The 47039-nt window shown below is 63.1% G+C and carries 45 protein-coding genes and 2 tRNA genes (1 of these 47 running past the window's edge); 33 read left to right on the top strand and 14 right to left on the bottom strand.

Annotated features, from left to right (window positions below; translation table 11 throughout):
• Positions 1-178 precede the first annotated feature (178 nt).
• The gene (locus tag QZ408_RS09030; protein ID WP_292491036.1) at positions 179-1690 is read right to left on the bottom strand and encodes a TrkH family potassium uptake protein; all 1512 of its coding nucleotides are present in this window, start codon (positions 1688-1690) and stop codon (positions 179-181) included.
• A 469-nt stretch (positions 1691-2159) separates the two neighbouring features.
• Between QZ408_RS09030 and QZ408_RS09025 the strand changes: the two genes are divergently transcribed.
• The 13 genes from QZ408_RS09025 to QZ408_RS08965 all read left to right on the top strand — a co-directional run bounded on the left by QZ408_RS09025 (position 2160) and on the right by QZ408_RS08965 (position 20487).
• Positions 2160-4430 (top strand): PAS domain S-box protein, encoded by a 2271-nt coding sequence (locus tag QZ408_RS09025; RefSeq protein ID WP_292491034.1) that lies wholly within the window; start codon positions 2160-2162, stop codon positions 4428-4430.
• A gap of 921 nt (positions 4431-5351) precedes the next feature.
• On the top strand, positions 5352-6026 hold the full coding sequence (locus QZ408_RS09020; RefSeq protein ID WP_292491033.1) for a cobalamin-dependent protein: 675 nt from the start codon (positions 5352-5354) through the stop codon (positions 6024-6026).
• An 8-nt stretch (positions 6027-6034) separates the two neighbouring features.
• On the top strand, positions 6035-7072 hold the full coding sequence (locus tag QZ408_RS09015; RefSeq protein WP_292491032.1) for a uroporphyrinogen decarboxylase family protein: 1038 nt from the start codon (positions 6035-6037) through the stop codon (positions 7070-7072).
• On the top strand, positions 7069-8844 hold the full coding sequence (locus tag QZ408_RS09010) for an ATP-binding protein (protein ID WP_292491031.1): 1776 nt from the start codon (positions 7069-7071) through the stop codon (positions 8842-8844). The genes QZ408_RS09015 and QZ408_RS09010 overlap by 4 nt, the downstream gene beginning before the upstream one ends.
• A 308-nt stretch (positions 8845-9152) precedes the next feature.
• On the top strand, positions 9153-9869 hold the full coding sequence (locus tag QZ408_RS09005; protein ID WP_292491030.1) for a hypothetical protein: 717 nt from the start codon (positions 9153-9155) through the stop codon (positions 9867-9869).
• Positions 9870-10489: 620 nt separating this feature from the next.
• A complete protein-coding gene (locus QZ408_RS09000) occupies positions 10490-12934 on the top strand; it encodes a class I SAM-dependent DNA methyltransferase (RefSeq protein WP_292491028.1) in 2445 nt (814 codons plus the stop codon).
• The gene (locus QZ408_RS08995; RefSeq protein ID WP_292491027.1) at positions 12931-13365 is read left to right on the top strand and encodes a DUF1016 N-terminal domain-containing protein; all 435 of its coding nucleotides are present in this window, start codon (positions 12931-12933) and stop codon (positions 13363-13365) included. The genes QZ408_RS09000 and QZ408_RS08995 overlap by 4 nt, the downstream gene beginning before the upstream one ends.
• Positions 13359-13952, top strand: coding sequence for a hypothetical protein (locus tag QZ408_RS08990; RefSeq protein ID WP_292491025.1), 594 nt, complete (start codon positions 13359-13361; stop codon positions 13950-13952). The genes QZ408_RS08995 and QZ408_RS08990 overlap by 7 nt, the downstream gene beginning before the upstream one ends.
• Positions 13949-14875 carry a hypothetical protein gene (locus tag QZ408_RS08985; RefSeq protein WP_292491022.1) on the top strand — a complete coding sequence of 309 codons (927 nt, stop codon included), beginning with the start codon at positions 13949-13951 and terminating at the stop codon, positions 14873-14875. The genes QZ408_RS08990 and QZ408_RS08985 overlap by 4 nt, the downstream gene beginning before the upstream one ends.
• A gap of 77 nt (positions 14876-14952) precedes the next feature.
• Entirely contained in the window at positions 14953-16182 is a 1230-nt protein-coding gene (locus tag QZ408_RS08980; protein ID WP_292491021.1) for a restriction endonuclease subunit S, read from the top strand.
• The gene (locus tag QZ408_RS08975; RefSeq protein WP_292491019.1) at positions 16179-16703 is read left to right on the top strand and encodes a winged helix-turn-helix domain-containing protein; all 525 of its coding nucleotides are present in this window, start codon (positions 16179-16181) and stop codon (positions 16701-16703) included. Before QZ408_RS08980 ends, QZ408_RS08975 begins: the two co-directional genes overlap by 4 nt.
• Complete coding sequence (locus tag QZ408_RS08970; RefSeq protein ID WP_292491017.1) at positions 16681-19770, top strand: HsdR family type I site-specific deoxyribonuclease; 3090 nt, start codon at positions 16681-16683, stop codon at positions 19768-19770. Before QZ408_RS08975 ends, QZ408_RS08970 begins: the two co-directional genes overlap by 23 nt.
• Complete coding sequence (locus QZ408_RS08965) at positions 19771-20487, top strand: SprT family zinc-dependent metalloprotease (RefSeq protein WP_292491015.1); 717 nt, start codon at positions 19771-19773, stop codon at positions 20485-20487.
• Positions 20488-20722: 235 nt separating this feature from the next.
• Here QZ408_RS08965 and QZ408_RS08960 read toward each other — a convergent pair whose 3' ends face one another.
• Together QZ408_RS08960 and QZ408_RS08955 are read right to left on the bottom strand one after the other, a co-directional pair.
• Positions 20723-20968, bottom strand: a complete 246-nt coding sequence (locus QZ408_RS08960) for a hypothetical protein (protein ID WP_292491013.1) — start codon at positions 20966-20968, stop codon at positions 20723-20725.
• 84 nt (positions 20969-21052) lie between these two features.
• Positions 21053-21137 (bottom strand) — tRNA-Leu (locus QZ408_RS08955).
• A gap of 355 nt (positions 21138-21492) precedes the next feature.
• On the opposite strand from QZ408_RS08955, the gene QZ408_RS08950 reads away from it, so the two are divergent.
• The 18 genes from QZ408_RS08950 to QZ408_RS08865 are packed head-to-tail and all read left to right on the top strand — an operon-like array spanning position 21493 to position 32325.
• Positions 21493-21978, top strand: coding sequence for a hypothetical protein (locus tag QZ408_RS08950; protein WP_292491012.1), 486 nt, complete (start codon positions 21493-21495; stop codon positions 21976-21978).
• A complete protein-coding gene (locus tag QZ408_RS08945) occupies positions 21975-22214 on the top strand; it encodes a DUF2109 family protein (protein WP_292491011.1) in 240 nt (79 codons plus the stop codon). The genes QZ408_RS08950 and QZ408_RS08945 overlap by 4 nt, the downstream gene beginning before the upstream one ends.
• A complete protein-coding gene (locus tag QZ408_RS08940) occupies positions 22211-22441 on the top strand; it encodes a DUF2108 domain-containing protein (RefSeq protein WP_292491009.1) in 231 nt (76 codons plus the stop codon). Before QZ408_RS08945 ends, QZ408_RS08940 begins: the two co-directional genes overlap by 4 nt.
• Positions 22438-22677 carry a DUF2107 family protein gene (locus tag QZ408_RS08935; RefSeq protein ID WP_292491008.1) on the top strand — a complete coding sequence of 80 codons (240 nt, stop codon included), beginning with the start codon at positions 22438-22440 and terminating at the stop codon, positions 22675-22677. Before QZ408_RS08940 ends, QZ408_RS08935 begins: the two co-directional genes overlap by 4 nt.
• On the top strand, positions 22671-23126 hold the full coding sequence (locus QZ408_RS08930) for a DUF2106 family protein (protein ID WP_292491007.1): 456 nt from the start codon (positions 22671-22673) through the stop codon (positions 23124-23126). The genes QZ408_RS08935 and QZ408_RS08930 overlap by 7 nt, the downstream gene beginning before the upstream one ends.
• A complete protein-coding gene (locus tag QZ408_RS08925) occupies positions 23123-23722 on the top strand; it encodes a DUF2105 family protein (RefSeq protein WP_292491006.1) in 600 nt (199 codons plus the stop codon). The genes QZ408_RS08930 and QZ408_RS08925 overlap by 4 nt, the downstream gene beginning before the upstream one ends.
• Entirely contained in the window at positions 23715-24368 is a 654-nt protein-coding gene (locus QZ408_RS08920; protein ID WP_292491005.1) for a hypothetical protein, read from the top strand. The genes QZ408_RS08925 and QZ408_RS08920 overlap by 8 nt, the downstream gene beginning before the upstream one ends.
• A 5-nt stretch (positions 24369-24373) precedes the next feature.
• Entirely contained in the window at positions 24374-24577 is a 204-nt protein-coding gene (locus QZ408_RS08915; RefSeq protein WP_292491004.1) for a hypothetical protein, read from the top strand.
• 1 nt (position 24578) lies between these two features.
• Complete coding sequence (locus QZ408_RS08910; RefSeq protein WP_292491003.1) at positions 24579-25424, top strand: NADH-quinone oxidoreductase subunit H; 846 nt, start codon at positions 24579-24581, stop codon at positions 25422-25424.
• The gene (locus tag QZ408_RS08905) at positions 25421-25663 is read left to right on the top strand and encodes a hypothetical protein (protein WP_292491001.1); all 243 of its coding nucleotides are present in this window, start codon (positions 25421-25423) and stop codon (positions 25661-25663) included. Before QZ408_RS08910 ends, QZ408_RS08905 begins: the two co-directional genes overlap by 4 nt.
• Positions 25660-26049: a DUF1959 domain-containing protein gene (locus tag QZ408_RS08900; RefSeq protein WP_292491000.1), complete on the top strand. Its 390-nt coding sequence runs from the start codon at positions 25660-25662 to the stop codon at positions 26047-26049. Before QZ408_RS08905 ends, QZ408_RS08900 begins: the two co-directional genes overlap by 4 nt.
• Positions 26046-26501: a hypothetical protein gene (locus QZ408_RS08895; protein WP_292490999.1), complete on the top strand. Its 456-nt coding sequence runs from the start codon at positions 26046-26048 to the stop codon at positions 26499-26501. The genes QZ408_RS08900 and QZ408_RS08895 overlap by 4 nt, the downstream gene beginning before the upstream one ends.
• A complete protein-coding gene (locus tag QZ408_RS08890) occupies positions 26498-27586 on the top strand; it encodes a nickel-dependent hydrogenase large subunit (protein ID WP_292490998.1) in 1089 nt (362 codons plus the stop codon). The genes QZ408_RS08895 and QZ408_RS08890 overlap by 4 nt, the downstream gene beginning before the upstream one ends.
• Before the next feature lie 4 nt (positions 27587-27590).
• The gene (locus QZ408_RS08885; protein WP_292490996.1) at positions 27591-28199 is read left to right on the top strand and encodes a 4Fe-4S dicluster domain-containing protein; all 609 of its coding nucleotides are present in this window, start codon (positions 27591-27593) and stop codon (positions 28197-28199) included.
• A complete protein-coding gene (locus QZ408_RS08880; RefSeq protein WP_292490995.1) occupies positions 28196-28585 on the top strand; it encodes a molybdopterin dinucleotide binding domain-containing protein in 390 nt (129 codons plus the stop codon). The genes QZ408_RS08885 and QZ408_RS08880 overlap by 4 nt, the downstream gene beginning before the upstream one ends.
• A complete protein-coding gene (locus QZ408_RS08875; RefSeq protein ID WP_292490994.1) occupies positions 28575-29861 on the top strand; it encodes a formylmethanofuran dehydrogenase subunit B in 1287 nt (428 codons plus the stop codon). Before QZ408_RS08880 ends, QZ408_RS08875 begins: the two co-directional genes overlap by 11 nt.
• Entirely contained in the window at positions 29858-31558 is a 1701-nt protein-coding gene (locus QZ408_RS08870; RefSeq protein ID WP_292490992.1) for a formylmethanofuran dehydrogenase subunit A, read from the top strand. The genes QZ408_RS08875 and QZ408_RS08870 overlap by 4 nt, the downstream gene beginning before the upstream one ends.
• The gene (locus QZ408_RS08865) at positions 31555-32325 is read left to right on the top strand and encodes a formylmethanofuran dehydrogenase subunit C (RefSeq protein ID WP_292490990.1); all 771 of its coding nucleotides are present in this window, start codon (positions 31555-31557) and stop codon (positions 32323-32325) included. Before QZ408_RS08870 ends, QZ408_RS08865 begins: the two co-directional genes overlap by 4 nt.
• Positions 32326-32484: 159 nt before the next feature.
• Here QZ408_RS08865 and QZ408_RS08860 read toward each other — a convergent pair whose 3' ends face one another.
• Positions 32485-32751 (bottom strand): DUF1922 domain-containing protein, encoded by a 267-nt coding sequence (locus QZ408_RS08860; protein ID WP_292490989.1) that lies wholly within the window; start codon positions 32749-32751, stop codon positions 32485-32487.
• A gap of 676 nt (positions 32752-33427) precedes the next feature.
• Between QZ408_RS08860 and QZ408_RS08855 the strand changes: the two genes are divergently transcribed.
• Positions 33428-34459, top strand: a complete 1032-nt coding sequence (locus QZ408_RS08855; protein ID WP_292490987.1) for a DUF1786 domain-containing protein — start codon at positions 33428-33430, stop codon at positions 34457-34459.
• 152 nt (positions 34460-34611) lie between these two features.
• On the opposite strand, the gene QZ408_RS08850 is transcribed toward QZ408_RS08855, so the two are convergent.
• From QZ408_RS08850 to QZ408_RS08810, 9 genes are all read right to left on the bottom strand, one after another.
• Positions 34612-36174 (bottom strand): hypothetical protein, encoded by a 1563-nt coding sequence (locus QZ408_RS08850; RefSeq protein ID WP_292490986.1) that lies wholly within the window; start codon positions 36172-36174, stop codon positions 34612-34614.
• A gap of 260 nt (positions 36175-36434) precedes the next feature.
• On the bottom strand, positions 36435-36884 hold the full coding sequence (locus QZ408_RS08845; RefSeq protein ID WP_292490984.1) for a NusA-like transcription termination signal-binding factor: 450 nt from the start codon (positions 36882-36884) through the stop codon (positions 36435-36437).
• Positions 36885-36887: 3 nt separating this feature from the next.
• Complete coding sequence (locus QZ408_RS08840; RefSeq protein WP_292490982.1) at positions 36888-37175, bottom strand: 50S ribosomal protein L30e; 288 nt, start codon at positions 37173-37175, stop codon at positions 36888-36890.
• Between the two features lie 11 nt (positions 37176-37186).
• A complete protein-coding gene (rpoA2, locus tag QZ408_RS08835) occupies positions 37187-38359 on the bottom strand; it encodes a DNA-directed RNA polymerase subunit A'' (RefSeq protein WP_292490980.1) in 1173 nt (390 codons plus the stop codon).
• Complete coding sequence (locus QZ408_RS08830) at positions 38356-41004, bottom strand: DNA-directed RNA polymerase subunit A' (RefSeq protein ID WP_292490977.1); 2649 nt, start codon at positions 41002-41004, stop codon at positions 38356-38358. The genes rpoA2 and QZ408_RS08830 overlap by 4 nt, the downstream gene beginning before the upstream one ends.
• A 21-nt stretch (positions 41005-41025) precedes the next feature.
• Positions 41026-42840, bottom strand: coding sequence for a DNA-directed RNA polymerase subunit B (rpoB, locus tag QZ408_RS08825; RefSeq protein ID WP_292490975.1), 1815 nt, complete (start codon positions 42838-42840; stop codon positions 41026-41028).
• Complete coding sequence (locus QZ408_RS08820) at positions 42837-44378, bottom strand: DNA-directed RNA polymerase subunit B'' (protein WP_292490973.1); 1542 nt, start codon at positions 44376-44378, stop codon at positions 42837-42839. Before QZ408_RS08820 ends, rpoB begins: the two co-directional genes overlap by 4 nt.
• A gap of 43 nt (positions 44379-44421) precedes the next feature.
• Entirely contained in the window at positions 44422-44673 is a 252-nt protein-coding gene (locus QZ408_RS08815) for a DNA-directed RNA polymerase subunit H (RefSeq protein ID WP_292490970.1), read from the bottom strand.
• 79 nt (positions 44674-44752) lie between these two features.
• Positions 44753-44826: transfer RNA gene (locus tag QZ408_RS08810), tRNA-Lys, on the bottom strand.
• Positions 44827-45011: 185 nt separating this feature from the next.
• Here QZ408_RS08810 and QZ408_RS08805 point away from each other — a divergent pair.
• Positions 45012-45437, top strand: a complete 426-nt coding sequence (locus QZ408_RS08805) for a phosphate-starvation-inducible PsiE family protein (protein ID WP_292490968.1) — start codon at positions 45012-45014, stop codon at positions 45435-45437.
• Between the two features lie 1026 nt (positions 45438-46463).
• Here the strand turns inward: QZ408_RS08805 and QZ408_RS08800 are convergent.
• Positions 46464-47039, bottom strand: the 3' portion of a protein-coding gene (locus QZ408_RS08800; RefSeq protein ID WP_292490966.1) for a response regulator. The gene runs 60 nt beyond the window's last position; 576 of the gene's 636 nt are visible here — the last part of the coding sequence; its start codon lies off the right edge, out of view — the gene reads right to left on this strand; its stop codon occupies positions 46464-46466.

The following is a 47039-nucleotide window of genomic DNA, read 5'->3' as shown; positions in this document are numbered from 1 at the left end:
GTTGCCGGGGAGCGCCGTCCGGGTATCTCCCCTTGCGAGGTTGCCAGAGAAGAGCGTACGAGTATCCCCCTGCGGGGAGGGGGCAAGCACCGGATGGGGTCCGGTTATCTGGAGTCGTTGCATCAGCATCGCCCATAAACTGTCAACGTGCACGAAGCCCGTGGCCGCGTGACCGCTCTCACAGCCTCCGTGATGCCCTGGCTACCAGGGCGATGACGGGCACGATCTCCAGCCTCCCGGCCCACATGACGGTGACAAAGAGCCACTTCGCCCCGGTACTCATGCCGGGGTTCACGAACCCGGTGCTGATCCCGACGTTCGAGATGGCCGAGACGACCTCGAAGATGACGTCGGCGGAGTCATACCCCCCCTGCGGCGCAAGGTGGAGCAGGAGGAGGGTGGCGACCGCGACCACCAGGGTGAAGAGCACGGCGACGAGCATGCTCTTTGAGACCTCGTACTCCGGGAGGTGTTCGAGGATCGGCCGGCCCTCGTGCCGGAGCGGGGTGATCGTCCGCCAACCGGCGTGGAGCCTCCGGAACCACCACCCGAGCATCTCGAGGCCGAGGATGATCCTGCCGAGTTTGATGCCGCCGGCCGTGCTCCCTGCCGACCCGCCGATCAGCATCAGCGCGGTAAGGACCATCACGGTTGCGCCGTACCAGTCCCGGGGATTCGCGTTCTGGAACCCGGTGCAGGTTATGCCGCTCACCGTCATGAAGAGCCCCTCCCGGAGGGCCTCGACGGGGGCGAGGGAGGAGATGGTCACGAGGTCGAAGGTGACGGCGGTGCACCCGGCAAGGATGAGCGCAAAGAGGAGGATCGCCTGCGGGTCCCTGAGGAGCCCGAACGTTCTCTTGTAGTAGAGAAGGAAATAGAGTTTGAACGGCAGAGCGCCGGCGATCATGACCGGGACGACGAGCATCTCAAGGAGCGGGCTCTCGTAGTAGAGGATACCGGCCGAATGCACCGCAAACCCGCCGGTCGATATCGCCGTCATGACGATGTTCACGGCGTCCCAGAGGGGTATGCCCGAGAGGAGGACGAGCCCGATACCGAGGGCCGTGAGCACCAGGTAGATCCGCCACATCTCTCCCGCCGTGGCCACGACGCCCGGCATGAACGTCTCCGACCGCCCCTCCGAGCGGTAGAGCTGGAACCGGGTCAGGCCGGACCTGCCCGCGAGGGCGATGGTGAACGCGACGATACCGAGCCCGCCCATCCACTGGGTCAGCGACCGCCAGAACAGGATCATGCGTGGGGTGTCATCGACCGACGGGAGAAGGGAGAACCCCGTGCCCGTCCAGCCCGACATCGCCTCAAAGACGCTGTCCGTATAGGGGATCCCAAGGCCGAGCGTGTACGGGAGCGCGCCTATCAGGGCGGCGGCAAGCCAGATCAGGGCGACCGCAGAGAGTGCAACGGAGAGGTGCGCTTCCCCCTCCGCCTTCGGGACGCCGGCAAGCCAGACCCCGAGGATGCCGAACCCCGCCGGCGCCGAGGCCATCGGGAGGAGGAGATCGAGTTCGCCGTACCAGAAACCGACCAGGAACGGGGTACAGGATACCAGTGCGATGAAGAGGAATATGAGCCCGAGGTCGGGGGCAATGATCGCAAACTGACTGTTTGCTGCCGGCAGTATCTTTTTGCCGGAGAGTGCCTGGAGGAGACGGTTTCTGCGACGGTCCATTATCGCACCCGGTGCGGATCGACAGGAGCACCAGCCGCATCATGGACGTATCCCGCCCGGTATATGTAATTTTTGACGACCTCCACGGCTCCGCACAAAGCGGCGGCAAACCGGCGGAGAACACTACCCGGGGTGCCGGCGAACCGGCAGCCTCCGCCGGAGTTGCGGGCGGTTATTCCGCCCGGGCCGCCCGCACCTGGTGATCCGGGCGATTGCCCCGGGGGCACGATTCCGGTGCCGATTATTTTTATGGATCGGGGCTATATTGTATTGGTTTTACCCGCTGGACAGATGATGGTTCAGTGTCGCACACCCCTGTCATGCCGCTCCCCGTCGACGGACCAACTACCATGGGAGTTCTCCCTCCCTTCCGGGAGCGGGCAGACTCGTCCCGCCCACCTGCCGGGTGAGCGCGGGAGAGAGCGGATCTGTGCGGATGCCGGAACGAGACCGGGAACCGGGAGGATGAATGGATAAATTGCATAACGGATCTCTCGCCGACCTGCTGGAGGTGTTGCTGGACGCAGCCCCCGCCTTCGACCGCCGGTCGCGGGAGAGGCTGAAGACCGGCATAGAGGCGCTGCTCGCCGCGAACCGGGATCTTGCCGGCCGGGCGGCCCGGGTCGAGAAAGAGCGTGATGCGCTCCTTGCCGCAATCGGCAGGCAGGGTGTCGTCTACGATGCCGCCGGGGGCGTGGTCGCGACGGGTCCGGGCGGCGAGGACCGGATCGCGCGGGCGCTCTCGGGGTTGGGGAGTGCGCCCGGGGAAGGATCGCTGCGCTACCCCGGCGGGGGACCGGTTCCCCCCGCGGACCTTCCCGGGCAGAGGGCGCTCAGGGGGGAGGTGCTGGAGTCCTGCCGGTTCGTCGTTCATGACCGCCCGGGCGAGGACCTGCACGTCGCCGTCTCCGCCTCGCCCATCTTCACGGACGGCGCCGTCTCCGGGGCCATCGTCGTCTGGCAGGACGTCACCCGGGAGGAGCGGACCAGACGCCGCATGGAGGAGGCGAATACCCTGCTTGAGGGACTCTTCGAGAACCTTGGCGATATCGTCGGCATTCAACTGCCGGACCACACGATCCTGCGCTACAACCGCGCCGGCTACGAGATGCTCGGTATGACGCCGGAGGAGGTGCACGGGCGGAAGTGCTACGAACTCATCGGGCGGACCGGACCGTGCGCGGTCTGCGCGACGAGCATCGCGGTCGCGAGCGGGAAGCGGGAGGTTATCGAGAAGTGGGTGCCCGAACTCGGGCGGTACCTGGAGTGCCGGTCGAGCCCTATCCTCGGTCCGGAGGGCGAGGTGGAGCTCATCGTCGAGCAGCTCTACGATATCACCGACCGGAAGCGCGCCGAAGAGAACCTCCGTGAGAGCGAGGCGACCGCGCGTGCCCTCCTCGACGCCCCGGCTGACATGATCGCCCTCCTGGATACGACCGGCCGTATCATCGACGTCAACGAGGCTATGGCCCGGCAGTTCTCGCGGAGCCGGGAGGACCTCGTCGGCGTGAGCGTCTTCGGGGTATTTTCCGCGGGTGCGGCGGAGGTGTACGCAGCCCGCCTGCACGAGGTTGCCGGTCTGGGCAGGCCCGTGCGGGTCGAAGAGACATGGAAGGGGCGGTGGTACGACACCGTTCTCTACCCGGTCCGGGACGCACACGGCGCCGTCACCCGGATCGCGGTCATCGACCGGGATATCACCGATATGAAACGGGTGGAGGACACCCTGCGCGAGCGGACGCACGACCTGAACGAGCGGGTGAAAGAACTCTCGATCCTGTACGCGATATCCCGCATCGCCGAGCAGCCAGGGAACCCGCTTGAGAGGATCTTTTGCGAGGTTGTCCGGATGCTTCCTTCCGGCTGGCAGTACCCGGGGGACACGGTCGCCAGAATCACCGTCGAGGGGCGTACGTTTGAGACGGAGGGGTTCCGGGAGACCTCCTGGCGGCAGGCGTCGCCGGTCGTCGTCAACGGGGAGACGGTCGGGACGGTGGAGGTCTGCTACCTCCGCGAGAGGCCGGAGAGGGACGAAGGGCCGTTCCTCCGGGAGGAGCGGTCGCTGATCGATACTGTCGCAAGACGCCTTGGAAGGACGATCGAACGCTTCCAGGCGCAAGAGTCCCTCCGGATGAGCGAGACGAAGTTCCGCGAGATCGCCCAGCAGAGTTTCGATATGATCTACACCTGCTACAACGACGGGGGGATCACCTACATCTCCCCGGCGGTGATGCGGATCCTCGGCTATACCCCCGCCGAACTCATCGGCGGGCGGTGCCGCGATTTCGTCGTCCCTTCGTCGCTCCCCGCATGGAAGGTGGGCCGAAGGAAGATAGCCGCGGGCGAGCCGGTCGAGGGGCTCGAGATCGAGTTCCGCCGAAAAGACGGGTCTACGGCCTTCCTCGAACTGAACGAGTCCCCGATCATCCAGGAACGGACGGTGGTCGGGGTCCACGTGGTCGGCAGGGACATCACCGAGCGTAAACAGAACGAGCTCCTCCGGCAGCAGGCGTTCGGACAGATCGAACGCAACATCGAGCAGTTCGCGGTCCTCGGCGACCACATCCGCCAGCCGCTCCAGGTGATCCTCGGCATGGCCGACCTCCTCGAGGATGGGACGGCCGTGGCGACGATCCAGCGACAGGTCGAACGGATCAACGGCTACATCAGGGAGCTCGACCAGGGCTGGGTCGAGTCGAGGGAGGTCCGGGAGTTCCTCCGGAAGCACGAACTGGCGTAGTGCATCGATTCTCAATTACGGCACTCTCAACGGAGGAGATCGTCGGTCGTGTTTCGCACGGTCCAGGAGTTTGCATCCCCGGGGGCGGCGTTTCCCGGGTATCCCCATCCCCGTTCCCCACTCCGGTCCCTCCCCGATGGCGATGTCCCCACAATCCACTCCCTGGAGGGATCCTGGAGAGCCAGATACGGGCCCGCTCTCCCCTCCTCCCGGGAAACCGGCTCCGCTGCCGCTCCCGGGCACGGCTTCCCACCGGGTATCGCAAACACTGCCCCTGCCCCGGGAGGGGCGGGGAGGAGGCCGAAGGCCGGGCGGTGGGGGTGCCGGAGAGGAACTTTTGGGTGACATTTTGTCCGGGGAGGGGACGAGCCTCCCCGGCCCCCCCTCCCCATGGCGATAGCCACCACGGTCCAGTGCATGGGAGATCCGGGAAGATCCCGCCCCGGGTCGGCTCTCCCACGCCCCTCCGGGAAACCGGCGCGAGGACCGCTCCCGGGCACGGCTCACCCCGGATATACGCCCGGGCACTGCCCCCGCCCCGGTAGGGGCTGGGGGACGGAGAGGAGCGCTATGGGCGGGATGGGACGAAGGCCAGATACGGTCTGTTCGTTTGGAATCGATGCAGTAATGCACCGGGCCACCCCCATCGTCCGGCAGGGCGGCGCGTGCCCGGGTCCGGAATCCACCGGCCGGAGCGCCAGGGGGCTCCCGTTCTTCCCGGGCGCCGTTTCGGGTGTCCCTCACGCAGAGTCGATCGGTACGGCTCTTCTGGAGCGTGCGGGTGCTGTGGGCATACACCGGGGCGGTCAGGGCCCCGTCGTTAACCTCCGGGCCTGTAATCGCCGGAAATCAGGATACGTCCTGCCGGGTCGGCGGTTTCAGGCCGATTGATTTATCCGCCGGGCAGGAAACCAGTACTCCATGAGATCGGACTTCCCGGCTCTCCCGGACGGGGGTGCATCCCTCCCTTCTCCTGCCGGCGATCTGAAAGAGGCGCTGCTTGCTGTCGACCCGGTGCGGGCGGGCCGGATCCTCGGGGACGCGTGCGCCGCGAGTTCCCCTGTCTCCTGCATCGAGGCGCTGGTCGTCCCTGTCCTTGAGGAGATCGGGAGAGGCTGGGAGGAGGGGCAGGTTGCCCTCTCGCAGGTCTACATGAGCGGACGGATCTGTGAGGAGATCGTCAACACAATGCTCCCGCCGGGCAGCCCCGGGCGTATCTCTCAACCGAAGATGGCGATAGCGGTCCTCGAGGACCACCATACCCTGGGGAAGCGGATCCTCCTTGCGGTGCTCCGGTCGGGCGGCTACGAGGTGACCGATTACGGTTCGGGAGTGACGGTCGACGGGCTCGTGGAGAGGGTGATCCGGGACGGGATCGAGATCCTGCTCATATCCACGCTCATGCTTCCTGCAGCCCTCAGGGCGAAGGAGGCGATCGCCCGCATCAAAGAGGCGCTGCCGGAGACCCGGGTGATCGTCGGGGGGGCGCCGTTCCGGTTCGACCCGCACCTCTGGAGGGAGGCCGGGGCCGATGCCGTGGGCCATTCGGCGTCGGATACCCTTGCGACCGTCCGGGCGATGGCGGGGGGCTTATGACCGGAGGGATGACCCCGGCGGAGAGGGCGGCCGTGACGATGGGGTTCGAGGAGCCCGACCGCGTCCCGCTCTTCCTGCTCTTCACCATCTACGGGGCGAAAGAACTCGGGCTCTCCATCCGGGAGTATTTCTCGAAACCGGAGTACGTCGCCGCGGGCCAGATGCGTCTCTACAGAAAGTTCGGGGGTGACTGTCTCAACCCCTTCTGCTACGCGGCGTCCGAGGTCGAGGCGTGGGGAGGAGAGGTGATCTTCTCCGACAACAGCCCGCCCAACGCCGGCCGGCCGCCTATCCGGGAGCCCGGGGAGATCGAGTCCATCGAGGTGCCGCTCGTCGAGGAGAGCCCGAGCCTTCTCTTCGGGCTCCGGACGATCGAACTGCTGAAGCGGGAGGTCGGCGATGACGTGCCCATCATGGGCTCGGTGATCTCCCCGTTCTCCCTCCCGATCCTCCAGATGGGGTTTGCCGCATACATCGAACTCCTCTACAGCGAACCCGATCTCTTCCGGACGCTGATGAAGAAGAACGAGGAGTTCTGCGTCCGGTGGGCGAACGCCCAGCTCGAGGCCGGGGCAACCGCCATCGGCTACGCCGATCCTCTCGCCTCGCCGGACATGACGCCCCGGGACCTCTACCGCCGGACGGGGTTTGTCGTTGCAAAACGCACCATATCCCGGATCGGGGGCGCTGTTGCGACCAGCCTCGCCTCCGCGAGGGCTCTCCCCGTCATCGATGACGTGGCCGCGACCGGCAGCGTCGGCATCGGCGTCAGCACGTTCGACGATCTCGCCGCCGTAAAACGGCAGTGCGCGGGCAGGCTCACCATACTCGGGAACCTCAACGCTATCGAGATGTGCCGGTGGACGCCTGCACAGGCGGAGGCGGAGGTGAAGAAGGCGATCGCCGCCGCCGGGCCGGGCGGCGGGTTCGTCCTCTCGGACAACCACGGCGAGATCCCCTGGCAGGTGCCCGAGAGCGTCCTCCTGGCGATCTCGGCCGCCGTGCGGAAGTGGGGCAGATATCCACTTGACCGGGTATCGGTATGACGAAAAAGTTCGGGATCCTCTGCTGTGAGAGCCTGGTCCGGGAACTGGCGGCGGTGGTTGCCGCCGGGGAGTTTCGGGGCGTTCTCACGAGGACATTTTGTATCGGCTGCGGCGGGAAGCGGGTAGGGTGGGGCGACGGGCTCGAGGCTCCGTTCATCGAGATTCGGGAGACCTGTGACCGGATCTGCATCCTCCGGTGCGGGGAGGGAGTCAACCCCCCCGCCCTGCCGGGACCCGGTCCCGTCGTGGTAGCTCCCGATCTCATGCGGGGCATCCTCATCCCTGAGCCCCTCTTTGATGCCCATGTCCGGGAGGGAGCGCTCATGGTCGTCCCGGGCATCCTCTCGCGGTGGAAGGAGCACGTTGCAGCCCTCGGATTTAGCGGGGGAGTGCCGGAAGGGTTCTTTTTCGAGTCGGTCAAAAAGATCGTGCTCATCGATACGGGCGTTGACCCGGAGAGTCCCCGGCTCCTTGCAGAGATCGGCGAAGAGCTCCGGATCCCCACGGAGCGGATTCCCGTCGGCATTGAGCCGCTCCGGCGGTATATCGGCCTCCAGTATCTCCAGTGGCGCCTGGACAGCGAGAAAAAGAATTCCCGGGACTCCATCGCTTCGGCGAACCGGAGGGCCGCCGATTACGCGATGACCATCGATATCCTCGGCAGGATCGCGGCGCTCCAGAGCGAGGAGACGGTGGTGGAGGAGATGCTCGACCTCTTTACCGTCCTCTTTGGTCCTGCCCGGATCGGGTTTGCGCCGATCGTCGAGGGGAAGACGGGCAGGGCCGTCAGCCGCCCGCCCGGCTACTACGATCTCCCGGAGCACGGGGGAAGGTTTTTTGCGGAGGAGGGCCGGTCTGCCGGACGGCACGGCGAGGACGGGTTCTCAATAGAGGTCAGGCACGAAGACTCCTGTCTCGGGGTTCTCCTGCTTGAGGGAATCGCCCTGCCGGAGCGGATCGACGATTACCTCGATATCAGCCGGTTCGTGGCGGAGGTCTGCGGGCTCGCCATCGATAACGCCCGGACGTACCGGAGGCTCCAGGAGGTCGTGGAGGAGCGCGACAGAGAGATCGGGGAACGGATGCGGGCGGAGAAGGCGCTCCGTGAGGCAAACAGGAAACTCAACACCCTCTCGTCCATCACCCGGCATGATATCTTAAACCAGCTCGCGGCGCTGCTCGGGTACCTCGAGATAACGCAGATGGACCTCGCGGCGGGACGCCTGCCCGCGGACCCGACCCTTGTCCGGTATGTCGCAAATGAGCTGCAGGCCGCACGAACGATCCAGCGGCAGGTCGAGTTCACCCGGTTCTACCAGGACATCGGCGTGAAGGAAGCGGAGTGGCACGATGTGGAGACCCTGATCCGGCAGGCGGCCGAAGAACTCCCGCTCTCGGGGGTCAGGGTGGACGTCGGGGTCGCGGGGCTCCGGGTGTATGCCGATCCCCTGATCGGGAAGGTCTTTTACAACCTCATGGAGAACTCGGTCCGGCACGGGGGGAGTATATCCCGGTTGTCCTTCTCCTCTACCGGGGCTCCGGGCGGCCTCGTGCTCGTCTACACCGATGACGGCGGGGGTATCCCGGCCGCGGAGAAGGAGAAGATCTTCCGGAAGGGGTTTGGGAAGAACACCGGGCTTGGGCTGTTTCTCACCCGGGAGATCCTCGCGATCACCGGCATCACCATCCGTGAGACCGGCGTTGAGGGAGAGGGCGCCCGGTTCGAGATCTTCGTCCCGGAGGGGGAGTACCGGTTCTCCGTGAAAGGCTGAAGGGGGAAGCGCTGCGGGTGACCGTTTCGGGGGTTGAGCGTTTCCGCTCGGCCGATCCTACCCGGATCAGGGGGTGCGATGAACGCCGCCATATTTGCGCTCCCGGGTAGTCGCCGGAAATTCTCGTCGTTTTTCTGCATTCCTGCCGGGACCGCGTGTATAGGCTCGCCGCTCCGGGTCGAACCGGGGAGAGGGTGCTGGTGCCGCCGCGAACCGCCGGAACCCCGCGACGTTCTTTGACCCGGTCGGGTGCCACGCGATTCCTGCAGCGTGAGGGGGAGGGGCCGGGCGGCGGGCAGGAGTCGAAGATGGCCCGGAACGAGGCGGCGGCGCTCGCCACCATCGCCCGGATGGGCTGGGAGACGTTCACGGTCCGGATGCTGCGGCAGGCGACCGGGCTGTCGTACCACCAGACGCGGCGGGTCCTGCAGGGCTACACCGCGAGGGGCACGACCTACTGCGGGCTCCTCGAGAAGTGTCCGGCGCTCGGCGTGGTGGATGCGACGGTGCTTGACAGCTCCACCGGGACGACGGTCCGGTGGCACGAGCTCCACTTCCCGTTCGACGCCTGGCGCTCCCGGGAGTGGGTGGCAGGGCTCGCGGTCTGGCTGGAGGACGAGGGGGGCGATGACCCTTCCCCGGAGGGAGGTTGCAATGGCGGTTGCAACCCTGTTTGCAACTCCGGGTACAACCAGGGTGCAACCGGCGTCCGGCCCCTCCCCGGCGTCCTCGACCACCGGATGTTCGAACGGGTGAAGGTCGAGCCCGGCCGGTGCGATATCTGCGACAACGGGAGGACGGTGATCGGTCGCGGGAGACGCAGGCGAACCTCTGTGAGGGGTGCTACTCGCGGCCGGTCCAGGAGTGGAACGGTCGGGCGGGGGTGCGATGAGGGGGCAGGGTCCGGCTCACCCTGTGCCGTTGTGCTCAGTCGTACAGGCCGATTGCCAGGTAGTCGTCGTCCGAGAGTTCGTCCCAGAGGTCGAGCACGACCGAGCCGTCGTCCAGGAGGTCGCCGGGGATGATGTCGTCGGAATCGACTTCCCTGACTTCTTCAACTCCTTCGGGGGTTCTCACAAGCACCTTCATTGTGTCATCTCCGTTCTGTAGCCCATGATGCGGCAGGGTTGGGGTTGTTTATGCCCGGGCGCGGGGCTGCCAGGGTCCGTATGCAACAGTGGGAGGTGCTCCCCGGCGGGGTAAAAGCCTTGTTGGTGTGGGGTGGGGGTAAGCAGCCATAGGCGTCTAATCGTCCCCTGCCGGCGGAACCGAGACGCAGCCGGCGGTTAGGAGGAATCCGATAATTGAGAGAACCACCGGGTGTCCGGTGACGGCGCGTATCTCCATACAGGGTTGTTGTGAATTTCTATCACAAGAACCCGGCGAATCTACCGCACGCTATTATACCCCCGTTCGGATCGCCTCAAACAGAATTGGCCCCCACTCGCGATCCAGGGCGGTATCAGACCAGGCGAATCCACCGGCACCGCCACCCGGCGCAAAAACATTAACATTCATGCAGTTCGAATTGAATCTAACTCTGGTTGTGGCAAAATTTAATAGATCCGTATAACCTGAAGTCAGATCATCCTTAATCCGCGGGAAAATAACCGGGCGGGAACCGAAGACATAAGGAGGAGGAGATATGGCAATCAAAAAATCCGATCTCTACAGCTCGCTCTGGAGCAGTTGCGACGAGCTCCGCGGAGGCATGGACGCCTCGCAGTACAAGGACTATATTCTCACGCTGCTGTTCGTGAAATACATCTCCGATAGGTACGCGGGGAAGGAGGATATGATCATCGAGGTGCCCGAAGGGGGAAGCTTCGACGATATGGTGAGGCTGAAGGGCGACAAGGAGATCGGAGACAAGATCAACAAGATCATCGGCAAGCTCGCAGAGGCGAACGGCCTTAAGGGGGTCATCGACCAGGCCGATTTCAACGATGAGGCGAAGCTTGGGAGCGGGAAGGAGATGCAGGACCGCCTCTCCAGACTGGTGGCGATCTTTGAAGGTCTGGACCTTCGGGCAAACCGCGCCGAAGGCGACGATCTGCTCGGTGATGCCTACGAGTACCTGATGCGGCATTTCGCCACCGAATCGGGTAAGAGCAAAGGGCAGTTCTACACCCCTGCCGAGGTCTCCCGGGTCATTGCCAGGGTGGTCGGTATCGATCCTGATACGCGCCAGGATCAGACACTCTACGACCCTGCCAGCGGATCGGGGTCCCTCCTCCTCAAGGCGAGCGACGAAGCCCCGCGGGGGATCACGATCTACGGCCAGGAGATAGATAACGCCACCTGGGCACTGTCGCGGATGAATATGATCCTCCACGGTCACCCGGGCGCGGAGATCTGGCGCGGCAATACACTTGCCGACCCGCACTTCAAGAACCCCGACGGGAGCCTGAAGAAGTTCGACTTCGCGGTCGCGAATCCTCCCTTCTCCTCCAAGGCATGGACGAACGGCCTCGACCCGGCAAACGACGAGTTTAAACGCTTTGAGTACGGCGTCCCGCCGGAGAAGAACGGCGATTATGCGTTTCTCCTCCACCTGATCACGTCGCTCAAGAGCACCGGAAAGGGTGCGATCATCCTCCCGCACGGGGTGCTCTTCCGCGGCAATAAAGAGGCCGATATCCGCCGCAATCTCATCAGGCACGGACTGATCAAGGGGATCATCGGCCTGCCCCCGAACCTCTTTTACGGGACGGGTATCCCGGCCTGTATCATCGTCATCGATAAAGAGAACGCCTCTGCCCGGACCGGGATCTTCATGATCGACGCTTCGCGTGGGTTTGAGAAGGACGGAAACAAGAACCGGCTCCGCTCGCAGGATATCCGGAAGATCGTGGATGTCTTCAACAACCAGATCGAGGTGCCCCGCTACTCCCGCATGGTTCCGGTCTCGGAGATTGCGAGCGGTGCGAACGACTACAACCTGAACATCCCGCGCTATATCGACTCAAGCGAGCCTGAGGACCTCCACGACCTCGACGCCCACCTCAACGGCGGCATCCCTGTGCGGGACGTTGATGCCCTGCAGCCCTACTGGTCGGTCTTCCCGACGCTACGGGATGCGTTGTTCAGGTCGAACGGCCGCCCCGGGTACCTGGAGCCGAGGGTCGAGCCGGCGCAGGTGAAGGCCACCATCCTCGCCCACCCGGAGTTTGTGGCCTACTCCGGCCGCGTCGCCGCCGTCTTTGATGGGTGGCGGGCGGCGCACGAGCCACGCCTCAAAGGTCTCGACACCGGCGACAAGCCCAGGGAGATCATCCGTGCGCTCTCGGAGGACCTGCTCGCGCGGTTTGCCGACCTGCCGCTGCTGGACAAGTATGATGCGTACCAGTGCCTGATGGACTACTGGGCCGGGGTGATGCAGGACGATGTCGATCTCGTCGCCGCGGAGGGGTGGGTCGAGGGGGCAAAGCCCCGCGGGATCATCGAGGACAAGGCGAAGAAGATCAAGGAGACACCGGACCTGACCATCGGCCGCCGGAAGTATAAGATGGACCTGATCCCGCCGGGTCTCATTATTAACCGGTACTTCGCCGCCGGGCAGGTGGCCATCGACGATCTCGCGGCCCGGCAGGAGACCGCCACCCGCGAGCTTGAGGAGTTCATCGAGGAGCATACCGGGGAGGAGGGGCTGCTTGAGGACGCGATGAACGAGAAGGGCAACGTCACCAGAGCGGCGGTGAACGCCCGGTCGAAGGAGATCGGGAGGAACCCGGAGTTTGCCGAGGAACGCGATGCCCTCATGCAGGTCATGGCGCTGATCGAGGCAGAGTCCAGGGCAGGCAAAGCAGTGAAGGACGCACAGGCCGCTTTCGATGAGCGGGTGCTGGCCCGGTACGCGACCCTCACCGGGGACGAGATCAGGACGCTGGTGGTGGAGGATAAGTGGTTCGCCTCAATCCGGGCCGCCATCGAGGGCGAGGTGCAGCGGCTGACGCAGCGGCTTGCCGGGCGGGTGAAGGAACTCGACGAGCGGTATGCCCGCCCGCTGCCGGAGCTGGAGCGGGAGGTGGAGGTGTTTGGTGAGAGGGTCGAGGAGCACCTGAGGAAGATGGGGCTGGTGTGGGGATGAGAGGCGGAGCGGACGTTGCCCCGGACGATTTTGCCGCCCTGCTCGTCGACGTGAAGGAGCGGATCCTCGCGGCACGGACCAGGGCGGTCCTGGCGGTCAATGCCGAGCTCGTCCGGCTCTACTGGGAGGTTGGCCGGATCATTCACGAGCGGCAGAGAGCCGAAGGATGGGGGGCTGCGGTCATCCCGCGCCTTTCTTCGGCGCTGAAGAACGAACTGCCGGAGATAAAGGGCTTTTCGGAGCGGAACATCAAGCGGATGCTCGCCTTCTTCCGCGAGTATCCGGAGCTGGGCGGGGGTGGAATTGTGCCACCGCCTGTGGCACAAATGACGGGGAGGTCGGCTGCACCGGAAGCGACGGCACACGTTCCGCAAGAGGTGTTCTGGACGAAGGTCGAGGAGCACCAAAAGAGGATGGGGCTGAAATGGTGAACAGAATGAATAGAGATGCTATACCACGGTGGAATGTCGATGGGGTTCTACCGCCATTCGATGTAGATAACCCGGTCTCGGCCGATCGTTCGCCGTACTCCGTTTTTCTCACCGATTGTATCCTCCACTTTGGGACCACAAGATCGCGCCGGGCTATCCTGGATGGATTCATGGCGTTTCGCTCTGCTCTGCACGCTGTGGGTCTTGTCGATGGCTTCCAATGGATCGACGGCAGTTTCCTCGAAAACATTGAAGAGACCGAAGAGCGAGATCCCCATGATATCGATCTCGTCACGTTTTACTATCTTCCTGATGGGGTCAACGAGGAGGATCTTGTCTCTCAAGCGCCGCACCTCTTCGATCCCAGAAGAACAAAAGATGACTTCCATGTCGATGCATACTTCGTGCGTCTAAATACCGAGTATCCCGAGTTACTGGTCAGTCAGGCTGCTTACTGGTATAGCGTCTGGTCTCACAGGCGCAACGGACTTTGGAAAGGTTTTTTGCAGATTGATCTATCTAGTAATGATGATCAGGTAGCCACAACGAATCTTAGAGAAATGATACACGAGGGAGGCCCATTATGATGACTCAGGAATACCGCCAGATACGTTCGGAGCTCGCCACCCTTGAGAAGATGCTCACGCAGTTGCCGAAATCGAGTGTCATTGAACGGATGAGCCTTGAGGCCAGGAAGGAAGCATTAGAGGATGCGCTCGCCTCGCAAGAGACGGGTGTTCACAAACCTTTTCGGATCAATCTTACGTTCCGTGGAAAGCCCATCGTCGGCAATCATGGCGTTTTTGCCGACTTTGGAGGCACCGCCGTCAGGGAATTTGCTGACGCCGTTGCCGCTATTGGAGCAAGTCAGAGTGAACCGCTGGGATCGCGTGGGGTTATTCCAAAGCGTGAAGAGTATCAGATGCTGATCACCGGAACGGCAACGGGGTCGTTCGGGTTCGTCCTGGAAGAAACATCCCGTTGTTACACCCTCACTCAAGATAAATCTCTTCTCGAATTAGCGGTAGATAAAACAATGGCGATCCTCAAGGCATCGGTTGGGACCGACGAAGAACTAAGTGAGGCGGTATCCGAAGCCGATCCGCGGGCGCTGAAAGCACTTCGTGATTTTCTCAACACCCTCTCAAGCCAGGAAGCCGTGTGTGCTTTGGAGTCCAGGGGTGAGACGTTCAGATTCTCCGATGTGGGCCAGGTCGCTTGTAGTGCAAGCCGCCTCAGCGAGGACAATATTCGCGAGGAGGATATGGAACTGAGAGGGCAATTTCTCGGGGTCCTCCCGAACAGGCGGACGTTTGAGTTCCATATCACAGATTCAGCCGAGATCATCACAGGTAAAGTTGGTGCCGCAATTGAGGATGCGGGCTCCATCAACGGCCATCTCAATCAACCTGTTACAATCAAGGTTCATACGAAGAGGGTGGGTGTAAATAACCCTCCCAAATACGTTCTCTTTAGCTACGAGGCTGAAGGCGGCAGAGAGGATGCCTGATATGGTCTCTGCTTTCCCCATACGTAGAACAATTGAGCATGGGCAGGAGCTCACGACGTGCATTTGGGAGAGAGGGAATGATTGATTCGCGGGTGATCCGGGAGGAAGTGCCACCGGGGTATAAGCAGACGGATGTGGGGGTGATTCCGGAGGATTGGGAAGCAATACCCCTGTGCGAAGACATATCACTTCTCTCTGGGCATCATGTTCTCGCACGCCACTGCAATACGCACGGTGACGGTGTACCTTATCTCACCGGACCGGCAGATTTCCCCGAGGGTCACATTCAACAAACAAAGTTCACGACTCATCCAACAACCCTCTGTCATAAAGGGGACATACTTGTCACCGTAAAAGGATCAGGCTCTGGAAGTCTAATAGAGGCTGACGCTTCTTACTGCATTAGCAGGCAGCTGATGGCTATCCGTGTCAAGCAATGGAACTCCAAATTTCTCTATTATTCCCTCTTGCAGAACGCCAATCAGATCAAGGCTGCATCAACAGGTCTTATCCCCGGCCTCTCCCGGTCGGACATTCTTGATCAACGGATCCCGTTACCTCCAACTGTTATCGAACAACGCGCCATCGCCGCCGCCCTCTCCGATGCGGACGGGCTCATCGGGGCGCTGGATGCGCTGATCGAAAAGAAGCGGGCTATCAAGCAGGCCGCCATGCAGCAGCTCCTCACCGGGAAGAAGAGGCTGCCGGGGTTTGCAGGGGAGTGGGAGACAAAGCGGCTGGGGGAAGTCGCGTCAATTCGAAATCAGAAGACCTTGCCATCAAATGTGGATCCAGACACGTTATGTGTGGAACTTGAGCATATCGGGCAAGGCAATGGACGGCTTCTGGAGGTCTCCACAGCACGAAATTCAACGTCGTCAAAGTACCGCTTTTTTAACGGGGATGTCCTGTTCGGACGGCTCCGTTCGTACCTTCGCAAATTCTGGCACGCCGATAGGGATGGCATCTGTACAACTGAGATATGGCCTCTGATGGTCGATGCAAGCCAGGCTGATAGTGGGTTTTTGTATTCAATCGTCCAGAGTGATCGGTTCGTCGAAGCAGCGAGCATATCCTACGGGACACATATGCCACGTGCAGACTGGAACGTGATGAAAAACTTTGAGGTTTGCTTGCCCCCACTTCCCGAACAACGCGCCATCGCCACCGTCCTCTCCGACATGGACGCCGAGCTCGCCGCCCTTGAACGCCGCCGGGATAAGATAAAACAGATCAAGCAGGGCATGATGCAGCAGCTCCTCACCGGGCGCATCCGCCTCGTCGAACCACCGGAGGCAGCGGCATGATCCGGCACTGCACCGGGGCCGGTCTTCCGGACCCGAAGTTCGCCGTCAGCGACGGGTTCCAGACGATCATCCGCCGGACTCTGGCTCCCGGCCAGGCACCACAGCCAGAGTCACAGCCAGAGTCACAGCCAGAGTCACAGCCAGAGTCGCTGGAGGCGAGAGTCCTCCGGGTCCGGGATAGAGGTGTCGGCGAAACCAGGGAAGAAACCAGGGAAGAAACCAGGGAAGAAACCAGGGAAGAAACCAGGGAAGAAACCAGGGAAGAAACCAGGGAAGAAACCAGGGAAGAAACCAGGGAAGAAACCAGGGAAGAAACTAGGGACAAAGTCCTGGCCCTGATCGCAACCGACCCAACCATCACCATGAACGAACTCGCAGAGCGGATCGGCATCACGCCGAAGGGAATTGAGTGGCAGATCCGGCGATTGAGAGAGGCTGGCCGGCTCAGACGGGTGGGTCCAACGAAAGGCGGCCGTTGGGAGATTATGGGAGGCGAAGATGAGCACCGTCGGCGAGCGTGAGCGCCTCACGCAGGTGCGGGTTGTCGCCTACTTCCAGGGCACCCTCAAGTATCGCTACCTCGGCAACCGGGAGTACCGCGAGGGAAACAGCAACGTCGAGGAGGCGCTGCTCGCCGCATGGCTCACGCGCCGGGGCCATAGTAACCAGATCATCGGCAAAGTGCTCTATGAACTCGGCAAAGCCAGAGCCGTCAGCGGCAGCAAGACCCTCTACGACGCCAACCGCGAGGTCTACGGGCTGCTCCGCTACGGGGTGAAGGTCCGGCCCGAGATCGGCGAACAGCACGTTACCGTCTGGCTCATCGACTGGGAGAATCCCCAGAACAACGACTTCGCCATCGCCGAGGAGGTCACCATCGCCGGCGAGAACAGCAAGCGGCCGGATATCGTGCTCTACGTCAACGGCATCGCTCTCGGCGTGCTCGAACTGAAACGGTCGATCGTCTCGGTATCCGAGGGCATCCGCCAGAACCTCGACAACCAGAAGAAAGTCTTCATCCGCCCCTTCTTCGCCACCGTGCAACTCGTGATGGCCGGGAACGAGACCGAAGGGCTCCGCTACGGCGTGATCGAGACGCCGGAGAAGTACTACCTGCGCTGGAAAGAGGCAGATGCTCCGCCCGCCGCCGGAGAAAACCCGCTCCTCACCGAACTCGACCAGCTCTGCCGGAAAGAACGCCTGCTTGAGATCGTCCACGACTTCGTCGTCTTCGATCGCGGGATCAAGAAGACCTGCCGCCACAACCAGTATTTCGGGGTCAAGGCGGCACAGAAACGCGTAAAGCGGCGCGAGGGCGGGATCATCTGGCACACGCAGGGCAGCGGGAAGAGCCTGATCATGGTCTGGCTCGCCAAGTGGATCCGCGAACACGTGCCGGGCGCCCGCGTCCTGCTCGTCACCGACCGCACCGAACTCGACGACCAGATCGAGAAGGTCTTCCTCGGCGTCAGCGAAGGTATCTACCGCACCAAAAGCGGCGCCGACCTCGTTCGTGTCCTCAACACCGACACCGAATGGCTGGTCTGCTCGCTGATCCACAAGTTCGGCCGCGGCGACGACCTCAGCGATACCGACCTCCAGACGTACATCGAAGAGATCAAAAGCCACCTGCCGAAAGGATTCTCCCCCAAAGGCGAGTTCTTCGTCTTCGTCGACGAATGCCACCGCACCCAGTCCGGCAAACTGCACCAGGCGATGAAGGCGCTCCTCCCCCGGGCGATGCTGATCGGGTTTACCGGCACCCCGCTGCTCAAACAGGACAAGCAGAAGAGCATCGAGGTCTTCGGCCCCTACATCCACACCTACAAGTACGACGAGGCCGTGCGTGACGGCGTCGTCCTGGACCTCCAGTACGAAGCCCGCGACATCGACCAGAGCATCACCTCGCAGGAGAAGATCGACCAGTGGTTTGAGATCAAGACCCGGGGTCTGACCGACGCCGCGAGAGCCGAGCTCAAGAAGCGCTGGGGAACCATGCAGAAAGTGCTCAGCGCACAGGATCGCCTGAAGAAGATCGTCGCTGATATCCTGCTCGATATGGAACTGCGCGACCGGCTCAGGAGCGGCCGCGGGAACGCGCTCCTCGTCACCAGCAGCATCTACTCGGCCTGCCGGTTCTTCGAGATGTTCCAGAAGACCGACCTTGCAGGCAGATGTGCGATCATCACCTCCTACGCGCCGCAGCCTTCGGACATCAAGGGCGAGGAGACCGGCGAGGGGTTGACCGAGAGGCTGCGGCAGTACGACATCTACCGCAAGATGCTCGCCGAACACTTCGACGAACCGGAGGACACGGCGATGTACAAGGTCGAGCAGTTCGAGAAAGAGGTGAAGAAGCGGTTCATCAACGAGCCCGGACAGATGAAACTCCTGATCGTCGTCGATAAACTGTTGACGGGCTTTGACGCTCCGCCGGCGACCTACCTCTACATCGACAAGCAGATGCGCGACCACGGCCTCTTCCAGGCAATCTGCCGCGTGAACCGCCTCGACGGCGAGGACAAGGAGTACGGCTACATCATCGACTACAAAGACCTCTTCCGGTCGCTTGAGAAGTCGCTCAAGGATTACACCGGCGAAGCCTTCGGCGGCTTCGACAGAGAGGACGTCTCCGGGTTGTTGAAAGACCGCCTGGAAAAAGGGCGCGAGCGGCTCGGCGACGCCCTTGAGGCGATCAGGACGTTATGCGAGCCAGTCGTTCCTCCCCGGGACACCCTTGCGTATCAGCATTTCTTCTGTGCGGCCGATACCGCCGATCCCGAGGCGCTCAAGGAGAACGAGCGCAAGCGTCTTGCTCTCTACAAACTGACCGCCGCCCTCCTCAGGGCGTATGCCGGCCTGGCGAACGAGATGCACGATGCCGGATACACCGACGCCGAGGCCGCAGAGATCCAGGCCGAGGTCACCCACTACGACAATGTCCGCAAAGAGGTCATGTGGGCAAGCGGTGACTACATCGACCTGAAACTCTACGAGCCGGCCATGCGGCATCTCCTCGACACCTACATCCGGGCCGAAGAGAGCGTGAAGATATCGGCATTCGATGATATGCCGCTGGTCCAGCTCCTCCTTGAACGTGGTGCCGATGCCGTGGAGACGCTCCCGGCGGGCATACAGCGTGATCGCGAAGCGGTTGCGGAGACCATCGAGAACAACGTCCGCAAGCTGATCATCGACGAGACACCAATCAACCCGAAATACTATGAGAAGATGTCCGAACTGCTGGACGCGCTGATCATAGAACGCCGGGCGCAGGCACTCGGGTACCAGGAATACCTCAAAAAGATCGTCGAACTGACAAAGCAGATCAAGCGCCCCGGCGACGGCGCACGATACCCCAGGACCCTGGACAGTCCCGCAAAACAGGCTCTCTACGACAACCTCGGCGAGGATGAAGCGATTGCGCTCGCGGTCCATGAAGCGGTAACCTCGACCAAACAGGACGACTGGACGCACAACCCCATTAAGACGAAGATGGTCCGTATTGCCATCAAGAAGGTCGTCCAGGATGATGATAAACTCGACAAGATCCTTGAACTGATCAAAAACCAGCAGGAGTATGCCTGAATGCACCGGATCTCCGTGAGCGGAGTACAGGTCGATGTGGTCCGAAAGGACATCAAGAACCTGCATCTCGGGGTGTACCCTCCCGAAGGCCGGGTCCGGGTAGCAGCGCCGTTACGCGTGGATGATGAAGCGGTGCGGCTGGCGGTGATCACAAAATTACCGTGGATCAAACGGCAGCAGACCCGATTCAGGGCCCAGGAACGCCAGAGTCCGCGAGAGTACACCTACCGCGAGACGCACTACTACCTCGGTAAACGCTACCTGTTAAACGTCATCGAGCATGCAGGCCCGTCGTGGATTGAGGTGCGCAATAAGGCAAGGATCGACCTGTATGTTCCGGCGGGAAGCGATGCCGAGAGGCGCGAACAGGTCATGCTCAGGTGGTATCGGAAGGAGCTCAAAGCCCTGATCCCGCCGCTGATCACGAAGTGGCAGGAGACGCTCGGGATAACGGTCGACGAATGGGGAGTTAAAAAGATGAAGACCCGGTGGGGCAGTTGCAACATCGAGGCCCGGCGGATCTGGCTGAATCTGGAACTTGCGAAGAAACCGGTTCAGTGCCTCGAATACGTTGTCGTCCACGAGATGGTCCATTTGCTGGAGCGAAATCACACCGACCTGTTCAGGGAACTGATGGATCAGTTCATGCCACAGTGGCGACACTATCGGGATGTGCTCAATCAGGCACCACTAAGCCACGAGACCTGGCGTTACTGAAGCAACACCTGAGAACCCGGGTGAGTTCGCCATCAGGGAGAAGCCCGGGGCCTCCCATCAGCAGACCAAACACTCTCCTACTGCCCGGGCACTCTGGCGACCATGACCGGCTCGAACCTCGGCGCACTATGGATGGGCTACACCCCACCTGTCACGCTGCTCCGCGTGAGGTGGAGCGGCACAGGAGTGAGAGCGCGCGGAGGAAGGCGCGGCCGGGAACCGGATGTAAAAAAGGTCAGGGGAAGATGAGACCGATCTTTCCTTCTGAAATCTCGATATAAGCAGGGAGCGGGTGTTCGTAGGTAGAATCCTCGAATTGAACCCGTTTGACAACATCGTCGGGGATCTCTACACGGTACTCCTGGACGTCCTTGAAGATCCGGACGGTAATATCTCCAGGGGACCCGATGACGAGCAGGTGATCCTCTTCAATGGTAGCCGGAATCTCTTTCTCCTCAAGGCCGAGCCCCGCTTCGACCAAATCTTCCTCATACTATTTGAAGATCACGCCTTTCCCCTACGGACCTGGTTCTCAATCCGTCTCTGGCATTTCTCAGGGCAGTAATGCGGGGGAAGGGATTCGAACCCTTGAACTCCTTCGAGACTGGACCCTAAATCCAGCGCCTTTGACCAGGCTCGGCAACCCCCGCGCGTATAGGTATCGGTTGCCGGGAGAATTATAGTTGTTCCCCGGGCGCGGCACGCACCGTGGCTGTGGAGGTCTCCCATGCGGTGCGCGGGGTGTGCGGCATCCGCGCTCCCCACGACCGATCCTGACACCCGGCTCACCAGCCCGGGATCCGCCGATACCGGCGCAGAACGATCCTGAGACCACACGTGGGAAACTATATTGTACATGAAGTTCACTGTATACTATAGAAAATTAACCCGGGATCACCATGCCCGGGGTGCGCTGGAAGCGCATTCCGGCAGAATCGTGCCCGAATGTTAACAACACAACCTTTATTCAATTGATCGACCGTATTTTTCATTAGTTGAGCGAGAATGCTGGACGAGATCCTCCATATCCTGGCGGCGGCGATCATCAGCTGGATCCTCTTCGTAACCGTCGATATCTTCTTCAGACTGCCGGAGACGGGAGGTGTCAGCGGAGCTTCGGCCATCGCGCGGGATATCGAGGCCGCTGGCGGCGCTCTTTCCGGCGGCACCATGATGGGCAACATCGTCTGCTCCCCCGACGCCTCGGCCGGGACGCTCCTTGCCGCCTGCGGCGTCTACGTCGCCGGCATCCCCGGCGGACTTGCCGCGGCCCTGATGGTCTTCATCGGCAACCGCATCTGCTATGACCCCGGCTACGCAGGGACCACCGGGGCAATCCTCGCCACGTTCGTCGTCTACGCCTTCACCCTTATCGGGTTTTCCGCAACAGACTTCATCGCAGGCATGGTGATCGCCATCCTCACCATCCAGGGGCTCTCGCACGCCCACGCGAGCCGGCTGCTTGCACGGCTCTGGAGGGTCCGGCAATGATCGCGCTCTACATCGTCGCCGCGATAGCGGCCTTTGCCGCCATACGGGCCATCGTCGAGAAGAACACCGGGCGGAAACTCCCCTACGCGAACGTCCTGAGTTTCGCCGTCTCCGGTGCGCTGGTCCTCCTGCTCGACCACCCGCTCTCCCTCGTTGCGGCGGCGGCCTACTTCGTCGGCTCCACGCTCGAATCGAACGCCATCGCAAGCACCTACGCCGGGGGGGTGAAGCGGTGATCCCCGCCCTCGAAGTCGCGTTCGGGTTCATAGCGCTCGCGGGCGCCGTCTCCGCCGCCCTCATCAAGGACTCCTACGGGAAGCTCATATCGCTCGGGATCCTCGTCGCCGGCACCCTGCCGTTCATCGTGGACCGCGGCTACATAGACGTCGCCGTCACGGCCGCCCTGATCGCCCCCATCGCCACGATCTTCGTCCTCATGGCCGTCAGGAGGGAGGAGGCGTGAACGCCGTCTTCATCCTCGGCCTCGCCATCCTCGTCATCGGCGTCCTCTCCGTCGCCTTCGTGCGGCCGAAGACCTACGTCGCCCGGCTGATCAACCTCGAGATCCCGGCGTGGGGCCTCCTCCTCGTCATGCTCGCCTACGATGAAGCCCTCGCCATCCTGACGTTTGTTGCCGTCACCGCCATCGGCACGTTCGTCATCGTGCGCCTGATGGAATGGAGGGATGCGTCATGCTGATCATCACCCGGATCTCGAGGTTCATCTCGAACTTCCAGAACCTCGTAGCGCTCTTTGCCGGTGCGTGCATCATCGTCTCCCTCTTCGGGATCCTCTCCCTCCCGCTCGCGTTCGAGGGTGAGCAGCTCTACCCGAAGTCGCAGCTTGACCCCGCTAGCGGGCTCTACCCCTACAACCGGGGGGGAGTGCCGTTCGGCACAACGGAGATCGTCTGCCAGTATCCCGAGAACTCGCCCTACGCGGGCTACGTCACGACCTACCTAACACCGCTCTCGCTATACCTCGCGGACCACACGCACTACATCGGCACGACGATCGTCGCCCACCCCGGCGGGATCATCGACGAGATCCTCTACAACACCCGGGGGCTCGATACCGTCGTCGAGACGAGCATCCTCTTTACGGCGTTTGCGATCGCCTCGTACCTCTACCGGAGGGAGGAAGAGTGATCCCCGACTACTCGATCGGCCTCTCCGTGGCGTTCGCGTCGGCAGGGTTAGCCTTCTTTGCCCTGATGCGGGAGACCGACGGCCTCCACCGCCTCCTCCTCACAGACCTTGTCGAGATCGCGAGCCTCGCCTTCATCGCGCTCATCGGCACCGACCTTGCCGAGGCGCTCGTCCTCCCCGGCCTCGTGGTGGGTGCATCTGAGCTGATCGCCCTCTCCGAGATCTACCGGATCAAGGAAGGCTACACCCGGCCGCCCGGCCCCGGCCTGCAGATCGAGGTGATGGAGAGCGCTCCCGCCATCCTCGCCGCGATCCTCGTCGTCTACGGCATCATCCTCTCCGGGTTCTCCGGGGGCGCCGTCGCCGGCCTCGGCGTGATCTTCTACTTCCTCTGCCGCGACCACAGCGAGCGGTTCGAACTGATCGAGACGGCGAGCGGCTACTCGTGGGTGCTCTGGATTGTGGCGTTCTTCGTCTTCATGATCCTCCCGGAGTACTGGTTCTTTGCGGTCATGCTCGCGGGCTCAGCGATCCTCGTCAAGGTCATGGCCAAGATGTCGCTCATCGGCACCATGCGGGGTGGTCCGAATGCCTGATATCGGCGGAAGCGACCTCTTCGTGCTGGAGTTCGGGGACATCCTCCACTACTACACCCCCTACACCGCGACGCTCTTCATCCTCGCGATGATCTTCACGGGGCTTATCATCGCAAGCAGGCCCGAAGGGCAGATCGACATAGCGTTTGGGGGGGACGCCTACTACGCAAAGGAGACGGCGGTTGCCGAGATGCGGTTCCGGCGGTTCATGGCGATCGCCTGCGGCCTTGCGACGATGGGCGCGATGGGGAGCGGGGACCTCTTCAACTTCACGCTCTTTGCCTCGCTCGTCGGCATCACGAACGTCGGGATCGTCGCGGCGGTCAAGAGCCGCCACGTCCTCAACGCCGCATACGAGTACGGCATCGTCGCCATGGTCGCCACCCTGCCGCTCTTCGGGGGCGCCGCACTGGTCCTCGCGACAACGGGCACGCTCTCGATCCCCGCTCTTGCGGCCGGCGGGTTTGCCGTCCCGCTGGTGGCGAAGTTCTTCCTTACCCTCGGCGTCGTCGGAGAGGGGATGGCGCCGTTCTACGCGGCAAAGGCCGAGATGTTCCGGGCGCCGGGCGCCCCTTACGTCATCATGTGCTCCCTCTCGTCGCTGTTGATCTTCCTCCGCGTCGTGGAGATAGTCATAACCATCTGATAGCCATGAAACGAACGACGGTTACCTACGGACTCGCGGCATCGGCCCTCGCCATCGCCGCCGCGTGGGCGGCGCTCGCGGCAGCCCTCATACCGCTCTTTGCGGCGGAGACGGTCATCGTGATCGCGTTTCCCGTACTGGTGCTCTTCCTCGCGCTCCGGTGGCGGGCCCCGGGGGGAGAAGAGGATATCCCGTTCATAGGATACTGACATGATCGAGTACCTGGTATTTGCAGCAGCGTTCGGCCTCCTCCTGCTCGGGCTCCACCGGAAAGTCATCGCACGGGTACAGCTGAGGCCGGGACCCCCCGTCTGGCAGGAGATCCTCCACGCCCTGAAGTTCTCGTTTAAGAGCACCTGGGTCCCGAAGACGGCGAGCGCCACGCTCTATGTAGGGGTCGTCCTCATCGGGATCGGCATATGGAGCGCGGCGCTCTTCGTCGTCCTTGCCGGCGAGAGCATCCTGATCCTCTTTGCGATCTACATGCTCCACAAGGTCGTGGAGCACGGGTTCGGGCTCTCGTCGGGCTCGCCCTACGGGAAGTTCGGCGGCGTCCGGTCGGTGATATCCGCGGCATCCGAGATCCCGCTCTTTGTGACGATCGCGGCGATCTACCTCTTTACAGGGTCGCTCCTCCTCCGGGATATCATCGCATACCAGGAAGTCCACGGGCCGCTCCTCCTGATCGTGCCGCCCGTCGCGATAGCCATGTACCTCGTCATCCTCTCGAAGATGCCCTACGGCCCCTTCTCGATCGTCGAGTCCAAGGAACTCGTGAGCGGCTACAAGACCGAGCACTTCGGCGTCTGGAGGGCCGGGATCGCTGTCATCGACGGGACGAAGACGTTCGTGCTCCTCTACGCGTTCGTTCTGATCTTCATCGGGGCCGTGCCGTTCTCTCTGGCACTCGCCATCATGACCCTGGTCCTCGTCTCGCTCTCGTTCGTCTGCGCGATAACGCCCATGCTCTCGCCGTTTGACAGTGTCACCATCCAGGGGCTCATCACCGGGCTGATGCTTGTCTACGTCGGATACCTCTGGTGGGTGATGCCATGATCCGTGAACTGGTGCTGCTCGGCGGGGCGGCGTACATCGTCATAGCGCTGGTGCAGTGGTTTGATAACCAGACCGTCCAGGGTGAGGCGCTGGTCTTTGCCGGGTTCCTCGTGATCCTCTCCCTCATCCACCGCGCTCCGGATGAAGAACGGCTCAAAAAGTTCGAGATGGTGGGGCTCTGGCTGATGATCGCCCTCTTTGCCGGTTACGCCCTCGCAAAGGCAGGAGGGTATGTATGACCCGGTACCTCTACGAGAAGGACCTCCGGCCGATGAAGTACACCATCCTCACGAGCACGAAGCACGACCGGACGGTCCGGGAGATCGCCCGCTGCCTCGGTATGGCCGATGCGAAACTCCGCATGGTGATGATCCGGCGGTTTGACATGTCCCTGCTCGAGAACCTCGAGTCCCGGTGGGAGATGGGACAGAAGTACGCGGACGGGGCCGACCTGGTGGCAGAAGAACTCGGGTACGAACTCTTCACCCGGTTTGTACCGCTCGTGGATACAGAGACGATGCAGTCGATATACGATGAGACGAAGACAATGATAGGGGACGGATTGGCAGCCGACGAGGCGGTCGCAAGAGGTAAAGAACGGATCCGGGAGGCGGTCCTCGGATGAGCATCCTCCAGGATCTCAAGAACGCCGTCCGGTCGAGGTCGATCCACGTCGCCTACGTCGACGTCGGGTCGTGCAACGGCTGCGACATCGAGGTGCTCGCCTGCCTTGCGCCGCGCTACGACATCGAGCAGTACGGCATCTACGTCCACAACAACCCCCGTGAGGCCGACGTCCTCCTGGTCGTGGGCTCCGTGACGCCGCAGTGGGTGGACAAACTCCGCGAGATCTGGGACAAGATCCCGGAACCGAAGGCGGCCGTCGCGATCGGGAACTGCCCGATATCGGGGTGCGTCTACGCCCGGAGAGGCACCCTGACCACCCCGCCGGTCGAGAACTACATCCCCATCGCCGCACAGGTGCCGGGCTGCCCGCCCCGCCCGACGGAGATCCTCTCCGCCATACTCTCGGTTGCGCCGCTGGTGTTCAAAGACTACGAGGAGAAACAGCGATGAAGAAGACCGTCGACGTATCCATACCGCTCGGCCCGGTCCACCCCTGCTGGAAGGAGCCCGTCCGCCTCAAGTGCGAGACGGCGGGCGAGCGGGTGCTCAGGGTCGAGGTCGAGCTCGGCTACATGAAGAAAGGGATCGAGCGGATCATGCGGGGCCGGCCCTGGCAGGAGGTGATGTTCCTCGCAGAAAGGGTCTGCGGTATCTGCTCGGTCATCCACAACATGGTCTTCATCGAGACGATGGAGGAGATCAGCAGTATAACGGTCCCGCCGCGGGCGGCATACCTCCGGGTCATCGTGAACGAACTCGACCGGATAGCAAGCCACATCCTCGCGAACTTCTCCTACTGCTACACGATCGAGCACGAGACGCTCGCGATGTACCTCCTGAATACCCGGGAGATCGTGCTCGACAACCTCGAGCGGATCACGGGCTCAAGGGTCAACACCGCCTACATGATCCCGGGCGGGGTCCGGTTCGACCTCCTGCCGGAGGACGCCGCGGCGATGCTTGCCGACCTCGCGAAGGTGGAGGACGAGATGAAGCGGCACGTCCGGATCTTCGAGACCGGGCCGCTGATCGCTCTCCGGAGCAAGGGGATCGGGGTCATGAACCGTGAGGAGGCGATCAAGGCTCACACCGTCGGCCCCACGGCCCGGGCGAGCGGCGTCCCGGAGTCCGATCTCCGCCTCCGCCACCCGACCTACCAGGCGCTCGGGTTCGAACAGGTGACCCGGACCGAGGGCGACAACTTCGCCCGGGTCATGGTCCGGTTCGACGAGGTCTTCCAGAGCATCGATCTCATCCGGAAGTGCGTCGATACCCTCCCCGATGGTCCCATCCGCGGCGGCGGCCTCTGCAGGGCAGGGGAGGCCTCGCACAGCGGCGAAGCCCCCCGGGGCGAGCTGACCTACTCCGTGAAGACCGACGACTATGGCAGGGTGCTCGATATCGCGATAAGGACGCCCTCGATCATGAACATCGAGGCCTGCGCCCACTCGATGATCACCGACGCCGCGTCGATTGCCGACGTGACGTCGACGTTCATCAGCAGCGACCCCTGCATCGCGTGCAACGAGAGGTGAGGAGATGCGATCGATCGTCTACTACGTGCGGGAGTTCCTCCGGCCGGAATGGCTCAGGAAGTTCTTCTTCGTCAGGACCGCGCCCCTCGTCACCCCGCCCTACTTCAAGGACTACCCCTCCCGGACGGAGAAAGAGTGTACGGGGTGTTTCTCCTGCATGATGATCTGCCCGGCGCCCGAGGCCATCGCGGTCCTCCGCAAGAAGGACGAATGGGTGCCCACGGTCTACCGGGGCCACTGCATCCGGTGCGGCCTCTGCGTCGAGGCGTGCCCCGAAGGCGTTCTATCAAGCGGGCGGATCCTCGACGTCACCCGGCGCGATAAAACGGCGTTCTCCTCCTGGTACCACCTCGAGGTCGACGACGCCCTCTGCATGCGGTGCGGGAACTGCTGCGTCTCCTGCCCGGTCAACCGGCAGATAGACCCCCAGCTTGCAGGGACCGGGACATCCTCAAGCGACGAGGTGATCATGCGGATCGAGGGCGGCAGGGTGCGGATCCTCCACGAGGAGAAGTGCACGGGGTGCAAGACCTGCGAGACCCACTGCCCGAACCGCGCAATCCGGGTCGCCCGGATGGTGGAAGGGGTGCAGGGAGAGGAGGCGGAGGCGTGACGTTTCTCATGATCACCGGGCGGACGGTGAACCAGGGCGTGACCGTCGAGAACAAGACATCCGCCGCCTACGCGGTGGAGACCTCGACCTGTTTCATGCACGAGTTCGATATGCTCGAACTCGGGCTTGCCGACAACGATGCCGTCCGGGTGACCGGGCCCTGCGGGGAGGTCGTCATGCGGGCGGTTGCGTCGCCGGAGGTCGGGATGGGGACCATCTTCGTCCCCTACGGGCCTTACGCGAACCACATCATCGCCGCCGGCACCCACTCGACCGGTATGCCGGACTTCAAGTCGCACGAAGTGGCGCTCGAACCGACTGACGAAGAACCAAAGACTGTTCACGAGCTGATGGAAGACCTGGGAGGCCTTGCCTATGATCGTTAAAGACGTGGTCTGCCCGTTCTGCGGATGCCTCTGCGACGACATCGAGGTGGAGGTGGAGGAGAACCGGGTGGTCGCCGTCGCGAACGCCTGCGAACTCGGTACAAAGAAACTGATGGGCGAGAAGAGGATGAAGAACCCGATCCTGCGCGACGGAGGCACGTGGAAAGACATCACCTACGACGAGGCGATCCAGTATACCGCCGATATGCTTCTTTCGGCCGAGCGCCCGCTCCTCTACGGGTGGAGCGGCACCCACGGGGAGGCCCAGTGCGTGGGTGTGCACATGGCCGAGCTCGTGCGCGGCGTCATCGACAACACCTCCTCGGTCTGCCACGGGCCGTCCATCCTCGCCATCCAGGAGGTCGGGCACCCGGGCTGCACCCTCGGTGTGGTGAAGAACCGGGCGGACCTCGTGATCTACTGGGGAGCAAACCCGATCGACGCCCACCCCCGTCACCTCTCCCGGTACACGCGCTACGCGGAGGGGTTCTTCCTTGAGAACGCCTTCCGCGACCGGAAGGTGATCGTCGTCGACGTCCGGAGGACCGAGACCGCGAACATCGCCGACGAGTTCGTGCAGATCAAGCCCGGCGGGGATTACGCGGTCCTCTCGGCGCTCCGGGCCATCGTCCGGGGGAAGACGGAGACGATCCCGCGGACGGTCGCGGGCGTCACCCGTGAGCAGCTCGTCCGGGTGGTGGACCTCTGCAAGGGTGCGAAGTTCGGTGCGGTCTACTTCGGGCTCGGGCTCACGATGACCGGGGGGAAGTACAAGAACATCCGTAACGCCATCGAACTTGTCTCCGAGCTGAGCCGGCACACGAAGTTCACCATATCGGCGATGCGGGGCCACTACAACGTCTACGGGTCCAACGAAGTGAACACCTGGATGACCGGCTACCCGTTCGGTATCGATTTCTCGCGGGGGATCGCCTTCTACAACCCGGGCGAGACGACGGCGGTGGATATCCTGGCCCGGAAGGAGTGCGACGCGGCGCTGATCGTCGGGAGCGACCCGGCCGCCCACTTCCCGCGCCGGTGCCTGGAACACCTCGCGGATATCCCGGTGGTCCAGCTCGACCCCTACCCGAACGCCACCACCGCGTTCTGCAACGTCCAGATCCCGGTGGCGGTGACCGGGATCGATGCCGTGGGGACGGCCTACCGGATGGACGGAGTGCCTATCCGGACGCGGAGGGTCCTCTCCACCGGCTACCCTTCGGACGAGGAGGTTCTCATCCGCATGTACGCGCTGATGCAGGGGGCGAAAGCATGAGCGAACTCCTGATCAGGAACGCCTGCGTGATCGATCCTCTCCGGGGCGTCAACGCCGAGACGATGGATATCGCCATCCGCGACGGCAGGATCGTCGAGGACGTGAGCGGTGCGGCGGAGGTGATCGACGTCCACGGTGCGCTCACCCTCCCGGGCGGGATCGATTCGCACACCCACATCTGCGGGACGAAGGTGAACTTCGGGCGGTACATGAGCCCCGAGGATATGCGGGCCGGGAGGACGCCCCGGCGCGGGCCGATGCATTCCACGTCCGGCTACAGCGTCCCGACCACCTACGGCAACAGCTACCGCTACAGCGCGATGGGGTACACCACCCTGCTTGAGGGTGCGATGGCGCCGCTCGAGGCCCGGCACACCCACGAGGAGTTCACCTACACCCCGCTCCAGGACACGATGGCAAACACCCTCTTTGACGGGAACTGGGGGATCATGGAGGCGATCCGCGACGGCGACACAAAAAGGGTCGCGGCCATCATCGCCTGGACGCTCACGGCGGTGAAGGGGTTTGGGGTCAAACTCACGAACCCCGGCGGCACGGAGGCCTGGCAGTGGGGCAAGAACGTCTCGTGCATCCGTGACCCGGTGCCCTACTTCGAGGTGACGCCCTCAGAGATCATCCGGTCGGTCGTCGAGGCGAACGAGCTCCTCGGCCTCCCGCACTCGGTCCACCTCCACTGTAACAACCTGGGCACCCCGGGGAACTACACCTGCACGCTCGGGTCCCTCGGCCTCATACCGGACCTGAACAAAAAACGGCAGACGCTGTACGCGACCCACGTCCAGTTCCACGCCTACGGCGGATCGGGATGGAAGGATTTCTGCTCGAAGAGCGAGCCGATTGCGCGGTTCGTCAACATGCGCCCGCAGATCGTCATCGATATGGGGCAGGTGATGTTTGGCCGGACGACGACGATGACCGCCGACGGGCCGATGGAGTTCAACCTCTACCGCCTTCACCACGACAAGTGGAGCAACCACGATGTGGAACTGGAGACCGGGTCCGGTATCATCCCGGTCATCTACCGGCGCAAGAACCTGGTCAACTCGATCATGTGGGCGATCGGCCTTGAGCTCGCACTCCTCACGAAGAGCCCCTGGCAGTGCCTGCTCACGACGGATAACCCGAACGGTGCGCCGTTCGTCCGCTACCCCGAGATCGTCGCGCTCCTCATGAGCAAGAAGTACCGTGACGCCGAGTTCGCCACGGTCCACCCCGATACCGGCGGGCGGGTGCCCCTCCCGGCGATCGAGCGGGAGCTGGACTGGTACGAGATCGCGGTGATGACCCGGGCCGGTCAGGCGAAGGCGCTCGGGATCCAGGACCTCGGGAAAGGCCATCTCGGGCCGGGCGCAGAGGCGGATATCGCCGTCTACCCGATCCGGGTCGATGAGGTCGACCCGTCGGTCGATTACCAGAAGGTGATCGAGGCGTTCGGCCGGACCGAGTATACGATCAAGCGGGGCAGGGTCGTCTCGCGGAGGGGCGAGTGCCTGGTCGACGGGAGCAACGCGACGTTCTGGGTCAGGCCGAAGGTCTCCGACGCCTACGACATGGGCAAGGACCCCGACTTCATCGAGAAGTTCGACCGCTACTACACGGTCCGGATGAGGAACTACCCGGTGCAGAAAGAGTACCTGAACCGGAACCGGTGCATCGAGACGGAGGCGGGGATATGAGGGTCACGCTCGCGATGAGGCCCGCCGCGAGGTCGTTCATCCCCATCGAGGCGGAGGCGATCGTCCCGAAGAACTTCCTCTCCGGCACCGACCTCTCGGTCTGGCGGGGGAACCGCGAACTCAGGCTCGACGAGGTCTTCTCGGTCTTTGTGGAGGGCAGCGCCGACCGGCCGGAGGACGTCGAGGTCGTCATATCGGGGGACGGCACGTCCCGGCTGAAGAGGGTCGGCGAGTATATGGACGGCGGGAAGATCACCGTCCTCGGCGATATCGGTATGCACTGCGGCAACTTCATGACCGGCGGGACGATCGAGATCCACGGGAACGCCGATGGCTGGCTCGGGCGGGAGATGGCGGGGGGGACCATCCTCTGCCGGGGCGACGCCGCCGATTACTGCGCGTCGGGGTACCGCGGGGGGCGGAAGGGCATGACCGGCGGGACCGTGGAAGTCTTCGGCCGCGCCGGCGATTTCCTCGCGGAGAGCATCGCCGGCGGCACCGTGATCGTGCACGGCGATGCCGGGGACATGGCCGGGGCGGAGATGCACGGCGGCACGCTCGTCGTCCACGCTGACTGCAGTCGTCCGGCGGCGAACATGAAGGGGGGCTCCTGCTACGTCTACGGGACCGCGCACGGCATGCTCCCGACGTTTAAGAGGATCGGGACGGTCCAGCATGAGGGGCGTATGCTTATCCACTTTATCGGCGATATTGCGAACAGGGGGAAAGGAAATCTTTTTGTAAAGGACTATAGATATCTGGATTGATGGTCAGGCACGCATGTGGGTTCGAGGCCCCGATTCACTGTAAGAAGTGCGGGCGACCGCTAGAGAGCAACGAACGTACGGGTCTTTTCTGCCCGCACTGCGGAAGGAGAGTGAGTATCCTCTGCCCGGGCTGCGGGCGCCTCTGGTGACCTCTGGTGATCAGGCCCGGTTCTTCACCCACTCGGCATACCGGGCCCGCAACTGCTGGATATCCCGCTCGGAGAGGTCTTTCTTTCCCGTCCGGTGCAGGTACGACTCGAGTTGCTCCACCATCTGTTCTGCATCCAGGAAGTCGTCGACGTCCAGGTAGACCGGCGCACGCCCGACGTTGATCGCCTCGCCGCACATCGGACAGAGTCTCCAGCGCTGGTAGCGGTCCACGTAGGTGAAGGTCCTGCAGCCCGGGCAGCGGATGACGAGGTACATGATTAATGGGAGTGTGCGGGCGGGCGGATTTATAGTTATCCATCCTGCTCTCTTCCGGCGCCGGGGAACAAGAACCCCTCACTTTGTCCGGCCTCGCCATGGGGGATACCCATGCATTGTCCTCTGGCATCCCCTCACCCCGCCCGCGCCTGCGGCAGGCGGGTACCCGTATGTCCTCTCCGGTCTCCACAGGTGGGTACCCGTACGCCGCTCCGGCAACCCCCACCTCACCCGGGCCTTCGGCGCTCCTCCCCCGCCCCCACCCGGTGGCGGGGGCAGTGCTGGCGATATCCGGGGGAAAGCCGTATCCGGTTCCCCTCCGGGATCTCCCGTAGAGTGGATCGTGGGGATACCCGGGCAGTGCGAAACAATTGAGAATGCCGGTAATTAGGAATCGTTGCACTCCGGAACTCCAGAACCGCTCCTCCCCTGCTCATACAGGTCGTGCGGTTGTCGGCAACTCTCCTCCGCACCTGACAGTGCTTGAGCCGCCCTTCGCGTTCTTCGCGGCTTCGCGTGAGACCATGTTGCTGCTCCTATACTACGCCTCACGCGAAAGATGCGAAGGGAAGGTTATGAGGGGAGGCATTGCACAAAGCATCCTTTTTTGACTTCGCGGGGAAACTCGATATAGGAGCCGCGCTCCATAAGGCTGCGTCGGTTCGTGAGGATATTCATGATCGATCTCAACACTCCGCTTCTTGCGATCGACGTCGGCAGGGGCACCCAGGACATCCTGGTCTACGAACCCGGCCGGGCTATCGAGAACAGCATCAAACTGGTCCTCCCCTCCCCGACCGTGGTGACGGCGGAGAAGATCCGGCAGGCGACCGGGGCCGGTCGCCCGGTCTTCCTCGACGGGTTCCTGATGGGCGGCGGCGCAAACACCGGCGCGGTACGGGAGCACCTGGCGGCAGGCCTCCCCATCTACGCCACCCCCGAGGCCGCCGGGACCCTCCACGACGATCTTGAGAAGGTCCGCTCGATGGGGATCGATATCCGAACCGACCCCCCGGAGGACGCGGTGACCGTCCATACCACCGATTACATGGAGCCGGAGCTCAAAAACGCGCTCTCCCTCTTTTGTGTCGGGTACCCGGAGAACGTCGCGGTCGCGGTCCAGGACCACGGCTACTCCCCGCACCGGAGCAACCGCATCCACCGGTTCGAACTGATGCGGGAGCGGCTGGATGCCGGAGACTGGGACCTCCTCTCGCTCGTCGCCGACCCCCCGCTTGCCGATATGACAAGGATGCAGGCGGTCCGGAGACAGGCGCCGGGCGCGCTCGTCACTGATACCGGGCCGGTCGCGCTCATCGGGGCGCTCTGCGATCCGCGGGTCCGGCAGCAGGCAAAGGAGGGGGTCATCCTCGTCAACGCCGGGAACGGGCATACCCTCTGCTTCGCCCTGAAAGGACGGGAGATCTACGGGATCTTCGAGCACCATACCGGCGCCCTCACCCCGGCGAAACTCCAGCACTACATCCGGCGGCTCGCCGACGGCACGCTGACGTCGGAAGAGGTCTTCGACGACGGCGGCCACGGGGCTGCGGTCAGGAAACCCCTCGTCACCAATGCCGTGGCCGTCACGGGCCCGAACCGGCTCCGGCTGCTCCCGGAGGCCTGCCAGGCGGCGCCCTTTGGGGATATGATGCTCTCGGGGTGCTTCGGGCTTATGTACCTCTGGAAGCAGCTCCGGGAGGGGTGAGGGCGGGCCGGAGGAGAAAGGTCCCAAAAGAAGAGAACCCGGCGGAGTCATACCGCCCCTGCCGGGTGGTTCACGGGGTGCGAAGCGCGAAGACCAGGTGGGTTGTGAGTAACGCCCCTTCGCGGCTCTCGCGGTCCTTACACTCCTGCCGTTTAGCCGGCTGTCCCCCCGAACCACCCGAAGATGCCGCGGAAGAACCCCGCGATCAGGTCGAACGGTGACGAAGAGGATCCGGCCGCCGCCGCCCCCCCGGCCTTCCCCTCGCGGGCATAGACGGCCGCTACCTCCTCCTTCCCGAGGCTCCCGAGGGTGTCGAGGTGCTCCCCCGCCCCGGCGGTGATCGCATCATAGTCGACGCCCCGCCGCCATGCATCGGTCATCGTCTCCGACGGGCGGAGGAGCGAGTCCTGAACTCCGACAAGCGCGTAGAGAGCAGGGAGGGTGGACTCCGCGGTCGCGTTCGTGCTCCCCCCGGGCCGGACGGCGATCACCGGGTCGGAGAGCCCCGTTGATGGGCTCTCCTGGCTGCCGGCGAAGGCATAGGCGCGGAACGCGAAGGCGTCGGGATACGACGTCAGGTTGGTGACGAGCCGCTCCTCGGGGAGCGTCAGGTTCTCGAGCGTCAGCCGGCCGGTCCGGGTGGCGACCGAGAACTCCCAGACGCCGCGCTCACCGGCCCGGAGGCTCCGGGGTTCTTTGGTCCGCGTGATCTCGTAGACGGCGATCTCGCCCGGCGGCGGCACCAGGACGACGTAAGCCGGTTCACCTTCCGTGAGCGTCAGGTTCCGCGCCTCGACCGTCACCGTGACGGTGAACGTCTCTCCCTCCATCGCCACCCGCGGGTGCCGGCCGCCAAGACGCATGGCCCCATCAAGCAGCCAGTCGAGGTTCGCTATCTCCATCCCGCCCCGGGTGAGGGCGACATCTGCGGGGGTCCGGGGGAGGAGCACCCCGACACCCCTGACAAAGAGGCCCTCGCGCGGCGCGGCAACCTCAGGTGGTGCCCCGGTCTCGTTCTCCTCGGGGGTGAAGGGTGACGCGGGACTGACGAGCCGGTGGTCGCCCTGGGCCAGCGGACGGTCGTGGAACTGGTGTGATCTTGCCATCGTCGCATTCGGCCTGGGCGGGGCCTCCCGCTCCAGGGTCGGTATCGGCACCGGCGTCTCCTCCGGATCCTCCTCATCGCCGGCATCATCGGTCGTTGCGAGAGCCGACGCGGTAGGTTCAGGCGAGGCTGTCGTATTCAGGTCCTCCAGGGTCGGTACCGGCTCCTCCTCATCGCCGGTCTCGTTGGTCGTTGCGAGAACCGACGCGGTAGGCCCGGGAGAGGTTGGCGCCGCCGGGGAGAGCGTCGAGTTGATCACCTCAGGAGGGGCTGGCGCCGTCACCTCCGGGGTGGCCGCGAGATCCGCAGGCCTCGCCGTTATAGACTTCTCTGCCGGCTCCCGCGATTCGGCAGGGGTAACCGGCAGTTTCGCAGTGACGGGTTTCTCGCCGGTTGCCGGCGACCCCCCGGAAGTGCCGTTCTCCCCGGGAACCGGGGCTGCGGCCGCAAGAGAGGCGGCCGGACCGAGACAGAGCGTCACTATCGCGACGACGATGAGAAGACGCCAGAAGAGCACCCCCTCCGGCATCCGCAAACTCCGTGCACCCTCTTTTCCGGTTCCACCCGCAGATGGCGCAGGCCCCACCATCCGCCCGGATCCTCCGTTCATGGTTGTCCCATGGAGCGCGCGCTGATATAAATAATTTCCGGATCAGAGCCCGCCCGGAACTTCCCGCGCGGATCGGCCCCGCGAGAAGACTCCCGGCAACAGGGGATCGTCTTCCTGGACAGGGAGCGTAGGGGCAGGGATTGAGACTCGCCACGATCTCGCCCGGGCACCCGTCGTTGCACTTCAAAAACTCCGGCCACTCCCGGAGACGCCCGGCGGGAGAGTTCCGGAACGGTTACGATGAAAAGGAGGAGAGAGGTTCAGGCAGCCTCGTTCTGCATCAGCTGGACATCGGCGATGTCGTGCTGCCGCAGTGCAAGAACCTTTGCCTTGAAGATATTCTTCCCCGCCTTGCCGATGGCAAGGCCCCGGTCCTCGTCCCGCACCTCGATACGGGCGACCTGCTGGTCCTCTTCGTTCATGTCGAAGTCGACGCCGGTGACCTGGGCGGGAAGGAAACAGTTCCGGAGGAACTGGGCCGGGTCCATGGAGTACTCCACGACCTCGATCCGTTTGCCCATAACCTCGGAGGCCTTCTTGATGCTCGACCCGCTCTTCCCTATGGCAAGTCCCATGTCGCCGGGATTGATCACGAAGATGATCCGCTCATTGCGGTTATCGACGACACAATCGCGGCTGCTTGCGCCGGTGAGGCTCTCGAACTGGGAGATAAGGCGCATGCACTCTTCTGTCAGCACGACCTGCGGCATCGTCTACACTCTCGCAGCATTCAGGATATCGGATTCACCTGGCTCGACCACGGCAAGCGCACTGACGACATACGGCATACCGCAGGCTTTTCCGAGCTGGACACTCGAGCCTTCGTAGACGTAGACAGGGATATCGATCTCATTCACAAGATTTTTGACGGATTCCGGGCTGTTTTTGGCCACCACGACAAGTCTGGCCTTGCCCTCCTCGATGCATTCCCGGGTCTTGTTCTGGCCGAGGAACACTGTACCAGTCTTCACGGCTTTACGGAGTGAAGCATTAAAGTCCATATACGGTTCTCCTAGATTTTCAGGTTTACAGGTTTTGCGATGAGTTTCACATCACCGGTGCCGAGCTGGATGGGCTGGCCCACGATCACGTTCTCGGTGACGCCGTTCAATTCGTCCACCTCGTTTGCGATTGCCGCATCCAGCAGGTGGTTGACCGTCACCTCGAATGCGGCCCGGGAGAGGACGCTCTCCTTCTCGCCGGCGATACCGTGCCGGCCGATCTGCTTGACCTCGCCGTCCATGCACATCATATCGGCGACGAGCATGATATGGCGGACATCGACGCCGATACCCTGTTCGTTCAGGGTACTTAAGGCCTCCTGGATGATCGCGTTCCGGCCCGCCTCGATACCGAGCACATCGGCAATCTCGCTGATGTTGTTGCTCCGGGTGCGGGAGGTATCGACTCCCTCGACTTCGAAGACATCTTTTAGGTTGGAGCCTTCAGTATAAAGGATATACTCTCCGCCCTCCTTTCTGACGACGACCCGCTCAATATCATCGATACCCTGAACGATGACGTTCCTGACGTGCTCGGCAAGCTGGAAGAGGTTCTGGTAACTCTCCCGGTTCTTCGGGATGAAGACGATCGACGCCTTCTTTACATCCTCTTCGACATCGAAGTCACGGAAATGCCGCTTTTCGCGGATCTTCCTCGGGGCCGCCTCAAAGATCTCCTCGAGGCCGATCTTGCGCCGGTCGCAGACCGACTTGTTGAGCAGGACAAGGACCTGCATATTCTCCATGTCGATGGTGATATCGCCGAACTCGTGGAGCGGCGCAGCCTCGATCTGCCAGCTCACCTCACGGGCGCGGTCACGGTTGAACGCCCAGTCGTCCTTCAGGTGGACCGCCATCGTGGGGGTGCTCGGCTCACGCCGGGCATCCATGATCTCGATGAGGCGGGGAAGACCGAGGGTAACGTTGATCTCGGCCACACCCGCGTAGTGGAAGGTCCGCATCGTCATCTGGGTGCCGGGCTCGCCGATCGACTGCGCCGCCACGATACCGACCGCCTCGCAGGGCTCGATCCGGCTCTTCTCGTACTCGGAAAAGACCATGCCGAGGATCCGGTCGAACTGTTCGTCGGTGAGCTCGCGGTCTGCAAGACTCGCTTTGAGGTCTTCCCGGGTCCGGTAGGGCAGATCGAGGGCATCGATCCGCTGCTCCATATCGCTGTTCATTTGATCTCCTCCTTTAAGACGCTCTCGACGATGCCTTTGACGTCCACCGGGGCGCCGTAACTGCTCCGTGCGGGATCGGTCCCATCCTCGCCGTAGCGGAACTGGATGATCCGGCCGCCCGTCGTCCGGACGGTGCCGTCATACTCGACCTTGAGGTCCTGCAGGGCGTTGATCATCCGCCGCTGCAGGTACCCGCTCTGCGACGTCCGGACCGCAGTGTCCACAAGACCCTCGCGCCCGCCGATGGCGTGGAAGAAGAACTCGGTGGGGGAGAGACCGCTCTTGTAGCTGTTGGCGATGAACCCGTGCGCTTCCGCACCGAGTTCGTTCCTCCGGAAGTGCGGGAGGGTCCGGTCCTCGTAGCCACGCATGATCCGCTCGCCGCGGACCGACTGCTGCCCGAGACACCCGGCCATCTGCGTCAGGTTCAGCATCGACCCGCGGGCGCCGGAGACCGCCATCACCACGGCGCTGTTGTCCATACCGAGGTGCCGCCCGGCGATCTCACCGGTGCGGTCACGGGCCTTGCCGAGCACCTGCATGATCTGCATCTCAAGCGTCTCCTCAAGCGTCCGGCCCGGCATCGGCTCGAGCTGCCCTTCGTTGAAGATCTTGATCCGGCGGTCGACGTCGCCGACGGCGCCCTTCAGGGCCTCGTCGATCTGGCCGTACTCGGTCCGGGTCAGGTCTTCGTCATCGATACCGAACGAGAACCCTTCGAGCATGATGCCCCGGATCGAGAGCTTGGTCACGTCGTCGATGAACCGGGCGGCCCGCTTCATCCCGTGCTGCCGTATGATCCGGTGCAGGATCTGGCCGTCGAACGCGCCGATCGCCTTCTTGTCAATGGTCCCGGAGACCAGGTTCCCGGCGACGATCCGGACGAACGCGTCGTTCTCGCACATCTCCCGCCGGCAGGTCTCGCAGTTCTGGCACGACGAGGCCCGGAAGATCATGTTCAGGTCGTCGGGGAGGATCAGCGAGAAGATCTGCTTGTTGGTCCAGAGCGGGTGCCCGGCATCGTCCAGCCGGTCCGGCTCGGGCAGGTGCTCGATGGGCAGGTGCTGGGTGAGGTAGAGGGTGTCCTCCTTTCCGAAACGGCGGACCCGGTGGGTCAGGAGGAAGATGCCCGATATGTGGTCGTGGATACCCCCGATGATCGGGCCGCCGGTCCTCGGCGAGAGGATGTTTGCCTGCACCGAGACCAGGATCTCGGCCTCGGCCCGCGCCTCCTCGGTCTGCGGGATGTGCAGGTTCATCTCGTCGCCGTCGAAGTCGGCGTTGTAGGGCGGACAGACGGCCGGGTTCAGCCGGAAGGTCTTCCCGTCCATCACGATGATCCGGTGGGCCATGATGCTCATCCGGTGCAGCGAGGGCTGCCGGTTGAAGAGGACGATATCCCCGTCCTTCAACTGCCGCTCCACGGTCCAGCCCGGTTCAAGCATCTCCGCGACCGTCTCCAGGTTCACGTCTGATAGGCGCATCCTCCGGTTATCGGGTCGGATAGCGTAGTTTGCGCCGCAGGGCGACCTGATGGTGGGGCGCTCGGGGCCGTTCAAGATGTACTGCCGCATCTCCTCGAAGTTGAACGGCGTCACCCTGACCGGGACGGTCATCTCGTTTGCGATGGCAAGCGGGATCCCGACCTCGGTGATGGAGAGGTTCGGGTCGGGGGAGATCACCGTACGGGCGGAGAAGTTCACACGCTTCCCCGAGAGCGAACCGCGGAACCGTCCCTCCTTCCCCTTGAGCCGCTGCGAGAGGGTCTTTAAGGGCCGGCCGCTCCGGTGCCGGGCGGGCGGGCACCCCGCCACCTCGTTGTCGAGGTAGGTGGTGACGTGGTACTGCAGGAGTTCCCAGAGGTCCTCGATGATCAGCTGGGGCGCACCGGCGTCCTGGTTCTCCTTGAACCGCTGGTTGATCCGGATGATGTCCACGAGCTTGTGGGTCAGGTCGTCCTCGGACCGCTGCCCGTTCTCGAGGATGATCGAGGGGCGCATCGTGACCGGGGGGACCGGGAGGACGGTGAGGATCGTCCACTCCGGCCGCGCAACGTCCGGGTTGACCCCCATCACCCGCAGGTCGTCGTCCGGGATCTTTTCCAGGCGCGCTCTGATGTCGGCCGGGGTCAGCTTGTGCTCGATCTTTCTCCCCTCCTCCACGAAGACCTCAGAGAAGGTGGTGGGCTTCTCGAAGTTGATCTTGAGCTGCTGCTCCCCGCAGTGGGGGCAGACCCGCTCCTTCTTGATGTCTTTCTCGGAGACGATATCCCCGGAGAGTTCGCTGTCGTCAGGGCCGACGACCTTCTCGACCTCTTCGGCCGTCATCAGCAGCCGGGAACAGGACCGGCAGGTCACCCGGAGGAGTTTCCTGATCAGCCGGGTGTAGCCGACGTGGATGACGGGTTTTGCGAGCTCGATGTGCCCGAAGTGGCCCGGGCAGTCGGCCGCCTTCTGGTCGCAGGTCTTGCACCGGAGACCGGGGTCGATGACGCCCAGGTTCAGGTCCATCAGACCCTGCGGGTACGGAAACCCGTCGTCGTCGTAGGTGTCCGCCCAGATGATCTTCCGGACGCTCATTTTACGGATCTCCTTCGGGGAGAAGAGCCCGAACTCGATCCTTCCAACACGTTTTGGACTGGTCATAGTTTGATTGCGCCCCCTCTCTTATACCATATCGTCGAGCCGCAGGCGGGGAGCGATGCCCATGCTCTTCATCTCGTCGAGGAGGAGCTTGAAGGCGTAGCTCATCTCGACGGGGTAGATGTCAGTCTCGCTGCCGCAGGCAAGACAGCGCGTCACCTTCCGCTTCCGGTCAAGCATCGCCACCATGCCGCACTTCGCGCAGACCCACTGGGTCACCTTGTCCGACTCGTCGAGCAGCCGCTCTTTCAAGGCCATGGCCGCACCGTGGCCGATCATCACGTCCCGCTCCATCTCACCGAACCGGAGACCGCCCTCACGCGCACGCCCTTCGGTCGGCTGCCGGGTGAGGACCTGCACGGGGCCGCGCGACCGCGCGTGCATCTTGCTCGAGACCATGTGGTAGAGCTTCTGGTAGTAGATGACGCCGATGTAGATGTCGGCCGCAAACTGCCGCCCGGTGACGCCGTCGTACATCACTTCGCGGCCGTTGTGGGCAAAGCCGAGTTCACTGAGCGACCGCCGGAGGTTCACCTCGCGCTCCCCGCGGAACGCCGTCGCGTCGATCCGCCGGCCCTCGAGGGAGCCGACCTTGCCGCCCAGCATCTCGAGCATATGCCCGATGGTCATACGGCTCGGGACCGCGTGGGGGTTGATGATCAGGTCGGGCGTCATGCCCGACTCGGTGAACGGCATATCCGCCGCAGGCTGAATCAGCCCGATGACGCCCTTCTGGCCGTGCCGGGACGCGAACTTGTCGCCCACCTCCGGCACCCGGAGGTCCCGGGTCCGGACCTTCACGAGGTGCGAGGAGTTCTCGCCCTCGGTGATGATGACGGTGTCAACGATGCCGTGCTCGTTGCTCCGCATCGTGACCGACGTGTCGCGCCTCTTCTCGACGGAGATGAGCTCGCTCGTCGGCTCTTCGAGGAACCTCGGCGGGGAGGTCTTCCCGATCAGCACGTCTTTCTCGCGGACGACCGTCTCGGGGCTGATGATGCCGTCGATGTCGAGGTTCGCGTAGTACTCCGCGCCGTGCGCACCAGAGACCTCTTCGTCCGGGATCTCGATCTTGTCGACCTGGCCGCCGGGGTACCGCCGCTCCTCGCCGTCGTAGGTGCGGAAGAAGTGCGAACGCCCGAGGCCCCGGTCGATGGAGGCCTGGTTGATGATCAGCGCGTCTTCAATGTTGAACCCCTCGTAGGAGATGATCGCGACGACGAAGTTCTGGCCGGCCGGGCGATCGTCGGAACCGATCACGTCGGAGGTCTGGGTGAAGGTGAGGGGTTTCTGGACGTAGTGGAGCATGTGCCCCCGGGTATCGGGGCGGAGCTTCATGTTCGCCGCCCCAAAGCCGAGTGCCTGCTTGATCATCCCTGCGCCCATGGTGACACGGGGACTCGCGTTGTGTTCGGGGAACGGGACGTGCGCCGCCCCGATACCCAGGATGAGCGAGGGGTCGATCTCAAGATGCGTGTGCTCGGGGGTGAGATCCGCTTCGTTGATGGCGATGAAGAGGTCTTCCTCTTCCTCGGCGTCGATGAACTCGATCGCGCCCTTCTGCACCACGTTCTCAAACGTCATCTCGCCTTTCCGGAGGAGCTCGATCTCGTCTTCGGTCACCTGCGGTTTGCCGTTCCGGACCACGACCAGGGGCCGGCGCGCTCTCCCGCGATCGGTGTGGACGATGACGTCGTTGTTGAACTCCTTGTAGGAGACGTTGATCTCGCGTGAGATCTCGCCGCGCCGGCGCATGTCGCGGATCCGGCTAACCAGGTCCCGGGGGTCGTCCACGAGCCCGATCAGGGCGCCGTCCACAAAGACTCTTGATTGTCTCATGCCGTCTCCCTCCGGAGGGCGATGACGCCCATATCGTAGAGAACGTTCTTCACTTCCTCTTCGTCGATGACGCCCTTGCTGATCTCGACCATCTGGGCGAAGTTCTTCACCAGCCCGCAGTTCGGCCCCTCAGGGGTCTCGCTCGGACAGATCCGGCCCCACTGGGTGGGGTGCAGGTCACGGGCCTCGAAGTGAGGCTGCGAGCGGGAGAGCGGGGAGATCACGCGCCGGAGGTGCGAGAGCACCGCCATGTGATCGACCCGGTCCAGGAGCTGCGAGACGCCGGTGCGCCCGCCCACCCAGTTGCCGGTGGCAAGCGGGTGCAGCAGCCGTTCGGTCAGGACGTCCGCGCGCACCGCGGTGCCGATCGAGAGGTCGCGGTGGCGCATGCTGGCCCGCTCGAGCTGGTATTTCACGTCGCGCGTCAAGCGGTTGAGCGATATCCGGAAGAGGTCTTCCATCAGGTCGCCGGCAAGTTTCAGCCGCTTGTTCGCGTAGTGGTCCTTGTCGTCGATCCGGCGCCGGTCAAGCACCAGGTCAAAGCAGGCCTCGGCCATGCGGCCGAGGAAGTGCGCCTTTGCGAGGCGGACGCCCTCGACGGCCGGCCGGTAGCCGGGGTCGTCCTCTTTTATGCCCACGGGCATCAGGTAGTTTAAGTGCGGGAGGAGGTAGTTGTCAAGGACGAACTCGGCCCGTTTGCGCTGGTAGTCCCGGGTCTGGTTCGGCGCGAGTTTCTTTCCGACGTACATGACGCCTTCGTCGACCGTGTCGCACTCGCTCTCCTCCAGGTTCTGCATCATGAAGGTGAGGATCTCTTCATCGGTGGAGACCGCTTCCACGATGTCGTGGTCGCCCTGGAGCCCCAGCGCCCGCATCAGGTCGACGAACCGGAGGTGCCCGGCGACCGAGGGGAACGAGACCTCAAGCAGGTTCTTCCTGTTCCGCTCAACGATCACGAGCGCCCGGTAACCCCGGAACTGCGAGAAGACCTTCGCTACGTAGATCCGCTCGTTGTAGCGCTCGGTGAACTCGGTCATGATCTTGTTCGAGGCAAGGTCCTCAAGCGTCATCAGCACCCGCTCGGTGCCGTTGACGATGAAGTAGCCGCCGGGGTCGAGCGGGTCCTCGCCGTGCGCGGTCCGCTCGGCGTCGCTCATGTTATAGAGGTTGCAGGCGGCTGATCCCACCATCACCGGCAGCTGCCCGATGATGGTGACGATCGGGTCCTGCGGTTCTTCGCCCTGGACAAGCGTCATGTCGAGTTGAATGGGTGCCGCGTACGTGAGGTTCCGGAGGCGCGCCTCGCTCGGGAAGAGTTCGGACTGCGACCCGTCCGCCTCGCGGACACGGGGTTTCTTCACCTCGATACTGCCCAGTTCAACCCATACGGCTTCTTTGCCCTTTCCACGGGTCTCGATATCGGTCTCAATAATACGTTGTTCATCGACAACTTTCTGAAGGTTGTGCAGGAGGAAGTTGTTATAAGAGTCTAACTGGTGACGGGCTACATGCTCCCGCGAAAAGTATGCCCTCGACAAAACACTTCGGTCTAACAGATGGATCAGCTCCCCGGCCTCTGATTTATTTCTTCGGTCTCTTCATGACAAGGCGGTAGGCTTCGGCCCTGCCTGCTGTGCGGCTGTCACGAGTAATCCGGATGACGTTCCCGACATCGCCCCCGATAGCTTTGACTCCTGGATCGTCATGGTAAATTTTTGGCAATTGTTCTAAAGAGATATGGTACGTCGCAAGAAGGTCCGCGACCTCTTCTTCGCCCATAATCTGATGGTCCGGAACCATCTCATGGTTGAGTACGTCAAGTGGAGTGCCCATCGCCTTACACCTCACCGACGAAAGAGTTGCGTATCAGATGCATCACCTTGTTAAAATCCATAGACATCGCCCATGGCAACGGGCCCAAGGGGATTTGAACCCCCGACCACCTGGTTAAAAGCCAGGCGCTCTACCTAACTGAGCTATAGGCCCCGCGCGTACTGCCATCCAGCATTATTACAATGCAAGAATAGTATATATAACTTACTTGCAGGCGTATCATATCATTCGCAGTCTAACAATATAAACTTTTCAATTCATCAGCCGTTGCAGGTCTATCGGAATGTTTAATGCCCCGGGGATGGTCTGTTTCTATATTCTCCCTACGGGGCGCCCGCATGACACCACTCAAGACCCGTGCCGATACGGCCATATCTGCCATATCAGGGGCAACGCTGGGCATATACCTGCTCATCGCCCTCTCGCTCTCCCTGCTTGCGCTCGTCTCCTTCTACGACGTCGCCCTGCAGGTGGCGGCGCTCATCCGCGCCGAAGACATGACGCAGGGCGTGCTCCAGGTGCTGCACGCGCTTCTCCTGACCCTCATCATCGTGGAGATCCTCGAGACGGTGACGGCATATTTCAGGACGAACCGGGTGCAGGTGACGCCGATCCTGATCGCAGGCATCACGGCGATGGTGCGGCGGGTGCTGACCTTCGGGGTCGAACCCGTCGAGCCCCTCGATATCGGCATGACGCTTGCCGCCATCCTCGTGCTGACCGTGGCGATCGTCTTCATCGGGCGGCAGGAGCGCACGGACTAGTGCATCGATTCCAAATGAACAGAGCCTATCTGGCCTTCGTCCCATCCCAGACGGAGCGCTCCCCTCCGTCCCCTCACCCCACCCGGCCTTCCTGGAGGGATACTGCATGTCCTCTCCGGCAGCCCCTCCCACCCGCGCTTCGCGCTCCTCCCCGCCCTCCCGGGGCGAGGGCAGTCAGGGGCGATATCCGGGATAAACCGTGCCCGGGAGTGGCAGCGGCGTCGGTTTCGGGAGGGAACGGGAAGACCGGGAAGGCTGGCCTGAATCTGGTTCTTCCCTGAGTTCTCCCGTGGAGTGGACCGTGGGGATATCGCCACGGGGAGGGACCGGGAGGCTCGTCCCTCCCGGGCAAAATGGGCACTGAAGTTCCTCTCCGGCAACCCCTCCCCGCCCGCGCTGCGTCTCCTCCCCGCCCCCGGGGCGAGGGCAATCATGGCGATATCCAGCGGGAAGCCGTAGCCGGTTCTTCTCGGGATCTCCCCATGGAGTGGACCGCGGGGTATCGCCACGGGGGTGGGGACCGGGAGGGTCTCCTCCCGGGCAAATGATACCCGAAGTTCCTCTCCGGCAGCCCCTCCCACCCGGCCTCGGCCTCCTCCCACCCGGGGGCAGGGGCAGTGCTGGCGATACCCGGTGGGAAGCCGTGCCAGGGAGCAGTGCTGACGTCGGTTTCCCGGAAGACCGGGAAGAATCGGCCAGTGAGAACCGGCTAGAAACCGGTTCCTCCCGGTTCCTCCCGTGCAGTGGACCGCGGGGTATCGCCACGGGGGTGGGGACCGGGGAGGGTCTCCCTCCCCAGGTGGGTACTCGCGTTCCTCCTCAAGCCCCCGCCCCCCGGAGGGGGCAGTACGTGGGGATACCGGGGAAAAGCCGTCTCCCGGGACGCAACCCCCCGGATAGTGTGAAAAAAGATCGATACTCTCCTCCGTTGAGCGTGCCGGTAATTGAGAATCATTGCACTAGTATTAGAGGCGGCCGGGCGCCGCCCCCTTGCCCTGCTCACGGACCCGGCACCCCTCAGGGCGGTCACTGCTTCCCGAAAATATCTGCAAACTGAGCGCGGACCTGGTTCAGGCGCTCTTCCTGGAGTTTTATGCTCGCCGCCATGCTTTTTATGGCCCTCGTTATGTTCTCGCCCATACCCGCCCGGGCATCCTTGATGCTGTAGGTGGTCTCGAGGATCTTGAGGAGACGCCGGTTGATATCAACGCTCTTATAGAGGCGCTCGTACTCATCGATGACATGGGGGTCCACACCGGCCTCGCGCGCCCGTTCGATGTCGGCAGCGATGGAATGCCGGCGTGCCAGGACGTGCTCGATGGCCTCGTAGAGCTGGTGGTGGGTGGTGGGTTTGAGGATGTAGTCTTCGATGTAGGCGCCGTATTCGTTCGCCTCCTCGGGCGTGAGAGGTTTTGCGGTCAGCATGAGGACGGGGATATCCCGCGTCGCAGGATTGGTCTTGATCTTTCCGAGCGTCTCCCACCCGTCCATCGGCTCCATCATGATATCCAGGAGGACCAGGTCAGGGGGAGTCCTCCCCAGAACTTCCAGGCACTCCTCGCCGCTAAAGGCGGTGATCGGCCGATAGCCGCCACGCTCCAG

The sequence above is a fragment of the Methanoculleus sp. 10 genome, from assembly GCF_913757945.1.
Classification (GTDB): Archaea; Halobacteriota; Methanomicrobia; order Methanomicrobiales; family Methanoculleaceae; genus Methanoculleus.
Note: the sequence above shows the minus strand (reverse complement) of the source record. Positions and strands in the feature narration are given on the sequence as shown.

Excerpts from the sequence above, each read along its gene's own strand:
- QZ408_RS08895 (WP_292490999.1), top strand. The coding sequence starts at position 26,046 with ATGAGCATCCTCCAGGATCTCAAGAACGCCGTCCGGTCGAGGTCGATC.
- rpoB (WP_292490975.1), bottom strand. The coding sequence starts at position 42,840 with ATGAGACAATCAAGAGTCTTTGTGGACGGCGCCCTGATCGGGCTCGTG.
- QZ408_RS08875 (WP_292490994.1), top strand. The coding sequence starts at position 28,575 with ATGATCGTTAAAGACGTGGTCTGCCCGTTCTGCGGATGCCTCTGCGAC.
- QZ408_RS08805 (WP_292490968.1), top strand. The coding sequence starts at position 45,012 with ATGACACCACTCAAGACCCGTGCCGATACGGCCATATCTGCCATATCA.
- QZ408_RS09020 (WP_292491033.1), top strand. The coding sequence starts at position 5,352 with ATGAGATCGGACTTCCCGGCTCTCCCGGACGGGGGTGCATCCCTCCCT.
- QZ408_RS08850 (WP_292490986.1), bottom strand. The coding sequence starts at position 36,174 with ATGAACGGAGGATCCGGGCGGATGGTGGGGCCTGCGCCATCTGCGGGT.
- QZ408_RS08815 (WP_292490970.1), bottom strand. The coding sequence starts at position 44,673 with ATGGGCACTCCACTTGACGTACTCAACCATGAGATGGTTCCGGACCAT.
- QZ408_RS08980 (WP_292491021.1), top strand. The coding sequence starts at position 14,953 with ATGATTGATTCGCGGGTGATCCGGGAGGAAGTGCCACCGGGGTATAAG.
- QZ408_RS08865 (WP_292490990.1), top strand. The coding sequence starts at position 31,555 with ATGAGGGTCACGCTCGCGATGAGGCCCGCCGCGAGGTCGTTCATCCCC.
- QZ408_RS08985 (WP_292491022.1), top strand. The coding sequence starts at position 13,949 with ATGATGACTCAGGAATACCGCCAGATACGTTCGGAGCTCGCCACCCTT.
- QZ408_RS08860 (WP_292490989.1), bottom strand. The coding sequence starts at position 32,751 with ATGTACCTCGTCATCCGCTGCCCGGGCTGCAGGACCTTCACCTACGTG.
- QZ408_RS08930 (WP_292491007.1), top strand. The coding sequence starts at position 22,671 with ATGCTGATCATCACCCGGATCTCGAGGTTCATCTCGAACTTCCAGAAC.
- QZ408_RS08950 (WP_292491012.1), top strand. The coding sequence starts at position 21,493 with ATGCTGGACGAGATCCTCCATATCCTGGCGGCGGCGATCATCAGCTGG.
- QZ408_RS08910 (WP_292491003.1), top strand. The coding sequence starts at position 24,579 with ATGATCGAGTACCTGGTATTTGCAGCAGCGTTCGGCCTCCTCCTGCTC.
- QZ408_RS08830 (WP_292490977.1), bottom strand. The coding sequence starts at position 41,004 with ATGACCAGTCCAAAACGTGTTGGAAGGATCGAGTTCGGGCTCTTCTCC.
- QZ408_RS08970 (WP_292491017.1), top strand. The coding sequence starts at position 16,681 with ATGAGCACCGTCGGCGAGCGTGAGCGCCTCACGCAGGTGCGGGTTGTC.
- QZ408_RS08855 (WP_292490987.1), top strand. The coding sequence starts at position 33,428 with ATGATCGATCTCAACACTCCGCTTCTTGCGATCGACGTCGGCAGGGGC.
- QZ408_RS08890 (WP_292490998.1), top strand. The coding sequence starts at position 26,498 with ATGAAGAAGACCGTCGACGTATCCATACCGCTCGGCCCGGTCCACCCC.
- QZ408_RS09000 (WP_292491028.1), top strand. The coding sequence starts at position 10,490 with ATGGCAATCAAAAAATCCGATCTCTACAGCTCGCTCTGGAGCAGTTGC.
- QZ408_RS08840 (WP_292490982.1), bottom strand. The coding sequence starts at position 37,175 with ATGGACTTTAATGCTTCACTCCGTAAAGCCGTGAAGACTGGTACAGTG.
- QZ408_RS08900 (WP_292491000.1), top strand. The coding sequence starts at position 25,660 with ATGACCCGGTACCTCTACGAGAAGGACCTCCGGCCGATGAAGTACACC.
- QZ408_RS08995 (WP_292491027.1), top strand. The coding sequence starts at position 12,931 with ATGAGAGGCGGAGCGGACGTTGCCCCGGACGATTTTGCCGCCCTGCTC.
- QZ408_RS09005 (WP_292491030.1), top strand. The coding sequence starts at position 9,153 with ATGGCCCGGAACGAGGCGGCGGCGCTCGCCACCATCGCCCGGATGGGC.
- QZ408_RS08990 (WP_292491025.1), top strand. The coding sequence starts at position 13,359 with ATGGTGAACAGAATGAATAGAGATGCTATACCACGGTGGAATGTCGAT.
- QZ408_RS09010 (WP_292491031.1), top strand. The coding sequence starts at position 7,069 with ATGACGAAAAAGTTCGGGATCCTCTGCTGTGAGAGCCTGGTCCGGGAA.
- QZ408_RS08870 (WP_292490992.1), top strand. The coding sequence starts at position 29,858 with ATGAGCGAACTCCTGATCAGGAACGCCTGCGTGATCGATCCTCTCCGG.
- QZ408_RS09015 (WP_292491032.1), top strand. The coding sequence starts at position 6,035 with ATGACCCCGGCGGAGAGGGCGGCCGTGACGATGGGGTTCGAGGAGCCC.
- rpoA2 (WP_292490980.1), bottom strand. The coding sequence starts at position 38,359 with ATGAACAGCGATATGGAGCAGCGGATCGATGCCCTCGATCTGCCCTAC.
- QZ408_RS08845 (WP_292490984.1), bottom strand. The coding sequence starts at position 36,884 with ATGCCGCAGGTCGTGCTGACAGAAGAGTGCATGCGCCTTATCTCCCAG.
- QZ408_RS08915 (WP_292491004.1), top strand. The coding sequence starts at position 24,374 with ATGAAACGAACGACGGTTACCTACGGACTCGCGGCATCGGCCCTCGCC.
- QZ408_RS08905 (WP_292491001.1), top strand. The coding sequence starts at position 25,421 with ATGATCCGTGAACTGGTGCTGCTCGGCGGGGCGGCGTACATCGTCATA.
- QZ408_RS08920 (WP_292491005.1), top strand. The coding sequence starts at position 23,715 with ATGCCTGATATCGGCGGAAGCGACCTCTTCGTGCTGGAGTTCGGGGAC.
- QZ408_RS09025 (WP_292491034.1), top strand. The coding sequence starts at position 2,160 with ATGGATAAATTGCATAACGGATCTCTCGCCGACCTGCTGGAGGTGTTG.
- QZ408_RS08945 (WP_292491011.1), top strand. The coding sequence starts at position 21,975 with ATGATCGCGCTCTACATCGTCGCCGCGATAGCGGCCTTTGCCGCCATA.
- QZ408_RS08885 (WP_292490996.1), top strand. The coding sequence starts at position 27,591 with ATGCGATCGATCGTCTACTACGTGCGGGAGTTCCTCCGGCCGGAATGG.
- QZ408_RS08975 (WP_292491019.1), top strand. The coding sequence starts at position 16,179 with ATGATCCGGCACTGCACCGGGGCCGGTCTTCCGGACCCGAAGTTCGCC.
- QZ408_RS08965 (WP_292491015.1), top strand. The coding sequence starts at position 19,771 with ATGCACCGGATCTCCGTGAGCGGAGTACAGGTCGATGTGGTCCGAAAG.
- QZ408_RS09030 (WP_292491036.1), bottom strand. The coding sequence starts at position 1,690 with ATGGACCGTCGCAGAAACCGTCTCCTCCAGGCACTCTCCGGCAAAAAG.